Below are 56,851 nucleotides of genomic sequence, written 5' to 3'. Positions count from 1 at the left end.
CAGGCACCCACTGCCCGGCCTTGCCGCAGGTGCCCATGCCGGGATCAAGCGCCATATCATTGCCGATGGCGCGTATTTTTGTCAGCGCAGTTGCCCCGTCCCCGATCAGGGTGGCCCCAGTGACAGGGGCGCCGACCTTGCCATCCTTTACTCGATACGCTTCTGTGCAGGAAAACACGAACTTGCCGTTTGTTATGTCCACCTGCCCGCCGCCAAAGCCTACGGCGTAAATTCCATCCTTCAGGTCGGCCAGAATTTCGGCGGGTGTGGCATTGCCGCCTTGCATGTAAGTGTTGGTCATACGCGGCATGGGCGCATGAGCATAGGATTCGCGCCGCCCGTTGCCTGTTTGGGCCACGCCCATCAGGCGCGCATTCTGGCGGTCCTGCATATAGCCCACCAGCACGCCGTCCTCTATCAGGACATTGCGCGCACCGGGCGTGCCTTCGTCATCTATGGTGATGGACCCGCGCCGGTCAGGCAGGGTGCCATCATCCAGCACAGTCACCCCCTTGGCGGCGATCTGCTGGCCCATCAGGCCCGCGAAGGCGGAACTGCCCTTGCGGTTGAAATCCCCCTCCAGCCCGTGGCCGATGGCTTCATGCAGCAAAATACCCGGCCAGCCGGGGCCAAGCACCACATCCATAATGCCCGCGGGGGCGGGTTCCGCGCGCAGGTTCACAACCGCAATGCGCAGTGCTTCGCGTGCCATGGATTGCCAGACATCACGCGCCATCACGCCGTCCAGCCCTGCGCGGCCGCCGCCACCTGCACTGCCTGATTCCCGCCGCCCGTCCTGTTCCACGATGACCGATATGTTCAGCCTGCTCATGGGGCGGGTGTCGCGCAGGCGCAGTCCTTCGGGGCGCAGGATTTCCACCTGTTGCAAGGATGCGGCCATGGACACCGACACCTGAACAACCCGCGCGTCAAGTGCGCGCAGAAAGTCGTCAATCTCGCGCAGCAGGTCCAGCTTGATGGCGAAAGTTGCACCCGCGATCGGGTCTTCGTCCGTATACAGGCGCTGGTTTGTAGGGCTGGGCGCATCTGCCAGAACCCCGCCACCATGGCCGACCGCCAGGCGCGTGGTCTGGGCCGCGCGGCGCAGGGCGTCCATCGTCATATGGGTGGAATGGGCGTAGCCCGTCACCTCGCCTTGCACGGCGCGCAGGCCGAACCCTTCGGCGGCATTATAGCTGGCCGCCTTGATGCGCTGGTCATCCAGCACAATTGATTCCGATATACGCCGTTCCAAAAACAACTCGCCATCATCGGCACCGGCTGTGGCATCTTGTAGCACCCGCAGGGCCTGCGCTTCGTCAAGCATGGTGTCGAAGGGGCGAAAATCTGTATCACTCATGTATATTTAGCCTTCCGGGTCAGGGGGATGCCGCACTGCGCTACAGCCTGATATGGTGTCGTTGATCTGGATCAAAAACGACATTCTGTCGCATCGTTTTGCTTGTTCTATGTTCAGGAATATGATTTTACAAAGACAAACCTCAACGGGATTCCATGGCATGCAGGAATTGCGCGTGTGCCACGGCAAGCGGCAGAATCGCCGCGTAGAAGAACGGGAACAGAAATATGCGCCTTTTCAATGTCATAACGCCAATGACCGCAGCGTTCGTGTCGGTTGCTGCTGCAACAAAAGCCGTAGCTGACGACTTGTTACCGCAATTGCCGGTTCTGGGCGCGCCCGTGCCGGACGCCACGGGGCTGCAGACCCCGTTCACCGCATTGGCGCGTGAAGTGCGGTTTCTGGACGATATGCTGCTGTGGATCATTGTTCCGATCACCATTTTTGTAACGGCATTGCTGATTTGGGTGATCGTGTTTCACAACCGCCGGGCCAACCCCGAACCCGCACGGTTTACGCACAACACCCCGATCGAGATTGCGTGGACTGTTGTTCCCGCGCTGATTTTGCTGTTCATCGCGCTGTTTACCTTCCCCGCGCTGCGCCATCAGCAAATCATGCCCGAGGCAGATGTGACCATCAAGGTGACGGGTTTTCAATGGTATTGGGGCTATGAATATGTGGACCATGGCGTAGAATTTTCGCAGTTCATGCTAGAGCGGGATGAACTGGAAGATTACGGCTATACCGATGATCTGTATCTGCTGGCCACCGACACGGCCATGGTGGTGCCAGTCAACAAAAACATTGTGTTGCAGGTGACTGCAGCTGATGTGATCCATTCATGGACAATTCCTGCATTCGGCGTGAAGCAAGACGGCGTTCCCGGTCGTTTGGCGGAACTGTGGTTCAATGCCGAGGAAGAGGGCATTTATTTCGGCCAGTGTTCCGAACTGTGCGGGATTTCGCATGCATATATGCCAATCACCGTAAAAGTCGTCAGCGAAGAAGAATATCTGGCTTGGCTGGAACGTCAGGGTGCGCAGTTTGCAGATGCCCCGCAGGTGGAACAGCCGGTTCAGGTTGCCTCTTCGAACTAAGTCAGCAAGGTCCGGCAGTGTTGCCGGACAGCCACGCCCGAGCAGGTGAAGCAAATGACCGATATCCGCGCCGATATCAGCTACAGTGACGACAAGGAGGCAGGGTTTGGCGATTATATTGCCCTGTTGAAACCGCGTGTCATGTCGTTGGTGGTGTTTACCGCGCTGGTCGGTCTGATTGTCGCACCCGGCGGCTTGCACCCGATCGAGGCGTTGGCGGCCATCATCTTCATCGCGCTGGGCGGTGGGGCATCTGGCGCGCTGAACATGTGGTGGGACGCTGATATTGACGCCGTAATGAAGCGCACAGCAAAACGGCCTGTTCCCGCCGGGCGTGTTACAGCCCCCGAAGCTATGGCGCTGGGGCTTGCGTTGTCGGGTATTTCGGTCATCATGCTGTGGCTGGCAACCAACGCCTTGGCGGGGGCGCTGCTGGCCTTTACCATCTTCTTCTACGCAGTGATCTATACAATGTGGCTGAAACGCGCCACGCCACAGAATATTGTTATTGGCGGTGCAGCGGGCGCCTTCCCCCCGATGATTGGCTGGGTTGCGGTGACTGGCAGCATCAGCCTTGAAGCCTGCCTTATGTTCATGCTGATTTTCATGTGGACGCCGCCGCATTTCTGGGCGTTGGCGCTGTTCATGAAAAGTGACTATCACAAGGCCAATGTGCCAATGTTGACTGTCACCCACGGGCGCAAGGCCACGCGAACGCATATTCTGGTCTATACGGTCGCGCTGGTCCCCTTCGTGCTTGCCGCCGGGTTCACATCCATTGGTGGACCTGTGTATCTGGCGTTTGCGGTGGTCCTGAATGCCATGTTCCTGCAAGGCGCGTGGGCCATCTGGCGGCGCACCGAGGGGCAGGCCGAAGCTGATGGTTACGCCGTTGAAAAACGGGTTTTCCGCTTTTCGCTGGCGTATTTGTTTCTGCATTTCGGGGCGTTTCTTGCCGAAGCGGCCCTGTCCAATCTGCCCGCCTATGCAGAATTTGCAGCACCCTTGAAAATATTGGAATTGTTCTGATGGCGATTACGCGCGAACACGAATTGCACAAACGCCGGTCCGGTCGCAATATTGGACTGGCCGTGGTATTGGTCGCATTCATCGCGCTGGTGTTCGGGCTGACCATCGCCAAGGTGCAAAGCGGCGCAAGCCTGCAAGCCTATGATCATAGCTACAGGCCCGTTCTTGACCCTGATGATGTAAGGTATCAGCAACGATGATTACATTCTGGAACCGATTGACCGGCATACAGAAAACCACAGTTCAGACTGTCAGTGTCGTGTTGTTCATGGGCGCGATGGGCTGGGCGGCGGTGCCCCTGTATGACCTGTTCTGCCGTGTAACCGGCTATGGTGGCACCACCAACACCGCCACAGCGTCAACCGGGGTTGTGCTGGACCAGACCATGCGTGTGCGCTTCGATGCGTCCGTCGCGCGCGACTTTCCCTGGAGTTTCAAACCTGTTGACCGCGTGTCCGAAATTCGGATCGGTGAAGTTGGCCTTGCCTTCTACGAGGCGCACAACCCGACTGATACGCCCATTGCGGGAACCGCCAGCTACAACGTCAGCCCCTTCGAGGCTGGGCGCTATTTTACCAAGATTGACTGCTTTTGTTTTGAGTTGCAGGTTCTGCAACCGGGCGAAACAGTGCTGATGCCGGTCACATATTTTGTCGATCCTGAGATACTGGACGACAGGGATGCGCATGGCACACATACAATAACGCTGTCCTACACCTTCCACGCAACGGATATTCCGGCGGATTACGTCGCCCCGGAACCCGCAATGACAAACTGAACTCGCGCATAAGACCGAGCAATACGAGGGAACTTTCGCAATGGCGCATGAAAAAAACCACGACTATCACGTTCTGCCGCCGTCCATCTGGCCATTTGCGGGGGCTGTTGCCGGCTTCGTTATGCTGTTTGGCGCAGTCATGTGGATGCATGACAACGGCCCATGGATGTTCCTGATCGGCCTTGTTGGCGTGCTGTATGTGATGTTCGAGTGGTGGAAGAACGTTGTTGTCGAAAGCCATTCGGGCGACCATACGCCGGTTGTTGTAATCGGGCTGCGCTACGGGTTCATTCTGTTCATCATTTCGGAAGTGATGTTCTTTGCTGCATGGTTCTGGAGTTTCTTCAAACATGCGCTGTATCCCATGCACCCCGAAGGGCTTAGCCCCGCCATTGACGGTGCGTGGCCGCCCGCAGGTATTGAAACATTCGACCCTTGGCACCTGCCGCTGATCAACACGCTGATCCTGCTGATTTCGGGCTGTGCTGCAACATGGGCGCACCATGCCCTTGTGCATGGCGGCAAACGCGACGATGTGAAAATGGGCCTGTGGATTGCCGTTGGTCTGGGCGTGATTTTCACTTTCCTGCAGGCTTATGAATATACCCATGCGGCATTCGGGTTCGCCGGAAATATTTATGGTGCAAACTTCTTCATGGCGACAGGGTTTCACGGCTTTCACGTTGTTGTCGGAACCATCTTTCTGGCGATTTGCCTGATGCGCGTCTACGCCGGGCACTTTACGGCAGAACGTCATGTCGGTTTTGAAGCGGCGGCATGGTATTGGCACTTCGTTGATGTGGTCTGGCTGTTCTTGTTCGCGTCAATCTATGTGTGGGGCGCATAGGCGCGTCACTTGACAGTGCCAACCACCGGAACCAGAAAGCGCGGGCCGAAAGGCGCGCGCTTTTCCCTATGGGAAATGGAACATAATGCTGAAGCAGATCCTTATTCCGGCCATTTTCGGGCTGATTGGCACCGCAATTTTGGTGAATCTTGGCCTGTGGCAATTATCCCGCGCCGAAGAAAAGGCCGCCTTGATTGCCGAAATGGAAACGCGGATTTTCCTGCCGCCTGTGCCCCTGCCGGACGCGCCGGACCCTGAACAGGACCGGTATCTGCCGGTCGAGGTGTCGGGGCGTTTTGTGCAGGACCACAGTTTTGCACTGGCCGCGCAGCGGGCACAGGGGCCGGGCTTTCATCTTATCTCGGTTCTGGAAACGGACAGGGGGCGCCGTGTCATGGTGGACCGTGGGTTCCTGCCCGAAGCGGCGCGCCCGGGGCTTGTGGTCGAATCAGCCGATGTGGAGTTGGCGGGAAACCTGCACTGGCCGCGCGATGCGAATGCCTATACACCCGATTATGACGCAGGACGAAACCTGTTCTTCGCGCGCGATGTGGGCCAGATGGCGGCATTGCTGAATGCTGAGGAAATGCTTGTTGTCCTGCGCCGCACATCTGAACCCATGCCCCCCGCAACCCCTGTCCCAGTCTATGAGGTGCGCTTGCCCGATAACCATTTAGGCTATGCCGTGCAGTGGTTTTTGATGGCGATTGCATGGCTGGGGATGACAGTCTTCTTTCTGTGGCGTATCACGCGCCAACGCGATCAAGGATCAGGCCGGACATGAAATATATTTCAACCCGTGGTGCAGCCCCCGCGCTGGATTTCGAAGCAACGATGTTGACAGGGCTTGCCCGTGACGGGGGCCTGTATTTGCCCGATCATGTGCCCCCCATGACGCAGGCGGAAATCGCGTCACTGGCCGGGCTGAGTTATGAAGAACAGGCCTATGTCATCATGCGCCCGTTTATTGGCGATACCTTCGCGGATGATGAATTCCGCAGCCTGATTGCGCGGGCCTATCAGGGGTTCGGCCATCCGGCGCGCGCGCCGCTGAAGCAGCTTGCGCCAAATCACTTTCTGCTGGAACTGTTCCACGGCCCGACATTGGCCTTCAAGGATTTCGCAATGCAGCTGATTGGCCAGCTGTTTCAGGCCGCGCTGGCGCGGTCGCGCGACAGGGTTACCATTGTGGGCGCAACATCGGGCGACACCGGGTCCGCCGCCATCGAGGCATTCAAGGGGCTGAACAATGTGGATGTGTTCATCCTGTTCCCGCATGGCCGCGTGTCCGAGGTGCAGCGCCGCCAGATGACCACGCCCACAGAAGTGAACGTCCATGCACTGGCAATCGATGGCGATTTTGATACATGTCAGGCGCTGGTCAAGGATATGTTCAATGATTTTGCGTTCCGCGACAGTGTGAAACTTGCGGGCGTCAACAGCATCAACTGGGCGCGCGTTCTGGCGCAGGTTGTGTATTACTTTTCGGCAGCGGTCAGCCTTGGGGCACCTTACCGCCCTGTAAGCTTCACGGTGCCCACGGGGAATTTCGGGGACGTGTTCGCGGGCTATATCGCGCGGCAAATGGGCCTGCCGATTGAAAAACTGGTCGTGGCCACAAACCACAACGACATTCTGCACCGGGCCATCACGTCGGGCGGGTATGTGACAGACGGGGTCAAACCATCCATCAGCCCGTCGATGGATATTCAGGTCAGTTCCAATTTTGAACGCGCATTGTTTGACGCATATGGGCGCGACGGGGCGGCGGTGGCGCAGCTTATGGATGAACTGAAAACCAGTGGCGGGTTCCATATCAGTCAAGGGGCGCTGGAATTCCTGCGCGAAGTGTTTGCATCCGGCTGCGCCTCGGAAGGGCAGACATCGCACACTATTTCGGAAATTTATGCCCAGACGGCTGAAATTCTGTGCCCGCATTCCGCAGTCGGTGTGCATGTGGCGCAACAGCATATGTCCGCAACACCCATGGTCACATTGGCAACTGCGCATCCTGCCAAATTCCCCGATGCGGTTGAAGCGGCCATGGGCACCCGCCCCGCGCTGCCCGAACGCATGGCTGACCTGTTCGACCGCCCGGAACGTGTAACGCGGCTAAGCGGTGATCTGGCGGAGCTGCAGGCGCATATTCGCGGGAATCTGCGCGCATGAGTGTTCAGGTCACCACATTGGCCAACGGGTTCCGCATTGTGACAGAACCCATGGCCGGGCTGGACTCCGCAGCGATCGGGCTGTGGATAGAAGCGGGCGCGCGCCATGAAGGCGCACATCAAAACGGTGTCGCGCATTTTCTGGAACATATGGCCTTCAAGGGCACGGCGCGGCGCAGTGCGCTGCAGATTGCCGAAGAGATTGAAGATGTGGGGGGCTATATCAACGCCTACACCTCGCGCGAGATGACGGCCTATTATGCGCGGGTGCTGCGCGCCGATGTGGCATTGGCGCTGGATGTGCTGGCGGATATTGTGCTGAACCCAGCATTTGAACCGCGCGAGATTGAAGTAGAGCGCGGCGTTATCCTGCAGGAAATCGGGCAGGCATTGGACACGCCCGATGATGTGATTTTTGACTGGTTGCAGGAAGCGGCCTATCCATCGCAAGCGCTGGGGCGGTCCATTCTTGGCCCGAGTGCGGCGGTCTCGGGCTTTGCCAAGGAGGATTTGCGCGCGTTTGTCGGCACGCATTACGGGCCGGGGCAGATGATCCTGTCGGCAGCGGGGGCCGTCGACCATGACATGCTGGTGCGTCTGGCAGAACCCTTGTTCGGGCATCTGGCGGCCAAGCTGTTCCAGACAGCAGAACCCGCCCGCTTTCATAATGGCGAGCGGCGCGAAACCCGCGCGCTGGAGCAAGCGCATTTTGCCTTCGCACTGGAAGCGCCCAGTTACCGGGCCGATGATTTTTACACATCGCAAATATTTTCTGGCGCATTGGGCGGCGGCATGTCGTCGCGGTTGTTTCAGCGCCTGCGCGAAGACCGCGGTTTGTGCTATACGGTTTTCGCACAATCGGGCGCGTATTTCGACACTGGGATGATCACCATCTATGCAGGGACCGGCGCAGATGAAATTGCTGATCTGGCGGGCCTGACGATGGATGAATTGAAGCGCGCGGCCGATGATCTGTCGGAGGCCGAAGTCGCGCGTGCGCGCGCACAGATGAAAGCGGGGTTGCTGATGGGGTTGGAAAGCCCGTCAGCGCGGGCCGAACGGCTGGCCAAGCTGCTGTCCATCTGGGGGCGCGTGCCGGACCTGTCGGAAGCCGTGGCGCGAATTGATGCAGTGACCGCGCAAGGCACGCGCGCGCATGCGCAAGACCTGTTGCAAAACAGCCGCACGGCGCTGGCCCTGTATGGACCCATAGAACGCGCGCCGCGACTGGCAGAGCTTGGCCAGAGGCTGGTTGCCTGATGTTGGGGCTGCGCGGCAAGCTGCGGCTGGACACGGACAGGTTGTCATTGCGTTTGCCGCAGCATTCTGATTTCCGCCAATGGGCTGAATTGCGCAGGCAGTCATCGGGCTTTCTGACGCCTTGGGAACCTACTTGGTCGGATGACCACCTGACGCGGCGTGCGTTTACCAACCGTGTCAGCTGGGCCGCGCGCTGCGAGAAGCTGGATACAGCACTGCCGCTGTTCATTTTCCGGCGCGAAGATGGCTGCCTTCTGGGGGCCATCACGCTGGACAATATCCGGCGTGGCCCTGCGCAAGCGGGAACGCTGGGCTATTGGGTGGGGGCGCCCTATGCCCGGCAGGGCTTCATGCGCGAAAGCATTGCCGCTGTGGTGCATTACGCGTTCACAGCGATGGACCTGTCGCGGATTGAAGCGGCCTGTTTGCCAGAAAACGCGGCGTCCCGCGGGGTGTTGGAGCGGTCGGGGTTCAAGTATGAAGGGGTTGCGCAAAGCTATTTGCAGATCAACGGCAGATGGCGCAATCATGTGTTATATGCCAATTTGCGCCATGACAGGCGCGGGCGCACGGATGTTGGTTAGGGCCAAAAGGCCCGCGCCCGCAGCGCCCCACCCACCCACCCCCGGGGCTGCGCGCGCGGGCCTTATGTGACCGCGATGTTGGCACGGCATTGTAAGGAAGGACGCTGATGACCCTGTTTCCCTGTGACAGAACATTTCTGGACCGGCTGGCAGCAGACCTGCCGCAAGGCACATTGCGCAGCACCGAACTGCGCTTTCTTGAAGAACCGCGTGGGCGTTGGCAGGGGCAGGCGGGCGCGATTGCCTGTCCGCGCAATGTGCAGGAGGTCGCTGTCATTTTGCGCGCCGCCAATGACGCGGGGGTAGCAGTGGTGCCCTATGGCGGGGGCACGGGGCTTGTGGGGGGGCAGGTCGCTTCGGGTGGTGTTGTGCCGCTGGTTCTGTCGCTGGAGCGGATGAACAGCATCCGGTCCATTCACCCCAGCGAGAATGTGGTGATTGCCGAAGCGGGCGCGATATTGGCCGATGTGCAGAAGGCCGCGGAAGATATCGGGCGGGTGTTTCCGTTGTCGCTTGCCTCGGAGGGGTCTGCGCAGGTGGGGGGGCTGTTGGCCACGAATGCGGGCGGCGTGAATGTGCTGCGGTATGGCAATGCGCGCGATCTGGTGCTGGGGTTGGAAGTTGTGATGCCCGATGGCCGCATCTGGAACGGGCTGAAGCGTTTGCGCAAGGACAATACCGGGTATGACCTGCGCAATCTGATGATCGGATCTGAAGGGACGCTTGGTGTTATCACTGCGGCCAGTCTGCGCCTGTTTGCGCGCCCTGCACGTCAGGGCGCGGCCTTCATGGTGGTGCCTGACCCGGAAGCCGCCCTGTCGCTTCTGGCACTAGCCCAGGCACGACTGGCCGAAGGGATATCTGCGTTTGAATTGATTGGTGGCATGGGGCTGGATTTTCTGGCCCGGACCATGCCGCAGGTGCGCCAGCCCTTCGTAACGCCGCCGCAATGGATGGTGCTGATCGATCTTGGCCTGCCTGACGGGATTGACCCTGCAGCGGCGCTGGAAGACCTGTTTGCCGACGCGCTGGAGGCAGGTTTGGTCAGTGACGGGGTGATTGCCCAGAATATGGGGCAGCGCGCCGAATTCTGGAACTTGCGCGAATCCATTCCAGAAGCGAACCGCCATATCGGCGCGGTGTCCAGCCATGATATTTCGCTGCCTTTGTCCGCAGTGCCCGAATTCATTGACCGCGCTGGCCCTGCGCTGGCAGGTATTGACACATACAGGGTGAATTGTTTTGGCCATCTGGGCGATGGCAATCTGCATTACAATGTCTTTCCCGCAGACGGTCATACCCGTGCCGAGCACGAACACCAGCGCGACAGTATCAAGGCCTGTGTGCATGATCTGGTGCATGCGATGGGCGGGTCGGTCAGTGCGGAACACGGAATCGGGCGGCTGAAAACCGGAGATCTGGAAAAATACGGCGATCCCGTCAAACTGGCCGCGATGCGTGCCATAAAGCGTGCATTGGACCCAAAGGGAATCATGAACCCCGGTGCTGTGCTAGCCGATGCCGAAATGCAGCGCGAATAGAACCGCCGCACCGCCAAAAATGGTCAGAACCGCGCTTTTCGTCCAGAAGCTGATGGCAACCGTCGCAAGCGCGGCGATCATGCGCACCGGGTCCAATGTGCCGCCCGCTGCTTGCGGGAACAGGATCAGGGGCGTGATCATGCCCGGCATGATGGCGACGGCCGTGTGGCGCAAATGCCGCAACAGCCATTCCGGCAGATCCCGGTTGCCGATAATGCCCAGAAATGACAGGCGCAGCAAATAAGACCCAAGCCCCAGACCGACAATGACACTCCATATCTGTGTGGTCGTGAAACTCATGACGGGGCCCGTGTGCGCGCCATGCGGCGTTCCACTTCGGCCCCTGCCATCATGGCCAGCACTGCCGCGACCAGAAGCCCAAGGTTGAATGGCAGAAAGCTGAAAACCAGCACGCCCACAATCGATACCAGCGCAGCGATCACATGGGCCAACGAGCGTAACATCGGCACAATCAGCGCCAGAAAGGTGATAGGCACCACAAAATCGATGGGCAAACCAGCGGGCACTGCCGTGCCCAATGTAGCCCCTGCCCATGTTGCGATATACCATGCCGGGCAGATGGGCGTCGCAACGCCCATGTAATATGCAAATTTCTGTGCATGCGACATGTCCGGTTTCTGTTCGTATTTCAGGATCGAGGCGGCATAGGATTGATCGATCATGAAATATGCAACGACGCTGCGCCGCCACCAGCTGATTGGGCCCAAATGGGGCGCAAGCGATGCAGAATACATGGCCATGCGCAGATTGACCGCAAGCGATGCGGCAAGGACGATCAACACAGGCGCGTTTTCCAGCATCATCTGAAGCGCCACGAACTGTGCGGCACCTGCGATCACCAGAACTGAAAAGCCCATTGTCTGGGCGATGTTCAGGCCTGCTTCGGTGGCAACAATGCCAAACACCGCGCCAAAAGGGACAATCAGAAGGATGAAGGGCGTGCCGTCCCTGAAGCCGTGCCAGTAGTCGCGCGAAAAAGTCATGGCTGTGCCGCTGTCCTGTCAGTGTGTCGGCAATCTGGTCTGGCGACACGAACTGATTGCAAGATGAGTATTTGAGGCAAGATGAAACCGGAATTTAGTTCATCTGTTCAGAAGTGTTAAACTGCGGCAAAAGGTGTTGCAAGCCGCCCTAGCGCGAAAAGACCCCGCTGACGCGCCCCAGAAGCATGAATGCCCGTGCTGTGCGCGTATCGGCCATTGCGGCGATCTGGGCGTCGTCAGCCTGTTTTTCGAATTCGGCGAAGACCTTGTCGAATTCGCGCAGGAACAGATGTGCGGCTTGCTTGAAGTCGACATCATTGCGCATGCGCCCCGAAGTGAGGGCCAGGCAGGACCGGTCCCGAATGCCCCCCAGGGGCGCAATCAGTGCGCCGCGCGCGCCCGTGGCGAAAGCGCGCCAGAATTCAGGGCGTGCGCGATCAGGGCGCAGGTCGTCCATATAGATGCCGTCCTGTGCAAGGCGTGTCAGAACGTCCTGCGCGCACCGGATCAGCGCTGCGCAGCGCGTGTCGTTCAGGGCCTTGCGCAGGGCGTTGAACCCTTCGGTATCGTTTTCATCTTCGGGGAAATGCAGGGCGCGGATCAGGTCGGAGGGGGTGGGCGCGTCGGGCGCGGATGGGGATGTGTCCCCCAAGGCAAGGGCCGGTTGCGCGTCATCTGCAGTGAGCGCTGCCGCTGTGGTGGCCGCACGGTCGCGGGCGCGATGGGAAAAGAACAGCGTCAGGCGGGAGTCGGTTTGTTCCTGTGCGCTGGACAGCGCGTCAATACGGCTTTGTGCAACCGGTGACAGGGGCAGGGTGTCGCGCTTGTGTTCGGAAATAACGCGCTGCATTTCATCGCAAAGATGCTGCAAGTGCACTGTTTCGCGGCGCAGGTCTGCCGCGAGTGTTGCCAGATACATCGCGCCGGAAACAAGGGTAGCGGCGATGAAAAGCGCCGCCGCGATAAGGCCGAGGGTTGTATGGTCCATAGTGCCCAACCCCATCAGCACAGCAAACCCCAGCGCTGCCAGAAGCCAGATTGCGCCCAGTGCGACCAGCACGATGCCGCGCGATACCATCACCGTATGGCGCGGCGTTTCGGGGTTGTCAGGCGGGGCGGGCGCGCGAGCCATGGCGCTAGCGGAACTTTATTTCCAGGATTTCATAGCTTTTCGTGCCGCCCGGGGTGCGCACATCGACGCTGTCGCCTTCGTCCTTGCCGATCAGGGCGCGGGCAAGGGGCGATTTGATGTTGAGCAGGCCCTTTTCCAGATCGGCCTCTGCCTCTCCGACGATTTGGTAGCTGCGCTCTTCGTCTGTGTCTTCGTCCAGCAATTTGACGTGCGCGCCGAACTTGATGGACCCCGACAGTTTGGACGTGTCGATCACATCTGCGCGTGACAGAATCGCTTCCAGTTCCTTGATGCGTCCTTCAACGAAGCTTTGTTTTTCGCGGGCTGCGTGGTATTCTGCGTTCTCGGACAAATCGCCGTGTTCGCGTGCCTCTGCGATGGCCTTGATGATGGCTGGCCGGTCCTGCGACTTGAGTTGACGCAGTTCTGTGTCCAGCAGTTTTTGACCAGCGCGGGTGAGGGGCAGTTTTTCCATGTCACGTCACCATTATAATGTAAAAGACCGCCCGCGGCAAAGGCCGGGGCCGTCCAGAGAAGTCGCACCATCAGAACGCAGGCTTGGGCAGATTGCAAGCACAATGACATTGCGCTGTCTGCTTTCGGTTGCGCGAACAGGCCGTTTCCCGCGAATTCGACGCCGCGTTTGCATTGACCCCATGGCCGCACCTGCGATAGGTCAACTGCGACAGATTATGTCCCACATGCCAAGCCATGCGCAATAACAGGAGCCACCATGACCGGGATGATACGCGAAACCATGGAATATGATGTCGTGATCGTGGGGGCGGGGCCTGCGGGCTTGTCTGCCGCGATCCGGTTGAAGCAGCTTGATGCAGATCTGAATGTTGTTGTGCTGGAAAAAGGGTCCGAGGTGGGCGCGCATATCCTTTCGGGCGCAGTGCTGGACCCGTGCGGACTTGATGCGCTGATTCCGGATTGGAAGGACCGTGGTGCCCCGGTCACGGTGCCGGTGCGGCAGGACAATTTCTACATGCTGGGCGAGGCGGGGCAAATTCGCGTGCCCAACTGGCCCATGCCACCCTTGATGAACAACCATGGCAATTACATTGTGTCCATGGCCAATGTCTGCCGCTGGATGGCCGAACAGGCCGAGGAACTGGGCGTTGAGATTTTCCCCGGCATGGCCTGTTCGGAGCTGGTCTATGACGGCGCGCGCGTCAAGGGTGTGGTCGCGGGCGAATTTGGCAAGAACCCCGATGGGACCCCCGGCGACGGGTATGAACCGGGCATGGAGTTACACGGTAAATACGTCTTCCTGTCAGAAGGGGTGCGTGGGTCGCTGTCCAAGGAAGTGATGGCGAAATACGAATTGTCCAAGGGCCACGAACCGCAGAAATTCGGCCTTGGCATGAAGGAAATCTGGGAAATTGACCCAGAGAAGCACCGCGAAGGCACCGTCACCCACACCATGGGCTGGCCGCTGGGCGGCAATGCCGGCGGTGGCAGTTTCATTTACCATCTGGACAACAACCAGGTCTATGTGGGCTTTGTGGTCCATCTGAACTATGCCAACCCCTATTTGTCACCCTATCAGGAATTCCAGCGCTTCAAGCATCACCCCATGGTGGCGGAGTTGTTGAAGGGCGGCAAACGTGTGGCTTATGGCGCGCGTGCCATTTCGGAAGGGGGCTATCAGTCCATCCCGAAGGTGGTGTTTCCGGGCGGCGCGTTGCTGGGCTGTTCGGCGGGGTTGGTCAATGTGCCGCGCATCAAGGGCAACCATAACGCCATGCTGTCGGGCAAGGCCGCCGCAGAAGCCGCGGTTGACGCCATCGCGGCGGGCCGCGAAGGCGATGAGCTGACCGCCTATGAAACCGAGTTGCGCACAGGGCCTGTGGGGCGCGACCTGTGGAAAGTGCGCAATGTCAAACCCATGTGGTCACGCTGGGGCTTGTTGCCATCGTTGAAGCTGGGTGGGCTGGACATGTGGACCAACACGCTGGGCTTTTCGTTGTTTGGCACAATGGCACATGGCAAAACCGACGCCGCCGCCACTGGACTGGCCAAGGACCACAGCCCCATCGATTACCCCAAACCTGATGGCAAGATCAGTTTTGACCGCCTGACCAATGTGGCCTTCAGTTTCACCAACCATGAAGAAAGCCAGCCAGCGCACCTGACACTGAAGGATGCGTCGGTTCCCATCAGTGTCAACCTGCCCAAATATGCCGAACCTGCGCAGCGCTATTGCCCTGCCGGTGTCTATGAGGTGGTGCAGGAGGAAGGCAAGGACCCGCGCTTTGTCATCAACTTCCAGAATTGTGTGCATTGCAAGACATGTGACATCAAGGACCCCAGCCAGAATATCCATTGGGTCACGCCGCAGGGCGGGGATGGGCCGAATTATCCGAATATGTGACGGGTAAGTGTTTGACGATTCTGTGCATCGGGGGCTTTTTCCCGCATGGGTGATTGCCACGGGCGGGGCGGAACACTAGTCTTGGCACAACCGCAAAACAGACGGAGTGTGCGCCCCGTGTCCAGTTTCCGCCATCTGGCGACCACTATAAGAATTCTTGCCCTTCTGGCGGCCCCGCCTGTGATGGCGCAACCTGCAGCGTTTTCAAACCTTGATGTGCAAAATCTGCCGTATGGGTTGGCAGGGGCGTATATGTCGGGGCGCGTTGCGGTGTCGTCTGACAATTTCATGCAAATGGCGCTGAATTATGACCGTGCCTTGCAGTTGGACCCCGGCAATGATGTGTTTCGTGAACTGGCAATGCAGGGGTATTTGCTAAGCGGTTATTTCGAACGCGCCGCCACTTTGGCCGCACAGGCACATGCCCAAGGGGCAGGCAGCCAGATTGCCGCAATCATCCTTCAGGCGGATGAATTCCTGCGCGAAGCCTTTGATGCCAGTTTGGCCGCAACAGAACAGGGCCGACAGACTGGCCCCCTGACCGATGCATTGGGCACGGCATGGGCCTATCTTGGCAAAGGCAGCATGTCCGAAGCGCGCGCCGCGTTCGATGACATCATCAGCGACACGCCAGACCTGGCCCCGTTTGCTGTGTATCACAAGGCGCTGGCCCTTGCCTATGTCGGCGACATGGAAGCCGCAAGCGCCCTGCTAACCGGCGAGGTTGACGGACCAGTTAGTCTGACACGGCGGGGCATTGTAGCGCATATCACCATTCTGTCCCAGCTTGGCCGGTTTGATGAGGCGCTGGAACTGGCCGAAAGCATGTTCGGCGCAACCCCGGAAGGGGATGTGGCCCGTGTTGTTGCGTCCCTGTCCGACGGCCAGCCCGTGCCCTTTACTACAGTGCGGTCTGCGCGCGATGGCATGGCAGAAACGTATTTGCTGCTTGCGTCTGCGTTGCTGGGCGAACAGGGCGACTGGCTGCCGCTGGTGTATACGCGGCTGGCGCTGGCCCTGCGCCCGGACCACCCTGACGCCATATTGCTGGCGGGCGAGTTATTGGAACAGGTGGGGCAATATGACCTGGCGCAGCAGGTTTACGACCAGATGCCCGAAGATGACCCGCAATTCCTGAATGCGCAGCTTGGCAAGGCGAATGCCCTGTTCCGCGCAGGCGATACCGATGCTGCAATCGACTGGCTGGAAGGGCTGGTGGAGGGGGCGCCTGCCTCTGTCATGGCCTATAGCACCCTTGGCGATATGCTGCGCCGCCAAGAACGCTTCGAGGAGGCGGCTGCCGCATATACCCGCGCCATCGACCTGATCGACGAAGTTGAGGAACGCCATTGGGTGTTGCTGTATACGCGCGCAATCTCGCTGGAACGCATGGGGGATTGGGACAGTGCGGAAACGGAATTCCGCCGCGTGCTGGAATTTGTGCCGGATGAACCCCAAGTGCTGAACTATCTTGGCTATTCGCTGGTCGAACAGCAGCGTAACCTTGATGAAGCGCTGGATATGATAGAACGCGCCGTCGACGGGGAACCCGACAGCGGGTATATTGTCGACAGTCTGGGCTGGGCCTTGTTTCGGTTGGGCCGCTATGAAGATGCCGTGCCAGTGATGGAACGTGCCGTTGAACTGACCCCGAATGACGCCATCCTGAATGACCATCTTGGGGACGTATATTGGGCCGTGGGCCGCCACCGGGAGGCGCGCTTTCAATGGAGTCGCGCCATTTCCTTTGCACCGCACCCCGATCTTGATCTGGATCGCGTGCGCCGCAAGCTGGATGTCGGGCTGGACGTGGTCCTGACCGAGGAAGGCGCGCCCGCGCTGGGTGCCCGCGCGGAATGACCGCACAGGAACATGCGCCCGCCAAGGTGAATCTGTCCTTGCATGTGACTGGCAGGCGTAAGGACGGGTATCACCTGCTGGATTCGCTGGTGGTGTTCACCGATAGCGGTGACATGCTGGACACCGCCGCCCCTGCAGGGCTTGAAATATCTGGCCCCGAAGGGGTGGGGCTGTCCGCAGGGCCGGACAATCTGGTCACCCGCGCTGCGCATCTGATGGGCGCGCAAGACATTGGCCTGCATCTGCACAAGGTTCTTCCCGTCGCGTCCGGTATTGGCGGCGGGTCGGCAGATGCCGCGGCCGCGTTGCGACTGCTGGCACGGGTCACGGGCCGGCCCTTGCCGCCCATGGCGGATATCCTGGCGCTGGGCGCGGATGTGCCGGTTTGTCTGGCGGGAACCCCGTGTCGCATGCGCGGTGTTGGCGAAGGGCTGACGCCGCTGCCGCCCTTGCCCCCCTTCTGGCTGGTTCTGGTCAATCCGCGGGTGCATGTGTCCACCCCGCAGGTGTTCCGCGCCTTGGCCCGTGCCGATGGCCGTGCCATGACCGACACCTTGCCTGCATGGCCTGACACCGCGTCCCTGATCGCTTGGTTACGCGCGCAACGCAATGATCTGGAAGCGCCCGCGCGTGCCCTTGCCCCGGTCATTTCGCAGGTGCTGCGGGTGCTGGATGCGCAGCAAGATTGCGCGCTGGCGCGTATGTCAGGGTCGGGCGCCACCTGTTTTGGCATGTTTGCCACTGAAATGGCGGCACAGGCTGCCGCAACGCGCGTTCAATCCCTGCACCCAGAATGGTGGGTCACTGCAACAGGCATTCGCCCCGCAGCCCCTGTCAGTTGACGCGCGCCACAACGTAATCGGCCAGATCATTCAGCATTTGCCGCAAAGGGTGATCGGGCAGCGGTGCCAGGGCGTTCTTGGCACGTTGTGACCATGCCAGCGCCTGCGCGCGGGTGGCGTGCATCGCGCCATGTCTGGCCAGCAGGTCAAGCGCATGATCCAGATCACCGTCCTTCTGATCGCGCTTGCCGATGGTGCGCGCCCAGAAAGCGCGTTCTGCATCATCAGCAGCCGCAATGGCGCGAATGACTGGCAGCGTGACCTTGCCTTCGCGGAAATCATCCCCGATGTTTTTTCCAATGCCTGCCCCTGCGCCGCCATAATCCAGATAATCATCGACAATCTGGAAGCAGATGCCAAGCGCATCGCCATAGGTGACCAATGCCTGAACCTGCGCATCAGGGGCCGCAGCAATAACGGCGCCGGCCTCGGTCGCGGCAGAAAACAGCGCGGCGGTTTTACCACGGATCACGCGCAGATACTGATCTTCGGTCGTGTCGATATTCTGCGCGGTGGTCAGTTGCAGCACTTCGCCTTCGGCAATGGTGGCCGACGCATTCGCCAGAATGTCCAGAACCCGCATTGACCCGCATTCAACCATCAACTGGAAGGCGCGCGCAAACAGGTAATCCCCCACCAGAACAGATGATTTGTTGTCCCATAACAGGTTTGCTGTGGCCCGCCCGCGGCGTTGCGCACTTTCATCCACCACATCATCGTGCAGCAAGGTGGCCGTGTGGATGAATTCAACCGTGGCGGCCAGATGGTGGTGATACGGCCCCTGATACCCGCACAGATGACTTGCCGCCAGAACCAGCATGGGGCGAATGCGTTTGCCGCCTGCTTCGATCAGATGGGCGGTCACTTCGGGAATGCGCGGCGCATGTTCCGATGCCATGCGTTCGCGGATAATCCGGTTCACTTCAAGCAGATCATCGCGTAGATACTCCGCCAGAAGATCATGTGGTGCCCGGCTGAGGTGCTGCGTATCCATTGATATTGCTGTGTCCTGTCTCGACAAGTTTGCCTTTTGGCAAATAGGGTGGTTGCATGAAAGAGCTGTTGCGCACGACTGACCCGACGATCATTCCCTTTGCCACCGCCCTGCTTCAGGGCGAAGGTATAGAGGTGTTCGATATCGACGTCCATATGCACACATTAGAATCCACACTGGGCATGATGCCGCGACGGTTGATGGTGCGGCGCGAGGATCACTTCATGGCTGTCTCCGTGTTGCGCGAAAACGGTGTGCCGCTGCATGACTGAACATTTCACGGATGACACCCTGACGCAGGATGCGTTCCTGAACGGGCGTGTCATGGTGCGCCAGCCGCGCAATGGCTATCGCGCCGCGACCGACCCTGTGTTTCTTGCGGCCAGTATTCCGGCCCGCGCGGGGCAATCGGTTCTGGAACTGGGCTGCGGGGCGGGTGTGGCGTCGCTGTGTCTGGGCGCGCGTGTGCAGGGGCTGCAGTTGACAGGCGTTGAAGTGCAGGCCCCCTATGCCGCGCTGGCACGCCGCAATGCGTTGGAAAATAGCGTTGATATGACAGTTTGGGACGCGGATTTGACGGCCTTGCCCCCGCAATTACGCGACCAGCGGTTTGACCATGTCATTGCGAACCCGCCCTATTACGCCGCACATGGCCCGTCTGCGCGCGATGCTGGCCGCGACCGCGCCCTGCGCGAGGAAACGCCGCTGGCGGCATGGGTGGACGTGGCCCTGCGCAGGGTTCGTGATGGTGGCCATGTCAGTTTCATCCACCTGACCGAACGCCTGCCAGAACTGCTATCGGGGATCATGACGCGCGCTTCGGTCATTGTGCTGCCATTGGCCGCGCGGGCAAAACGGCCTGCGCGCCGCGTTATTGTGCAGGCCCGCAAGGGCGGGCGCGCGCCGTTTGTATTGCTGCCGCCGCTGGTCATTCATCAGGGGGACACCCATCCCGGTGATGGCGAGCATTTCACGGATGCCGTGCGCGCCCTGATGCGCGACGCCCACGCTTTGGATATGGCCGCAATGGCGCGGGGCTGGAACATGTCGCGTTCACGGGACATTCGCTAACTGCTTGCCCCGGCGGCCGCCGCATTGCATAGAAAAGCTTATGACACGCCAGCTTGATTACAACACCATAAACGAGATATTCCGCCGCTTTCACGCCGCCGACCCCGAACCGAAGGGGGAATTGGAACATGTCAATGTCTACACCCTTGTTGTAGCGGTGGCACTTTCGGCACAGGCCACGGATGTGGGCGTCAACAAGGCCACACGCGCCCTGTTCCAGATTGCCGATACGCCTGAAAAGATGCTGGCCCTTGGCGAGGAAGGGCTGATCGCGCATATCAAGACCATCGGCCTGTTTCGCAACAAGGCCAAGAATGTCATCAAACTTAGCCGCATTCTGGTCGATGAGTATGGCGGCGAAGTGCCCTCCAGCCGCGCGGCGCTGCAATCGCTGCCCGGTGTGGGGCGCAAGACCGCAAATGTCGTTCTGAACATGTGGTGGCGCATGCCCGCGCAGGCGGTGGATACGCATATCTTCCGCGTGGGCAACCGCACCGGCATTTGCCCGGGGCGCGATGTGACCGCCGTTGAACGCGCGATTGAAGATCACATTCCCGCCCCCTATCAGCTTCATGCCCATCACTGGCTAATTCTGCACGGGCGCTACATCTGTAAGGCCCGCAAACCTGCGTGTGCCACCTGCCTGATCCGCGATTTGTGCCAATTTGAGGAAAAGACCCTATGAAAACCTACCAGATTGCCGGTATTGGCAATGCGATTGTTGACGTGATTTCCACAGTGGATGACAGGTATCTGGACCGGATGGATATTCACAAGGGCATCATGCAGCTTGTGGACCGCGACCGCGCGGAAGCCTTGTTTGAAACCATGAAGGACCGCGCGCAGGCGTCTGGCGGGTCCGTTGCCAATACATTGGCGGGGGCGGGCAAACTGGGGCTGAAATCCGCGTTTCTGGGGCGGGTGAACGCTGATGAACTGGGCCAGTTCTACGCACAGGACGCCGCCGCGATGGGCACGCGCTTTGTCAATGCGCCGGTGGCGGGCGGCGAATTGCCGACATCGCGCTGCATGATTTTTGTAACGCCAGATGGCGAGCGGTCTATGAACACCTATTTGGGTATTTCGTCCGAATTCGGCCCCGAGGATGTGGATGAAACGGTTATTGCTGACAGTGATATCGTGTTTCTGGAAGGGTATCTGTTCGACAAGGACAAAGGCAAGGACGCGTTTCTGAAAGCGGCACGCGCCTGTCGCGCAGCAGGTGGCAAGGCCGGTATCGCGCTGTCGGACCCGTTTTGCGTGGACCGCCACCGCGAAGATTTTCGCGCCCTTGTGGCTGGCGAGATGGATTTCGTTCTGGGCAATGAACAGGAATGGGTGTCGCTGTATCAGGCCAATGATCTGGATGATGCGCTGGCGCAAGCAGGACGCGACTGCCCGCTATTGGTGTGCACGCGGTCTGGTGACCCGGTGGTGATTATCCAAAATGGCACACGGGTTGAAATTCCGGTTGCAACGGTCACCCCGGTTGACGCGACCGGCGCGGGCGACCAGTTCGCAGCGGGGTTCCTGTATGGTCTGGCCACGGGGCGCGATATGGAAACGGCTGGGCGCATGGGCTGCATTGCCGCCGCCGAGGTTATCGGCCATATCGGCGCGCGCCCGAAAACCGATTTGCGCGCCGCCTTCAGGCGCGCGGGGTTGGTGGCGTAACGCATTTTCAGAAAAAGCTGATAGGTTCTTTCGGTTCGAAAATGCGCAAAACAACACGTTAACGGGCCTGCGACTGGCGCAATTGGCCGATGTCCAGTTGCGCCAGCATGGTGGCCAGTGCCGTGACGGCATGCCCCATGGCCTGCGCGGACACAAATTCGTCGGGGTGGTGACTGACCCCGCCGCGACAGGCCGTGAAAATCATGCCCACCGCGCACAGGTCGGCCATAGCCGATGTGTCATGCGTGGCCCCTGATGCCAGCACCAGCCCGTCACGCCCATGGTGTTGCACCGCCTTGCGCAACATGCCGGTCATGGCCGGCGCGCAAGGTGTGGCAGCTTGCGCATAGCTGCGGCGCATGTCCAGGTCCAGTCCGCGCCCAGCGGCGATCTGCTGTGCCGCGCGTTCGATCCGGGTGCGCGCAGTTGCGCGGGTGTCGTCCTGCGGCGCGCGAATTTCCACACTCAGCGCCACAGCCCCCGGCACCGCGTTTACAACATTGGGGTGCGTTTGAACATGGCCCACTGTGGCCAGCACGCCATCTGACTGGCGCGCGACCGCTTCAACAGCAAGGACCAGTTCGGCGGCACCGGCCAGTGCGTCACGCCGCAGGGCCATTGGCACCGTGCCCGCATGTGCCGCCCGGCCCGTCAGTGTGACGCTGTGCCGTTCAATCCCGCAAATGCCCGAGACAATGCCCAGCGATTGCCCTGCCTGTTCCAGAACCGGCCCCTGTTCCAGATGGCATTCGATCCAGCCCAGACAGTGCGACGGGTCACGTTTCAGGCCCGGCAGCGCATCAGGGTTCAGGCCGAAATCCTGCATCGCGCGACGCAGGCTGATTCCGCGCTGGTCGCACAGGTCCAGCGCGGCCATGTCGAAGGTGCCCGCCAGCGCGCGCGGCCCCATCAGGGCCGTGGGGAAGCGCACACCTTCTTCATCTGCAAACGCCAGCACTTCGATGGCAAAGGGCAGGGCAACGCCATTTCGGCGCAGTTTCATCAGCGCCAGCACCGGCAGCACAACACCCATGATGCCGTCATAGGCCCCACCTTCGCGCACCGAGTCCTGATGTGACCCCATCAGCAGGGTCGGCGCGCCATCCGGTCCTTCCAAGCGGCCAATCAGGGTGCCCGCTGCATCCAGATGCACCGACAGCCCTGCGCCTTCCATCATTTTGCGCAATATATCCAGCGCGGCGCGGTGTTGGGCCGTAAAGGGCAACCGCGTGACACCGGGGCCGGGTTCCGAACAGGCGGCCAGCCGGTCCAGCCAGTCTTGGGCTAGGGTGCCCCAATCCGTGTCAGTCATGGCCGCGCTCCGGGTTGTTGCGGGTGGGCACGAAGGGCAGCCATTGCGCATAGGCCCCGCTTTGGCTGCGGCGGTGCAGGTCATACAAGGCCGTTACGGGATCGTCGGCCCAGTCAATGCGCAGGTTCAGCGGGGGCGCATCGTCCGACAGCACCAGAAGCGCCGCAGATTGAAGGCCGCGCGTGTCCCCCCCCGCAGTTTCAGCGGCGCGCAGTGCGGCCAGCAGGCGGTCTGCGAATGTGCCCGTGGTGTCGGTAAAGGCGCGGCGCAAGGCGTCCAGAACCTGCGGGCCCGCCAGCAGGTTGCCCGACACCACAAGCCCGGTTTCCCCCATGGCGCCACACCATGCGGTATTCCGCGCGCCCGTGTGCCAGCCAGTGCCGCCGTCACGGTCCAGCGCGGCCAGTTGCCGCCACTGCCGCCCGCCATCGCGGCCAGTCACCTCTGCAACCGCCGATGAGGCTGACGTTCCTGCGCGCATCAGCTCCAGCACATCTTCGCCCCACATGGTGGACGGGGCCGCGCCCTGGGATGCGGACATTCCGGCGCGTGTGTCCCCGCGCAAGACCCAGCCACCGACGCAAAGCGCGCCTGTCGCCGCTGCGCCCCCCATCGCGCCAGTGCTTAAATCCTGCGCTAGAATCGAGAATGTCATGGCCATGTTCCTTTCGTTGCGCCTATTTATCATGAAAATTTTGACGAAATCAAATTATCATGATAAATGGCAGGAATAATCATCACAACAGGGAGTGCCGGATATGGCAAATTCATCCTTCACCCGTCGCGGATTCGGCGTGTTGATAGCGGCCCTTATGGCGTCATCCGCGCTGGTGGCACCAGCCGCCGCGCAAACACCCCCCGGCGTTCTGGTCGTGGGCCAGATTGCCGAACCGCAAGCGCTGGACCCGCATGCGGTGACGGCTGTCAATGATTTTCGCATTCTGATGAATGTCTATGACGGGTTGGTGCGCTATGCGTCCGGCACGCTGGAAGTGGAACCTGCCCTGGCCGAAGCCTGGGAAATTTCCGAGGATGGCACTGTCTATACCTTCACCCTGCGCGAGGGTGTCACCTTCCACGATGGCAGTGCATTCGATGCCGATGCCGTGGTCTGGAACTTTGAGCGCATGCTGAATGAAGATCACCCCTATCATGGCACCGGCCCCTTCCCGCTGTCGTTCTTCTTCAGTGCGGTAGAAACCGTTGAGGCGCTGGACGCCAGCACAGTGCGCTTCACCCTGAACGAACCCTATGCGCCGTTTCTGTCGAACCTGGCCTATCCGACCGGGCTGATTGTGTCGCCCGCTGCCGTGATGGACCATGGCGACGATTTCGGGCGCAACCCGTCGGGCACAGGCCCGTTCCGCTTTGCCGAATGGCGATCAAACGAACGTGTGGTCGTCACCCGTAATGACGCCTATTGGGACGGGGTCGCAGCCCCCGAAGCGGTGATTTTCCGGCCCATTACCGATGCCAATACCCGCGTGGCCGAAATGCTGTCCGGCGGGATCGATATGATGGTTGAAGTGCCGCCTGTGGCGCTGTCGCAATTTCAGGGCGATGCCTATGATCTGGTGGAACAGGCTGGCCCGCATGTGTGGTTCCTGATTCTGAACGCCAAAGAGGGGCCATTTGCCGATAAGCGCGTGCGTCAGGCGGCGAATTACGCCATCAACAAGGCAGCGCTGGTCAATGACGTGTTGGAAGGCACCGCCGAGATTGCCGCAGGGCCAACCCCGCCCGCCTTTGCATGGGCGTATAATGACGCGCTGGAACCCTACCCCTATGACCCCGAACGCGCGCGCGCATTGCTGGCCGAGGCCGGGGCAGACGGGGCAAGTGTCACATTCTATGTGACCGAAGGCGGGTCAGGCATGCTGGACCCCATCCCCATGGGCACCGCCATTCAGGCTGATCTGGCGGCTGTGGGGTTCGATGTGACGATTGAAACCTATGAATGGAACACATTCCTGGGCCGCGTGAACCCCGGTCTGGAAGGCAAGGCCGACATGGCACAGATGGCCTGGATGACAAATGACCCCGACACGCTGCCATTCCTGGCCCTGCGCACGGATGCCTGGCCGGAAGCGGGCGGGTTCAATTCGGGGTATTATTCCAACCCCGAAGTCGATGCCCTGCTGGAAGCGGCCCGCGTAGAAACCGATGTCGATGAACGCGCGCGCCTGTATCGTGAGATGCAGGTCATTGTTCAGGAGGACGCACCCTGGGTTTTCGTGGCAAACTGGAAGCAGAACGCGGTAACATCATCTGCGGTGGAGAATTTCCAGCTGGAGCCTTCGTTCTTCCTGTTGCTGAAAGATGTGGTCAAGAACTGAGGTGGAGAAGGCAGGGGGGCGCTCGCGCCCCCCTCTTGGGCCATGTGGCCCAATTCACCCCCCTGAGGATATTTGAACCAGAATGAAAGAGGGAAGGGACCAGCGCCATGGGGGGATATATCCTGACGCGGCTGTTATCAGCGATTCCGGTGTTGTTGGGCATTACCGTCATCGTCTTTCTGATCATGGCGATGATACCGGGCGACCCAGCGACAGCGATTCTTGGGTCATATGCGACGCCCGAAAATGTGGAGCGGCTGAACCGGCATCTGGGATTGGACGAGCCATTATGGCGGCAGTATTTCATCTGGCTGGGGAACTTGTTGCAGGGCGATTTCGGGCGATCCTTTGCGCTGAACCGTCCAGTTCTGGATGAAATTCTGGACCGGTTTTCCGCCACGCTGATTCTGGCGGGCACGGCGTTTGTGCTGTGTTCGGCTTTGGGCATTCTGGCAGGGGTGGTGTCGGCGGCGCGGCAATATGGGCTGGCGGACAAGGCAATTACCTTTGTGGTGATCCTTGGTATTTCGGTGCCATCGTTTTTCCTGGGGATGATGATGATTTTGCTGTTTGCGGTGCAATTGCGCTGGTTGCCCGTGTCGGGGATGTATTCGATCTGGGGCGGGGGGGATGTGCCTGACCTGATCCGGCATTTGACCATGCCTGCGCTGGCGTTGTCGGTCGTGGCCACAGGTGTGATTGCGCGGCTGTCGCGCGCTGCGATGCTGGAAGTGCTGCGGCAGGATTTCATTCGCACCGCGCGTGCCAAGGGCGTGCATGAGCGCCGCGTGATCTGGGGCCATGCCCTGCGCGCCGCGATGGTGAGTATTATTCCGGTGCTGGGCATTCAGGCGGGGTTTGTGCTGTCGGGGGCAGTGTATATCGAAATGGTGTTTCAATGGCCCGGCGTGGGGCGGATGCTGGTTGATGCGATTTTGAAGCGTGACATTTTGCTGGTGCAGGGGGGCGTCGTTTTCGTCGCGGCCTGTTATGTGGGGTTCAACATTGTGGTGGATGTGGCACAAAGCCTTCTGGACCCGAGGATCCGGACATGAGGGTGTTCCTGCGGCTGCTGTTTCGCAACAAACTGGCGGGGTTTGGGGCGGTTGTGCTGGGCGTTATTGTCGTGCTTGCGGTTCTGACGCCTGTTTTGCCGCTGCCTGCGCCCAATGAAACCAACACGGCCAACCGGTTCTTGCGTCCCTTGTCTGAGGGGCATTTGCTGGGCACCGATCATCTGGGCCGCGATTTGCTGTCGCGGCTGATGTGGGGCACGCGGCTGTCGCTGGCTGTGGGGTTTGCCGCTGCATTGGTGGCCGGGCTGGTGGGGGCCGCGATTGGGGTGATGGCGGGTTATTTTGGCGGGCGCACGGATAATGTGACGATGCGCGGTGTCGATATGCTGATGGCGTTTCCCTATATCCTGCTGGCGCTGGCGATTGTCGCCGTGCTGGGGCCGGGGTTGCTGAACGCGCTGATTGCGGTTGCGGTGGTCAATATCCCGTTTTTCGCGCGCAATATCCGGGGTGTGAGCGTGGGCATTGCGCACCGGGAATTCATTGATGCCGCGCGGCTGGCGGGGATGGGTCATGCCCGCATTATTCTGACCGAGGTGGTTCCCAATATTGTGCCGGTGGTGGTGATTGCCATGTCCACGACCATTGGCTGGATGATCCTTGAGACGGCGGGCCTGTCGTTTTTGGGGCTTGGCAGCCAGCCGCCGCAGGCGGATTTGGGGTCCATGCTGGGCGAGGGGCGTTCGGCGCTGATTACCGCGCCGCATACATCCATTGTGCCGGGGGCGATGATCTTGTTGATTGTCATGTCAGTCAACCTGTTGGGCGACGGTATTCGGGATGCGCTGGACCCGCGTCTGCGGTCTGGTGCATTGGCGCGGCCCATGGCCACAACGCGGGTAGACCGGCGTGAAACCGCATTGCCAAAGGGCGAGGGACTGTTGCGCATTGATGATCTGGAAACGCAATTTCATGTTGGCCCGCGCATCTACAAAGCGGTGAACAGGGTTTCGCTGGACCTGCAGCCGGGCGAATGTCTGGGGCTTATTGGTGAGAGTGGTTCGGGAAAATCGGTCACGGCGCTGTCGGTTATGGGGCTTGTGGCATCTCCGCCCGGTGTGATCACGGGGGGCGCGGTGCGGCTGGAAGGGCAAGACCTGATCGGGGCACCCTATGAGGTGTTGCGGTCGTTGCGCGGGCGCAAGGTGGCGTATATTTTCCAGGACCCGCTTTCGACTTTGCATCCGTTATACTGCATTGGCGAGCAGTTGATCGAGGCCATCCGCGTGCATGAACCTGTCAGCTATGCACAAGCGCATGAACGCGCGGTCAAATTGCTGGAAGATGTGCGCATTCCAAACGCTGCGGCGCGGGTGCGGGCCTATCCGCATGAGCTGTCGGGCGGGATGCGCCAGCGTGTTGGTATTGCCATGGCGCTGGCCAATGACCCTGACATCATCATCGCGGATGAACCCACCACTGCGCTGGATGTCACGGTGCAGGCGCAAATTCTGGCGCTGCTGTCGGATTTGCGACGCGACCGGGGGCTGGCAATCCTGTTTATCACCCATGATTTTGGTGTGGTTGGCCAGTTATGCGACCGTGTGGCCGTCATGTATGGTGGGCGCATTGTCGAGACTGGACCAACGGCGGCTGTGCTGGCCGCGCCTGCCCACCCCTATACCCGCCGGTTGATTGCCTGCGTGCCCGAACTGGGCGGCGGGCGGCGGGTGCTGGCGGCTATTCCCGGCCTGCCGCCTGCGGTGGATGACCTGCCCGCAGGATGTGCCTTTGCACCGCGCTGCGAGAAGGCGCAAGACGCCTGCCGCATGGGCGAGATTGACTTGACAGGGGGCGTGCGGCAGGTGCGCTGCCTGTTCCCGGAGGGGGCAGTATGACGCTTGCGCTGAAAACCACGAACCTTGCCAAGACATTTGACATTGGCAAGCGCCTGATTGGCCCGCCCCGCGCGCAGGTCCATGCGGTGCATCCCGTATCGCTGCAGGTGCGTCAGGGCGAAACGCTGGGCATTGTGGGCGAATCCGGGTGCGGGAAATCAACGCTGGCGCGTATGCTGGTCGGGTTAACCCCTGCAACATCGGGCAGCATAGAGATTGAGGGCCGCGCGCTGGACCGGGCCGATCCGGCTGCCTTTGGCCGGTTGATCCAGTATGTGTTTCAAGACCCCGTTTCCAGCCTGAACCCGCGCAAGACCATCGCGCAGATCATGGAAGCGCCCTTGCGCCAATTGCACGCAATGAAGGGGCGCGCGCTGGATGCGCGGATTGCGGAATTATTTGATGCGGTGAACCTGCGCCCCGAATTCCTGACGCGCTATCCGCATGAATTTTCCGGCGGGCAGGCGCAGCGTATCGGGATTGCGCGCGCCCTTGCCGCAAGCCCGCGTATTCTTATTCTGGATGAACCTGTGTCGGCGCTGGATGTGTCGGTGCAGGCGCAGGTTCTGAACCTGTTGGCGGACCTGAAGGCCGAATTCAACCTGACCTATCTGTTCATAAGCCACGATCTGGCGGTGGTCGAAGCCGTCAGCGACCGGATTGCTGTTCTCTATTTCGGGTCGGTGGTTGAAACTGGCCCCGCCGAAAAGGTCTTTGCAGCGCCGCGCCATCCCTATACCAAGCTTCTTGCGGACTCGGCGCCTGTGGTGGGCCGTCCGTTGGGGGGCGCGCAGTCGGGCGAATTGCCCGACCCGCTGAACCCGCCTGCGGGCTGCGCCTTTGCGGGGCGGTGTTCGCGCGCGTCCGATATGTGCCACCGCAACACGCCCCAATTGCGGGCCGTGCAAGGAGATCAGTTTGCCGCCTGCCATCACCCCATCGCGCACTGAACGATTGTCACGGCCACAACAGGTTGCAGACGCGATCAAGCAATGGGTCATGGAAAACGGCTGGCAACCCGGTGACCGCCTGCCGTCGGAGTCGGAAATGATAGACCGTTTCGGCATGGCCAAGGGCACAATCCGCGAAGCCGTGCGCATATTGGAAGCGCAGGGGCTGGTCAAATCGCGCACGGGGCCGGGGGGGGGCGTTTTCGTGCATCAGGTGTCGGAAGAACGGGCAACTGCCCTGCTGGGGAACTATTTTTACTTTGCACAGCTTTCGATTGATGACATTTACCAGATACGAGAGGCGCTGGAACCCGAACTTGCGGCCTCGCTTGCCGGTAAACTGGACGAACACCAGCTTGCCGCGCTGGAAGCGGTCATGCAATCCTATGCTGACCCCGCGCGCGATGCCGAAGAAGAACGCGAGCAACACATAGCATCCTTGCGGTTTCATGCGCTTCTGGCCGAAATGTCGGATAATCGGCTGTTGCGTTTCCTGATCAAGTTCACCGCAAACATGCTGGCTGATGTGACTGTGTCGCGCAGGCTGTATGCGCAGCCCAACCGCGAACTTTGGGCGTCAGGTATCGCGTATCAGTCACGCCTTATTGCCGCGTTGCGCTGTGGCGATGCCGATGCCGCACGCCAGATATTGCGCGAACACATGCGCGGGGCACACAGGTTGATGTGCCTGCAAGAAGCCGAATTGACCCAACGGTTTCTGCCCGAAATGGACATACTTTAGCTTCGGCATCAGCGCTTAATAGGTGATCAGGTTCATCAGATAGAACAGCCCTGCTGACAGCACTGCAGCGGAAGGCACTGTCACAATCCATGCGGCCAGAATGGTCAGGAAATGCGCGCGGCGCACAACTTTCTTGCGTTTGCGCACTTCTGGCGGGGTCGTGACGTCCACGCGGCGTTCGTTCAGCACGCGTTCATGATACCATTCCCGAAAGAACCCCACCCCGAATATCGCGCCAATCGCAATATGTGTGGAACTGACCGGCAGGCCCAGCCATGATGCGAAGATGACTGTGATGGCAGCAGACAGGGACACGCAATAGGCCCGCATCGCGTTCAGGCGGGTAATTTCATTCCCGACAAGGTTGATAAGCTTTGGTCCGAACAGCAACAGTCCCACAGACAGGCCAATCCCCCCAATCAGCATGACCCAAAGCGGAATGCCCACATTGTCCGATGCGCCCCCATCCTGCACAGCGTGCACAATTGCGGCGACAGGCCCGATTGCATTCGCCACATCATTTGCCCCATGCGCAAATGACAACAGCGCGGCAGAAAAAATCAGGGGAATATTGAACAGAACCTTCAGTGACTTCTTGCGGTTTTCCATACCTTCGCTTTGGCGGCGTATCACAGGGCGCATGGCGAATGTCAGCGCGGTGCCAAAGACAAGCCCAATGGCCAAGGCGGTTCCGAAGTCAATCTTGACGATCTTGTTTACGCCTTTCAGCGCCAGATAGGTGGTGAAACACCCGCCCATGATGCCAATCAATATAGGCACCCAATAGCGCGCCGCCTGAATCATGTCAGGGCGATAGATGATGCGCGATTTGATGATGGCCAGAAAAACCGCTGCGAATACCCCGCCAAGAACGGGCGAGATGACCCAGCTGGCCGCGATGCGCGCCATGGTGGGCCAGTTTACAGCCGCAAAGCCCGCTGCTGCGATCCCTGCCCCCATGACGCCGCCAACGATGGAATGTGTGGTCGAAACTGGCGCACCGATCCATGTTGCAAGGTTGATCCACAGTGCGCCCGCAAGAAGTGCGGCCATCATGGCCCAGATGAACACTTGCGTTTCAGCAACGGATTCGGGCGCGATAATCCCGCGCGATACAGTGTTGACCACATCGCCCCCCGCAATCAGCGCGCCTGCGGTTTCGCAGATTGCGGCAACGATCAGCGCGGTTCCGATGGTCAGCGCGCGCGCGCCGACGGATGGCCCCATATTGTTGGCCACGTCATTGGCGCCGATATTGATTGCCATATAGGCCCCGATGATGGCGGCTGCGATGACGATCAGGCCCAGCGGTTCAAACCCGATGAAGGCCGCCACGGCAAGCCCGGTCACCACCATGAAGGCCAGCGCAAGGCCCGGTGCCACCAGCGGGCGCGCGGAATAGGCCATCGCGCGTTCCATCGCCGAAAGCCGCGCCAGATCCTTGTTGAGCGTCTTCCAGGATTTTTCCGAAAGGTTGGACACCGTGAACACCCGTTTGTAACGAATTTATGACATGCGGCGCGGTATCAGGATTCGTGTCGCGCGACAACCTGCATCGCAACCCCAAGCCGCTTGATCTTGGCATGTTGCAAAATGGCGGAACCGGCGTTTTTGCTGTGCGTATATGCCTTCTGCGTGGTGCCTTCCGGTGACGGGACAGGGCAGGGGTTACAGTTTTTGTAACAGGGCCTGCACTTCTGGATCGCGCACAATGTCAGCCGCTTGGGCGACGGGAAACCATTGGCGGTGACGTTTGCGCGCTTCGGGATAGGTGTCCGCCGTCTCAAGCACATCCAGCCGGTAGACTTGCGCGCGGCAGGTCACGGGAAGGCCGCTTTTCTTGATTTTCGTGTAGGTGAACGCCCCGATCGGGTCGTCAGACACAATGCCGCGCACCCCGGCTTCTTCCCATGCTTCGATGGCGGCGGCTTGGGCCAGCGATTTGCCTTTCATTGGCCAGCCCTTCGGAATGACCCACTGGCGCAATCGCAATGTGCGGACCAACAGCACCTCTGGCCCGGTGGGACCGTCGCGCAGGCATAATGCCGCGGCCTGCACAAAAGCAGGGCGCACCTGATCTGCAATCAGGTTCAACAATGTTCTGGACATGGCAACGGCGTTCACGAAGGCGATTCCTGTCTTGATTAATGGCGGTAGAGTATGACCCAACTATGAAGAAATGCCCAATATTTGGGGTCAGTCCGGTTTGGGCGCGCTGCGCAGGGCTTTGATATCGGCGCGGTGGGCCTTGCTTTCAAGGCGGCGGCGTTTGCTGGCCAGTGTCGGGCGTGTGCTGATGCGGGGTTTTGGGCGGGTTGCTGCCTGACAGATCAGGTCAGCCAGCCTGGTGCGCGCGATTTCGCGGTTGCGGGCCTGCGACCGTGTGTCTTCCACGCGCAAAACAAGCGCGCCGTCCTGCGTCCAGCGACGCCCTGCCAACCGCTTCAGGCGGGCTTTTACAGGGGCGGGCAGGTTTGGGCTGCGTTCGGCCTCGAACCGCAGTTCTACGGCGGTGGACACCTTGTTCACATTCTGCCCCCCCGGCCCTGATGCGCGGGTGAAGGATTCGGTCAGTTCCCAATCCTGCAAGGTGATGTCGTCATTGATGCGCATGGGCGTAACTGTTCGCAAACCAACGGTAAATCGAAAGGGCCGCCCGAAACAAGGCGGCCCTAAGCGAGCTTCAGGAGATGGAGCCAAGTTAGAGCATTGGCCCAATCAAAAGGGTGTCCCCATCGGGGCTGCCGTCAGGTTTTGCCCCCTTTGACTGTCTTTGCACCTCTCTCCAACATCACTCTAGACACTGGACCACCTCCTTTCGTTGCGTTGCTGTTACGGCGATGGTGGCACATATTTTGTGTTTGTCAAAAGAAATTATGCGACAGGTTGCGATATTTTCCGGACAATAACCCGGAAGGGCACCAAAGCCAGCAGCGCAAGCCCCAGTTTTACGCCCCAATCCGCGACAGCCAGGCTTACCCATAGCGGCATTTCAGGCCCAAACCCCAGCATGGGCAGGATTTCACCGGCCCATGACACATCATTGCCCGGCTCGACAAACGCCAATGTGGCCGAGAAGGCGATGCTGAAAAATAAGGCAGTGTCCAGCGTGGACCCCACAAGTGTGGATGCCAGCGGCGCGCGCCACCATGGGCCACCGTGTTTGTCTTCGCGCAGGCGGTCGAATATGGCCACATCGACCAGTTGCGCGGTCAGGAACGCCACGCCAGACCCCAGCGCGATGCGCAATGTGACAAGCGGGCCATATTCGCCGACAATTTGCGTGCCGATCAGCGAACAGGCAACGCCCACGGCAAAGCCCACCCAGACGACGCGGCGCGCGGCCTGCGGGCCATAGACGCGGTTCATCACGTCATTGACCAGAAACGCCAGCGGGTAGGTGAAAGCCCCCCATGTCAGCCAGTTTCCGAACAGGAATTGAACAAGGATATTGGATGCGACGACAATCGCCGCCATGGCAATAATGCCGGGCAGGTGGGCGCGGGTCATGATGTGTATTCCGTTTTTTCAAGGTTGCGGAGACTTGTGCCGAATTCGGCATGGCGCCAGATAGCCAGACTGGCGCGAAAAGGCAAGTCTGGCGCGCTTATTGTGTGGCCAGCACTTGCTGGCATTGGGCGGGCAAATCGGCCATGGTGAATTCGCGCGGGTGGCGCGCGCGCGGGGCGGGTGGTTCGGTGCGTTCACGCCGTGGCGGGTTCAGGAAATCGGTCACCCACCAGTCCAGCGTTTCATCGCAGCCATTGCCGCCATTGGACAATTCGGCCACCGTGGGCGATTGCGTCACACAATGGCGGTTTCCGCGCGGGCAGGACAGGCGCACATGAAAATGATAGTTATGCCCGACCGCAGGCCGGATTTTCTGTAGCCAGGGCGTATCGGCGCGGGTGGCGGTTTTGCACATTTCCAGTTTGACCGCAGCCGCCACGAAAATGCGGTCCACGCGCGGATCAAGTGCGGCGTGTTTCATCAAGGCATGATGCGCAGGTGTCCAGTTGGAATTGACGCTGCGCTGGTCGTCGGTGCGCACGGAAATCGAACTTAGCGTTTCGCGGTCGTTGTGCGACAGGTTCAGGCGCGCGGGGGGTAACATCCATATGTCGATATCAAGGCCAATCTGGTGGCTGGCATGCCCGGAGGTCATTGGTCCGCCGCGCGGCTGGCTGATGTCGCCTATATACAGGCCCTGCCAACCGATCTGCACGGCCTTGCGTGACAGGTCCTGCACATAGGCAATCGCGTCCGGGTGCCCCCAGTTGCGGTTGCGTGACAGGCGCATGGCCTGCCATGTCGGCCCCGTTTCCGGCAGCCGCACCAACCCCGCCGCGCAGCCATTCGCATAGGACCCGATGGCTTCGGGCGTTTGCAGCGATGGCATGGCATGTGCGCCAAACATCTGGTTGGCCAGTGCTTGTGCGATGGCGGCCATAGGGGTGGCTGCAATGAACAGGGCTAGGATGATGGCGCGCATTCGAATTCCGGCTCTCCTTTGGGGTTGACCCAGATTAGCAGCACCAGCCCCACCAGGAACAGTCCAATCAATGGCGTGATCCCCAGCCGCTGGTTGCCTGTCACAGTGGTGGCCAACGCAATCAAGGCGGGCGCGATGAAGGACAGCACCTTGCCCGACAACGCATATAGCCCGAACCCTTCGGTCATGCGGTCGGGGTTGGCCTGCCGCACCAGCATCGTGCGCGACGCGGCCTGAAGGGTGCCCCCGCCTGCACCAATCAGCCCGCCGCAGATGTAGAACACGATATCGGGCAGGTTTGATGCCGGATCAACAGGCATGAACAGGACCATGCTGCGGTCTGTGCCCACAATGATGATGCACACGATGATCAATAGCGCGATACAGCCAATGATAACGGGTTTCGGGCCAAAGCGGGAATCCAGCTTGCCGCCGAACCAGCAGGCCACCGCACCGACTGCCGCCGCCAGAATGCCGAAAACGCCAATCTGGATGATGGTCCATTCCAGCACGCCTGCCGCATAAATGCCCCCAAAGGCATAGATGCCGTTCAGCGCATCCCGGTACAGCATGGACGACCCCAGATAGGCAAACAGGCTGCGCCGTGTGGGCAGGGTGCGCAACGTCGCCTTCAACTGGGTCAGGCCCCGCGCCACGGCACCCGCCGCTTTCGGCGGGGTGGCGGGTTCCCTGACCCACAAAAAGAACGGGATGACGAAGACGATATACCAAAGCGCCGTGAAGGGACCGACGGCGCGTGTGCCTTCGCGCAATTCCGGGTCCAGGCCGAACAGCGGCGCGATCCCCAGCATGGTTACGCCCGCGTCATTTTCCGCCAGCAGCGCCAGCATGACCGCCAGCGACAACAGCCCCCCCACATACCCCAAGGCCCAGCCGGTGCCCGAAATGCGCCCCAGTTCCGCGCGCGGGCCAAGGCTTGGCAGAATCGAATTGGTGAAGACTATGCCATATTCCAGCCCCACCAACCCAATGGCAAAAGCTGTCAGAACCACCAGAATGGTGCCCTGTCCGGCAGCCGGTGTGGCCCACCACAGCGCAAATGCGCCCACAATATACAGCAGCGACCACAGCGATATCCATGCGCGTTTATGGCCCGTGTTATCGGCCACCGCGCCAAGAACAGGCGCAAAGAATGCGGTCAATACCCCCGAAATGGCCAGCATCCAGCCCCACATGGCCTGTCCGCTGACTGGATCAGGGGCCACAGACGCGGCGAAATATGGCGCGAAAATGAACGTCAGTAGCAAGGTGTTATAGGGCTGGTTCGCCCAGTCAAAGGCCCACCATCCCCAGATACGTTTGCGCGCGCTGTCCATGCGGCCCCTTTGACTTGTGCCGCGCAATTAACGCAGGCTGGCTGCCGACTGGCAAGCGGATTATGTGGCGCGCAGTGCCGTGACAGGGGGCATGTCACCTGCCTGAAACCGGCATTTGGTGAATGCAGCTTTACAACACAAGTTGCTTATGGTCTTTTTGCGACATTAGCGGGCCGGATGTGTCGCTTTTTGCCAAATCCCTACGGCAAAGCCACCAGTGTTCTGGAGGATCCTGCCCAATGAAGCACGAAAATGCGAATGAAACAGGGAGAACATCATGAAAACTGGAATTCTGGGGGCCGCCAGTGCGCTTGCCTTGACCATCGGCATGACGCAGGCCGCCGCCGCAGATGAGTGCGGCGCAGTGTCGATTGCGGAAATGAACTGGGCATCTGCCGAACTGATGGCCAATGTCGACGCCATCATTCTGGAAGAAGGGTTCGGGTGCGATGTGACGCTGGTTCCCGGTGCCACCGAAACCACCTTCGCGTCCATGAGTGAGCGCGGCCAGCCGGATGTGGCCCCTGAATTGTGGATCAATGCGGTGCGTATCGCCTTGGAAGCTGCCAAGGATGAAGGCAGCCTGCAGGCCCTGAACCCCGCGCCCATTACCGACCTTGGCGAAGGGTGGTGGGTGACGCCCGCATTCCATGCCGAATACCCCGAACTGGACACAGTAGAAAAACTGCTGGAACGCCCCGATCTGTTCCCCCATCCCGAAGACCCGTCCAAAGGGGCCTTTATCGGGTGCCCTGCCGGTTGGGGGTGCCAGTTGGTGAATGCAAACCTGTTCCGCGCCTTTGAAATGGAAGACAAGGGCTGGCGTCTGGTGGACCCGGGGTCGGCGGCCGGGCTGGACGGGTCCATGGCCCGCGCGGCGGAACGTGGCGTGCCGTGGTTTGGGTATTACTGGGCGCCCACATCCATGATTGGCAAATATGAAATGGTCTTGCTGCCATTCGAGGCCGAATGGGCTGGCACTGAAAACTGGGACGGGTGCATCGCGCTTGCGGAACAGGATTGTCTGGACCCACAGCCCACCTCCTGGACTTTGTCCGAGGTGGAAACTGTTGTCACATCAGGCTTCATGGACAAGGCAGGGCCTGCGGCGTCCTATTTCGAAAGCCGCGTTTTCCCCGGCGATGTGATGAACGAAATGCTGGTGTTCATGAACGAAAATCAGGCCCTTGGCGAAGATGCCGCGTTTGAATTCCTGCTGACACATGAAGATGTGTGGACCCAGTGGGTCAGTGACGACGTGGCAGACCGCATCCGGGGCGCGCTGTAACGCGCTGTAAAATCCAAGCGACCGAAGGCCCGCAAGCCCTGCGGGCCTTCGGTGCATTGGAACAGAATATCTGAACCAGAGGACAGATAAATGGATTTTTTCATGGAATTCCCGTCATTGTCGCGCGCGGAACTTGCATCGTTGCGCCGGTCCATTGACGGGGCGTTTCGTGACTTCACACGAAGCTGGGCGGAGACGCTGGAAAGTTTCTTCAACCCTTTGTTGCGGTTTCTGGTCTGGTTTGAAAACCTGCTGTTGGCCACGCCATGGCCTGTTATCCTGCTGGTGCTTGGGGCGCTGTGTTACGCAGGGGCGCGCAGCTGGAAAATTACGGCGGCGTCCGTGCTGGCCTTTGCGACGATCGGGTATTTCGGCATGTGGGAAGACACTATGTCGACGTTGGCCATTATTTCAGTTGCGACTTTCCTGTGCATCGCAATCGGTATTCCCGTGGGCATTCTTATGGCGCGGTCCGACCGGATGCAGGCCGCGATCACGCCGGTTCTGGATGTGATGCAAACCATCCCGTCCTTTGTCTATCTTATTCCCGTTGTCATGTTGCTGGGCATTGGCAAGGTGCCGGGGCTGATTGCAGTGTGCATCTATGCCATTCCACCCATTGTGCGCCTGACGAATCTGGGCATTCGACTGGTGGACAAGGAGATTCTGGAAGCCGCGGACGCGTTCGGGGCCTCGCCTCGGCAAAAACTGTGGGGGGTGCAGGTGCCACTTGCGTTGCCCAATATCTTCGCAGGGGTGAACCAGACCATCATGATGGCGCTGGCCATGGTGGTGATTGCGTCCATGATCGGGGTGCAGGGGTTGGGCGTGCCAGTGTTGCGCGCCATTTCCAACCAGTATCTGGCGCTGGGCGTCATGAACGGGCTGGCAATTGTTGCGCTGGCCATCATCTTTGACCGTGTGTCGCAAACCTATGGGAAGCGCTTGCAGGCCCATCGTAAGGGGCATGGCCATGACTGACGCCAAGGTTCGCATTTCAAACCTGTACAAGATATTCGGCAAGGCCCCGCAAAAGGTGCTGCCACTGGTCAGGGATGGTCTGTCAAAAACGGACCTGTTGGAACACCACAACCATGTTCTGGGCATTCAGGATGTGTCGCTTGATATTCCGGAGAAACGCATTCAGGTGGTTATGGGCCTGTCTGGGTCGGGAAAATCCACGCTGATACGTCATATCAACCGCCTGATTGAACCGACTGCAGGCGAAATCCTGATTGATGGCGAAGATGTCCTGTCCATGTCCGACAGCCAGCTACAGGATTTGCGCCGCTTCAAGGCGTCGATGGTGTTTCAGAAATTCGGCCTGCTGCCCCATCGCAGGATCATTGAAAATGTGGCCTATGGTCTGGTTGTGCAGGGCAAAAGTGCCGCGCAATGCGACAAGCAGGCCCGCCACTGGATCGACCGTGTGGGCCTAAGCGGGTATGAAGACCATTATCCCGCGCAACTGTCTGGCGGCATGCAGCAACGTGTCGGGCTGGCCCGCGCGCTGGCCACTGATGCGGAAATCCTGCTGATGGACGAAGCGTTTTCCGCGCTGGACCCGCTTATCCGCTATGACATGCAATCAATCCTGCTGGAATTGCAGAACGAATTGCACAAGACGATCATTTTCATCACCCATGATCTGGATGAAGCGCTGCGCCTTGGCGACAATATTGCCATTCTGCGCGACGGGGCGATGGTGCAACAAGGCGATGCGCAACAAATCGTCCTGAAGCCCGCTGACGACTACATCCGTGATTTTATCAAGGATATCAATCGCGGGCGGGTCATTCGTCTGGGCAGTCTGGCAACCGGCCAGCCGCCGGAACAGGGCGCGGCCTTGTCCGGGGATACCGTGCTGGAAGATGCGCTGACGCAGCTTGTGGATGCGCCCGGTCAGCGGCTGGCGGTTGTCGACAGCGGGGGCAAGGCAATCGGGGCGGTCACCCTGAAAGATGCGCTGCAAGCGATGCGGTCTTGACATGATGCACAGTCGATAAAATGAAACAGGGGGCATCGCTGCCCCCTGTTTCATATCCCATAATTCCGGCAAAACGTCACGCGTCAAGGTTTTCCACGCTAAGGGCGTTGCGCTGGATAAAGTCGCGGCGCGGTTCCACCACATCGCCCATAAGCTTGGTGAAAATATCATCCGCCTCGGCCAGATCATCGATTTTGACCTGCAACAGCGTGCGCGCTTCGGGGTCCAGTGTGGTTTCCCACAACTGGTCAGGGTTCATTTCCCCCAAGCCCTTGTAGCGTTGCAGTGACAGGCCCTTTTCCCCTTCAGCCAGAATGGCATCCAGCAGGTCCACAGGGCCGTAAATCTTTTGTTTGCGGTCACGGCGCACCAATTCGGCAGGCTGGCTGTAAATGTCCTGCAGCGTTTGCGTATGGGTGCTAAGCCTGCGCGCCTCGCCCGAACGCAGCACGCCGCCGTCCAGCCTGCGCACTTCTTCCACGCCGCGCAGCACGCGCGCCAGCCGCAAACCGCCGTCCTGCGTGGGCCGCCCCTGCCAGCCGCGTTCATATTCGGCGGCAATCAGGTCCAGACGGCTGGCTACGCTATCGGCCAGTTCCTGCGGGTGGCTGGCCAGCGCTTCGGGCAGCAGGGCACCGGCAATCGTGGCCTGTTCCAGAATATGCTGGGGGTAATGCGTGGGAAACGCCGCCAGCGACCGGCGCACAACGCGCGCTTCGGTGACCACGCGCGCCAGGTCCTGGCCGGTAATCTCCTCGCCACTCGCAAGGCGCAATATGACGCCATCAACGCCCTGTTCGATCAGGTAATCTTCCAGCGCGGGTTTGTCTTTCAGATACACTTCAGACTTGCCGCGCGCCACTTTGAACAAGGGCGGTTCGGCAATATACAGATAGCCGCCTTCAATCAGTTGGGGCATCTGCCGGAAGAAGAAGGTCAGCAACAGCGTGCGGATATGCGCGCCGTCCACATCAGCATCGGTCATGATGATGATCTTGTGGTAGCGCAGTTTCGAGATGTCGAATTCATCCCGCCCAATGCCGGTGCCAAGCGCGGTAATCAGCGTGCCGATTTCCTGTGATCCCAGCATCCGGTCAAAACGCGCGCGTTCCACGTTCAGGATTTTCCCGCGCAGCGGCAGAACAGCCTGATTCTGGCGGCTTCTGCCCTGTTTGGCGGACCCCCCGGCGGAGTCCCCCTCGACCAGAAACAATTCGGACTTGGCAGGGTCGCGTTCCTGACAATCAGCCAGTTTTCCCGGCAGGCTGGCCACATCCAGCGCGGTCTTGCGCCGTGTCAGGTCGCGCGCCTTGCGTGCGGCTTCGCGGGCAACGGCGGCTTCGATGATCTTGCCGACAATGGATTTGGCATGCGCGGGGTTTTCTTCAAACCATTCCGACAGCTTTTCATTGACCAGCGATTCAACGGCGGGCCGCACTTCGCTGGACACCAGCTTGTCCTTGGTCTGGCTGGAAAATTTCGGGTCCGGCACTTTTACCGACAACACGCAGGTTAACCCTTCGCGGGCATCATCGCCGGTGAAGCTGATCTTTTCCTTCTTGGCAATCCCGCTGGATTGGGCATAGGCGTTGATGGTGCGTGTCAGCGCGCCACGAAACCCCGCCAGATGGCTGCCGCCATCGCGTTGCGGAATGTTGTTGGTGAAGGGCAGCACCGTTTCATGGTAGCTGTCATTCCACCACATCGCCACTTCCACGCCAATATCGTCGCGTTCGCCCGTGATATAGATGGGTTCGGGCATCACCGGCGTTTTGGAGCGGTCCAGATGGCGGACAAATTCACGCACGCCCCCTTCATAGAACAATTCAGACCGCAGCATTTCCGCAGGGCGGTGGTCTTCCAGAATGATGCGCACACCGGAATTCAGAAAGGCCAGTTCGCGCAGGCGGTTTTCAAGCGTCTTGAAGCTGTATTCAAGGTTCGAAAACGTGTCCGTTGACGCCAGAAACCGCACCTCGGTTCCGGTTTTATTGCCCGCGTCGCCCACAACTTCCAGATGGCGCACTGTGTCGCCGCGTTCAAAGCGCGCGATATGTTCCTTGCCTGCGCGCCAGACGCGCAGTTCCAGCCAGTCTGACAGGGCGTTGACGACCGACACCCCCACACCATGCAACCCGCCCGACACCTTGTAGGAATTGCTGTCGAATTTGCCGCCCGCATGCAGCTGGGTCATGATAACCTCGGCGGCGGAAACCCCTTCTTCGGTGTGAATGTCGGTGGGAATGCCACGGCCATTATCCATGACCGAAACGGAATTGTCGGCGTGGATGGTGACAGTCACGAAATCGGCATGACCGGCCAGCGCTTCGTCAATGCCGTTATCGACCACCTCATAGACCATATGATGCAGGCCAGACCCGTCATCGGTATCACCGATATACATGCCGGGGCGTTTGCGCACGGCATCCAACCCCTTGAGAACCTTGATCGAATCGGCGCCGTATTCTTCGCGCTTCGCGGCTTCAGCAGACATGCAGGAAAATCCTTCTTAGACTGCCGCAGTTATAGGCAGTTCAGGCGGGATTGTCACGCCCAAGACACAAGATTTAGCGTTCGGGCCTGTTGCGGCCCAGGCACCCGTGACGGCGCGTCAGGCTTGTTCGTTCTGCTGCACAATCCCGATCAGGGCATAGGTCAGTTGCGCCGCTGTAAAGTCCCAGACATCCGCGCCATCAATGGGGGCCAGTTCCACCACATCAACGCCCACGCAGCGCCGCCCCTTCAGGGCGGAGCGCACCAGCGCAAGCGACTGGTAATACCCCAGACCGCCGGGAACAGGCGTTCCGGTGGCGGGCATGATGGCGGCATCCAGCCCGTCCACATCGAAACTGACATAGACATCTTCGGGGAAATCATCAGGCAAGGTCACGTCATGGATATTGCCGGTCACCAGATCTTCGGCATCAATGAAAATGATATTGTTGCGCGCGCGGCAGTCCACTTCTTCGGCACACAGGGCGCGCACGCCATATTGCGCCAGCGGCAGTCCTTCTTCTTCGGTCAGAAGCTGCATGACTGACGCATGGGAATGGCGAAACCCCTGATAGGCACGGCGCAGGTCTGCATGCGCGTCAATCTGGATAATGCCGATGGGGCGGTCCAGCGCACGTTTCACGCCCATGACGGCGGCCCATGTCAGGCTGTGCTCGCCCCCCAGCGTGACGGGAATTTGCCCCGCGCGGGCAATCCCTTCGGTGCGGGTGGCAAGGGCGGACAATGCCACGTCCAGCGGGCCGGAGCAGTCAATGGGCGGCGTGGTGCAAATGCCCGCCGCGCAGGGTTCAAACCCGCGCCACAACCGTTCCAACTGATCGGACGCCGCAATCAGCATCGCAGGCCCGTCTGCAGTGCCCGACCCGTAGGACACGGTTTTTTCCAGCGGCATGGGCACGACATGGAAGCGCGCATTGGGGCTGCGTTCCGTGACGGACAATTCTGAATTCAGGAAGATCATGACAGGCGGCCTTTGAAGTCGGTGTAATCGAACTGGCGCACCACGCGCAGCGCGTCTGTGGTGCTGTTCCAGATCGCAATTGACGGCAGGCGCACCCCGTTGAAAGTGGTGGTTTTCACCATCGAATAATGCGCCTGATCCAGAAATGCCACGCGCGCCCCGATTTCGGGCACCGTGTCGAACGCATAGCGCCCGATCACGTCACCCGCCAGACAGCTGGGCCCGCCAAGGCGCACTTGCGCGCTGCCGCCTTCGCCCAGCAGGGCAGGGCGGTAGGGGGCCTCGATCACATCGGGCATGTGGCAGGTGGCAGAAATGTCCAGAATGACGTTTGCCCCCTCATTTTCAACGACATCCAGCACCTCGCCCACCAGAATGCCGCAATCCAGCGCCACGGCTTCGCCGGGTTCAAGATAGCAGTGCAAACCCGTCTCTGCGCTTACGCGTTGCAGGAATGCAATCAGCCCTTCGCGGTCATAATCGGCGCGGGTAATATGGTGGCCGCCGCCGAAATTGATCCATTTCAAATGCGGGGCAAGGTCGCGGATACGCGGCGCTATATGGTCCCAGATGGCCAGCAGCGGTTCCAGATCCTGTTCGCACAGCGTGTGCATATGCAACCCGTCAACACCCGCAAGCGCCGTGGCGTCCAACTGGTCCAGCGGGGTGCCAAGGCGGGAACCGGGGGCGGCGGGATCATATTTTGCATCATCCCCCATGGGCAGGCCGGGGTTGAACCGCAGGCCCACATGCACATCCTTGTCCGCCGCCGTGATCATCGGCAAAAAGCGGTCCTTTGCAGCGGGGGTGTTGAAGATGATGTGGTCCGACAGCGCGATGATTTCGCCCATTTCATCGGGTTTGTAGCCCGCCGAATAGGTTTCCACGATCCCGCCGTAATGTTCCCGCCCAAGGCGCGCTTCCCAAAGGCCGGACGCGCACACGCCCGACAGGTAGCGGCTGACCAAGGGGGCCAGCGACCACATGGAAAACGCCTTCAGCGCGCATAAAACCGTTGCGCCGGAGCGTGCCTGAATATCGGCCAGAACCTGCAGGTTCTGTTCCAGCCGCGCTTCGTCTACCACAAAACAGGGGGACGGAACGCGCGTCAGGTCAAACCCCCGAAACGCGCCCGGATCGCCCGCATGGGTTTGCATGGCCATTAGAAATCAACCGGGCCTGACAATTCCACAACCTGCCATGGCAGGCCGTGATGGTTCAGCATGTCCATAAAGGGATCAGGGTCCAGCTGTTCGGTGTTGAACACCCCCGCGCCCGACCATGTGCCATTCAGCATCAACGCCGCGCCAATCATGGCGGGCACGCCGGTGGTATAACTGACTGCCTGCGACCCCACTTCGCGGAAGCATTCTTCATGATCGCAGATATTGTAGATGTAGAATGTTTTTTCGCCCGACCCGTCCTTGGCGGGGCCAGTGATGATGTCGCCGATATTGGTCTTGCCCTTGGTGCGTTCGCCCAGATCGCCGGGGTTGGGCAACACGGCCTTCAGGAACTGCAGCGGGATGATTTGCTGGCCGTTATACTCCACAGGCTCAATCCCCGTCATGCCCACATTCTGCAACACCGTGACATGGTTGATATAGGCATCCCCAAAGGTCATCCAGAAGCGCGCGCGCTCTATCTCGGGGAAATGGGTTACAAGCGACTCCAGTTCCTCATGATACATCAGATACATGTTCTTTTCGCCAACCGCTTCAAAATCGAACGGCACTTTGGTGGACATGGCGGGGCTGGTCACCCATCCGCCATTTTCCCAGTGCTTCACTTCGGCGGTGACTTCGCGGATGTTGATTTCCGGGTTGAAATTGGTGGCAAACGGATGGCCGTGATCGCCGCCATTGCAGTCAAGAATATCAATCTGGCGAATGCCTGCCAGATGGTGCTTGCGCACATAAGCGGCGAAAATGCTGGTCACGCCGGGGTCAAACCCTACACCCAGGGTGGCCATAAGCCCGGCTTGTTTGAACTGGTCCTGCAGTTTCCACTGATGGGAATATTCGAATTTCGCTTCTTCTGGCGGTTCGTAATTGGCGGTATCCAAATAATGCACGCCGGTTTTCAGGCACGCTTCCATAAGGGCCAGATCCTGATAGGGCAGCGCCAGATTGACCAGAAGCGCGGGCTTCACGGCTTCAATCAGGGCAACGGTCTGGGCCACGTCATCGGCATCAACCTGATAGGTTTCAATCACCTGACCTGTGCGGTCCTTGATCGAGGCGGCAATCGCGTCGCATTTGGACAGCGTGCGGCTGGCCACCGCAATGCGGCCCGGAAACAGGTCGCGGTTCATTGCCATCTTGTGCAGGGCTACAGATGCGACGCCGCCCGCGCCGATAACCAGAACGTCCTTGTTGTCAGCCATGGGTGTGCTCCTCATGTTCGTAATAGGTGTAGCCATTGATGGCATGGCGATAGGTTTCCATCAGCATGCGCCGCTGGGACGGGTTCAGCGTGCCGTTGCGCACGCCGCGTTCCACGATGCGCTTGAACGCATCAAGGCATTGTTTGGGTTCATATTCGACATAGGCCATCACTTCGGCCACTGTGTCGCCTTCGACTTCGTGCTGCAGTTCCAACACGCCATCTTCATTGAAATCCACAGTCACAACATTGGTGTCGCCAAACAGGTTGTGCAAATCGCCCAGCGTTTCCTGATAGGCGCCCACCAGGAAAATGCCGATGAAATACCGCTCGCTGGGGCGCAGTTCATGAACGGGCAGCGCGTTTCCAATGCCGTCGCCCAGAACAAACTGGTCAATCTTGCCGTCACTGTCACAGGTGATGTCGGACAACACGGCGCGGCGGGTGGGCGCTTCGTTCAGGCGTTGCAGGGGCGCAATGGGCACAAGCTGGTCAATCGCCCACACATCCGGCAGGGACTGGAACAGGCTGAAATTCGCGCGATAAATATCGCGGTGCGCGGACAGTTCTTCAAGCACTTCCTGCGGCACATCGGGCGTTTGGGCCACCAGGTCCTTGATGCGGCCCACGACATACAGGAATATCTGTTCCGCGCGCGCCACTTCTTCAATCCCGATCACACCACGGCGGAACAGGGCGCGCAACTCCTCTCGGTAATATTCGGCATCGTTCAGACATTCCTGCAGGCGGCGGGGCGACAGATACCCCACAATGGCCGCCATGTCTGACAGCATGTGATGGTCGTCTTCTTCGGGCGTGATGGGCGCGGAGCGGTCGAAATAGCTGGCTTCCAGAATGTCCGACAGCAACATGGACGAATAGGCCACAATTGCGCGGCCCGATTCGGTAACCAGCGTGGGGTGCGGCACTTCGGCTTCATCCATCTGGTATTTGACGGTTTCCACAATATTGGCGCAGTATTCTTCCAGCGTATAGTTGACCGAATTATCGGTCGCGCGCGCTTCGCCGGTGTAGTCAATGCCAAGCCCGCCGCCCAGATCCAGATACGTCAGGGGCACGCCAAGGCGGCGCAGTTCGGTGTAAAACCGGCACGCTTCATCCACGGCCTGCCGGATATCCAGCATTTGCGGGACTTGTGAGCCCAAATGCGAATGCTGCAGCACCAGACAATCCAGCATGTTTTCGGCGCGCAGCTTGTCGATCAGGTCAACCACTTCCTTGGTGGTCAACCCGAAGGTGGAGCGGTCGCCCGAACTGTCGGCCCAGTTGCCGCTAACGCGCCGCGTCAGCTTGATGCGCACGCCAAGCGCGGGCTTTTCGCCAAGGCGCTTGGCTTCGGCAATAACCGTGTCTGCTTCGGCCGGGCTTTCGATGACCAGAACGCAGTTAATGCCTGCCTTGCGTGCCAGAATGCCAAGCCGGATGAATTCCGCATCCTTGATCCCGTTACAGATCAGCAGCGCGTCTTTTGGCAAATCCCGCGACAGCGCCAGAATCAATTCGGGCTTGGACCCCGCTTCCAGTCCGAATGTATAGGGCCGCCCGTAATCCACGATGCGGTCAATCACTTCGGCCTGTTGGTTCACCTTGATAGGGAAAACCCCGCGATAGGGGGCCTGATAGCCATTCGCGGCGATGGCATGCGCGAAGGCATTGTTCAGCGATTCCAACTGACGGCGCAAGAAGGCCCCCACACGCACCAAAACGGGCGTTTGCACGCCGCGCGCATCAAGGTTGTTCAGAAGTTCGGGCAGGCTGGCGGGGGGGGCATCAGGACGCGCGGGGTTTACAATGCCCAGATCCCCATTCTCCAGCCGGGCAAACATACCTGCCCCCCAGCGGTGAATTCCGTAAGTCTGAAACACCTTATCCGGCATGAACTGTCCCACCCTTCTTGTGCAGTGACATGAGCCGCCCGCATAGGAAATCCATGTAACAAACGCAAGAAAATCCGGTGGGTTCCGGCGGATTAATAGGAATCAGGCCCTGCGGTGGCCAGCCTGTGCAAAGCGGCGTCCAGCGCTGTGGCATCATCGACCTGCAACCGCACCGGCAAGGTCAGAACCTTGCGCCGGAAACTATAGGGCAGGCGCACAGCGTCTTTTTCGGTGGTCACCAGTTGCGCCCCCATTGCGACCGCTTCCAGTTCAAGCCGCTTCATCAACCCGTCGGACAGCGGTTGGTGGTCACTTAACGCTTCGGCGCGCAGAATTTCGGCCCCTTCATGGCGCAGGGTCGCAAAGAATTTTTCGGGCTGGCCGATCCCGGCGAAGGCCAGAACGCGCAAACCCTGCCAGTTCATGCCCATTTGCAGCGGGTCCAGTCGCGCGGTCAGGTGCGGTTGTTTGATGTGCCCGCCCCATAGCGCTGTGAACTGGCGCTGTGCGGCGGCTCCCCCGATGCTTAGAACCATATCGGCCCGCGCCAGCCCCGCCACTACGGGTTCGCGCAAGGGACCCGCCGGAATGACACGGCCATTGCCGAACCCAGTTGCCGCATCCACAACAATAATCGACAGATCCTTGCGCAAGGACGGGTTCTGAAACCCGTCATCCATGACCAGCATCTGCGCGCCCGCATCGACTGCGGCACGCGCACCCGCCGCACGGTCGCGCGCCACCCAAACGGGGGTAAAGGCGGCCAGCAACAGCGGTTCATCCCCCACCTGCGCGGCGGTATGATGACCTTCGCGCACCTGAACCGGCCCTTCCAGACTGCCGCCATAGCCACGCGATATGACATGCGCAGTGACACCCAGCGCCTGCAGCTTCTGGACAATCGCAATGACGGTCGGTGTTTTGCCCGTGCCGCCGATATTCAGGTTCCCCACACAGATGACAGGCACGGGTGGGCACCATTGCGGGGTGCGGGCCACGCGGCGCGCGGTTGCAGCAGCATAGATGGCACCTAGTGGCGCCAGCAGCCGTGCCAGCGCGGCGGGCGTGTCGGGGGGGCTGTTCCAGAATGCGGGCGGGCGCATCAATTGCCCCCCGCAGGGCCAAGCGTTTCCAGAAGTGCGCCAATGATCATATCGGCGGTTTCGGCCCCCTCGGACACGACCTGCCAGCCCTGATGGGCCATTTGCGCGGCCTGATCTGGGCGCAGCGCGGCGCAGATCGCTTGCCCCAGCGCTTCGGGGCGTTGAATGCGGCTGGTGGCCTTGGCGGTGGCCAAGCGATGGAAAGCAGCGCCAAACTGTCCGGTTTCGCGCCCGTGCACAACTGCGCAGCCCAACCCGGCCGCTTCCATGGGGGTGACTGTGGCGCCGCCCTTGTCCAATGTGCCGCCGATGTAACAGGCGACTGCCAGCCTGTACCACAACCCGCGTTCCCCTTCGGTGTCCACAATATAAACTTGGGTTTCCGGCGTGATCAGGTCATCATCCGACCGCAGGGCGGTGTTGAACTTCGGCGCCAGTTCGGCCTTCAGGGCCGGGCCGCGCATGGGATCGGCAGGATGCAGGATCAGCGCCACGCGGTGGGAATCGCGCAATGCCGCGCGATGGGCCGCCACAATCATGGCTTCTTCGACTTCCGGCACGCCGATGGCCAGCCAGACAGTGCGCTGGCGAAAGCTTTGGGCCAACAGGTCGCGTTCGTTTTCATTGCACCCAAGGGCCAGGGGCGCATCATTCAGGGGGCCGGATAATAGCATCTGTTCTGTGGAAACACCCGCTTTTGCCCAGCCAGCGCGATGCGCGGCCTTCGACAAAAAGACGCGATGCACACGCCCCAGAAGGGCGCGCGCCAACCCCGGAACGCTGCCCCAGAACCCGGCAAACCGGGGGCTGTCCATATCTGCGATCATGACCTTTGCGCCGCCAGTGGCGGCACTGCTGATCAACGCGACAGGCAAGCGCCTTGTGGCCACCAGCACAGCCACAGGGGCCAGGCGCGCCATTATGGCGGTCATAATCTCCGCGCTATCTGCCGCGATGGGCATTGTGGCGCGGCCGGGAATTTCGGTGGGGGGGTGCAACCCTGCCGCATGGGTCAGCAACACGGACACAGGGTGCCCGCGTTGCGCCTGCTGCAGCATCAACGCCCCTGACAGCGCATCAAGCTGCGCAATGGCATTCTGGGTGTCAGCATGCAGCCAGATAACCGGACCATCCAGATGTGGCACGGGCTGCGGGGTCTGGCCCGCGCGGCGTGTCCACATCAGATACAACTTCTCGGGGGCGGAATGCTGCATTGCGCTGGCCGTATGTCAGCCTTCCAATGTGCGGGTTGCGCTGGTTTCGTCGCTTTCTTCGATCAAACGATGCAGATGCGCGATGAAATAGCGTGTTTCCGCACTGTCAACGGTGCGCTGGGCGGCATTTTTCCACGCCGCATGCGCAGACGCATAATCCGGGAACAGGCCGACAATGTCGATGGCGTCGGTATCGACAAATTCAGTGCCGCGCGGGTCTTTCAACTCGCCGCCGAAAACAAGATGCAGGCGTTTTTTCATGGGGGGTCTTTCATTTGAGGGCATAGGTGCCATTTTCACAGATGTCGCATGCTTGGGCAGGCGCTTTTCACCACGCAGACATGAAAAAAGCAATAATTTGTCCACCGGAACCGCAATTTGCACGGCCATTTCGGGGTAAGCGTCAATTGTGGGGCATGTTTTTCGTCAGACGGGCGGAATACGCAGATCAAGCAGGCCCGAATGCACCTGCGTTCCGGCTGCAATAATGCCGTCTGAAAAGGCGGATTTTGTGTTGAAATGCAGCGCCTGCCCTTGTCCGTCACTGACCTTGCCGCCCGCTTCTGCGATCAACAGCGCGCCTGCGACAATATCCCAATGCCATGTCTGGCGCAGCGACAGCATGGCATCAAACTGTCCTTCGGCGACAAGCGCCATGCGCCAGGCCAGTGACGGGCGGAAATGCGGCGCGATCAGGGGCACGCCCCCGTGCCAGAATTCCGGCGCGAATTGCGATTGCGGGGCCAGAACGCGCGCGCCCGTTACCGCGGCGCGGTCGGTCGCCATAATGCGCTGGCCATTCAGGAATGCCCCCTGTCCGTGCAGCGCATGATAGGTCAGTCCGGGGACCGGCAGGTGCACGACCGCCGCAATGGGCTGGCCGTGTTCGACCACCGCAAGGGCATGGGCGAACCCCTGCTGCCCCTGCGCGAAGGCGCGTGTGCCGTCGATCGGGTCCACAATGAACACCCGCGCGCGGTCCAGGCGGTCGGGTGTGTCGCGGGTTTCTTCGGACAGCCAGCCATACCCGGGACGCGCGGCGCACAGGGTTTTGCGCAGCATCTGGTCTATCTCAAGGTCGGCATCGGTGACCGGCCCCTGGCCATCGGGCTTTTGCCAGACCTTCGGGCCTGCCGTCAGGTGGCGCAACGCGATCTGTCCGGCATCCTGCGCGGCGCGGGTCAGCAAATCCAGATCATCAGTCGCCAGCAAGCATCATCCCTTCCACCAGAAGCGAGGGGACGACGCTGGACAGATGGTCCTGTGCATCATTGGCCGGGATGATCCGGCGCAGCATGTCGCGCAGGTTGCCCGCAATGGTGCATTCATTCACTGCATGGGTGATTTCACCGTTTTCCACCCAGAACCCGCTGGCCCCGCGCGAATAATCACCTGTGTTGGCGTTGATCGTGGACCCGATCAGTGATGTGACCAGAAGCCCGGTTCCCATGTCCTGCAACAGCGCGGCGCGCGATTTATCCCCTTGGGTCAGGATCACATTGGACGTTGACGGGCTGGGCGGAGCGGAGGTGCCGCGCACGGCGTTTGCGGTGCTGTCCAGCCCCAGTTTGCGCGCGCTTGCCAGATCCAGCACCCAGGATTGCAGCACCCCGTCCTGCACAAGCGCCTTGCGGCGGCTGGCCAGCCCTTCGGCGTCGAAGGGGCGGCTGCCGGACCGGCGAATGCGCAGCGGGTCTTCATGCAGGGAAACCGCGGCGGGCAATACAGGCGTGCCCATCGCATCGCGCAACCAACTGGACCCGCGCGAAATGGCGCTGCCATTGATGGCCCCCAGCAAATGCCCGATCAGACTGGACGCGATGCGTTCATCATACAGAACCGGGTACGTGCCGGTTTTCGGTTTGCGCGCGCCCGCCCGCGCAATGGTGCGTTCTGCGGCAAGCTGGCCCACATATTCAGGGCTTGGCAGATCCGCCTGAAAAATGCGCCCTTCGCCGCACCAGTCGCGTTCCATGCCCGTCCCCTCGCCGCTGATGGCCACGCAGGAAATATGGCGCGAACTGCGGGCATAGCCCCCTTCAAACCCGTTGCTGGCCGCCATCCACACGGCCTGTTGGCCATAGGCGGCGGATGCCGATTGCACCTGCGTAACGCCCTTGACGCCAAGCGCCGCCGCTTCGGCGCGGCGCGCGTCATCTTCCAGTGTGGCGGGGTCGGGTTCGGGGCTGTTGTCGAACAATTCCAGCCCGTCCGCGCTGCGCAATTGCGCCAATTGGTCGGGTTCGGCCAGTCCGGCATAGGGGTCTTGCGGGGCTTCGCGGGCCATGGCCACGGCGCGGGTTGCCATGGCCTGCAAGGTTTCAGGTCGCGTGTCGGATGATGAGATGCAGGCCTGACGCTGCCCTATGAATACGCGCAGCCCGATATCCAGCCCTTCGGCGCGTTCGGCCTGTTCCAGCCCGCCCTTGCGCACGTCAATCGACACCGAGCGCCCCTCGATGGCGATGGCGTCAGCCGCATCCGCGCCAGCCGCGCGGGCTGCAGCCAGAAGGGCCTGTGTGACGGGCGACAGGGCATCGGTCAGGGGGGTGCTGGACATGTCTGGCCTTCGGTCGGTTGATGGAACTTCGGCCTGATGTAAGCCGAACCGTCCGCGAATGAAATGCCCGCGCGCGTTTTTTCGGTGTCAAACTGTCTGTGCAGGCCGCGCATGACATATCTTGGCCCTTTCCGCAGGCTTGGGGCTGTGGCACTAAAAGGGGCCAGTTGCAAAAGCCGGTTGCAAAAAGGATGTCCGATGTCACTGCCGATGATCCATATTCTAAACGGTCCGAACCTGAACCTTCTGGGCCGCCGCCAGCCCGAAATTTACGGTCATGAAACCCTGGATGACGTGGCGCGCGATTGTGCGGCCCTTGCGCAGGACTTGGGCGTGCAAACCGCGCTGATGCAGTCCAACCACGAAGGCGCAATTGTTGACATGATCCACACCGCGCGCGATGCGGCGCGCGCAATCATCATCAACCCCGGTGCGTATTCCCATACATCCGTGGCCATTCTGGACGCGCTGAACACGTTTGATGGCCCGGTGCTGGAAGTGCATATTTCCAACATTCACAAACGCGAATCCTTTCGCCACCATTCCTATGTCAGTGCGCGCGCCGACGGGGTCATCGCAGGGTGCGGCACATTTGGGTATCAATTGGCGCTGCGGCGGGTTGCGATCATGCTGGGCATATGACCCCATCTGCAGCGGTCCTTTGGGGCGCTAGGCTGCGTAAGACTTAAGAAGGGGCACACTTTCTTGCCAGATTGCGGTAAACTGCACCTAATGGCGCATTGACGGGCAGACCATGAGAACCAGGATGATCACCATAGGCGCAGCGACAGGCAAGGAGGCCGACATGATCATGATCATAGATGATCATCCGCTTTTTTGCGAAGCGCTGCACATGACCCTGACCGAAACGCTGGCCGTCACACGCATTCATGCGGCCAATTCGCTTGGCCAAGCCCTTGAGGATTTGCGCACAGGCCCCGAACCCGATGCCATTTTGCTGGACCTGAACCTGCCCGATGTGGCCGGGCTGGACGGGTTGACGCGGTTGCGCAATGCGGTTCCCGGTGTGCCGGTGGTCGTGGTGTCGTCCATGGCTGATGACAGGATCGTAGCGGCCGTGCTGCAGGCGGGCGCTGCCGGTTTTGTGCCCAAGCACAGCCCCCGCGAAGGGTTCATTGCCGCAATCCGCAAGGTCATGGGCGGGGGCACCTATCTTCCGGAAAACTACACACCGCCAACGGGCAATGACGGCACAGGGGATCACGGTGTGGTGGACAAGCTGGCCACATTGACCCCGCAACAAGGCCGGATTCTGGCGCTGGTCTGCGAAGGGTATCTGAACAAGCAAATCGCGTTTGAGCTGTCGATCAGCGAAACCACGGTCAAGGCCCATGTCACGGCGATCTTGCGCAAAATGGGTGCGCAAAGCCGCACGCAGGCAGTGCGCATTGCCAATTCAGCGTCATTTGCATCGATCTTGCGCGACGGGGGGGCGGCCTGAAGCCTGTGCCCTGTCTTGTGCGGGCGGCGCTTTGGGCGCAAGACTGTCCGGGGGGGGGAACGGGTGCGCGCGGCGCCCTGTCCTTGGGGAAATAAAAAGGGGGGCGCATGCACCGCAGCAGCGCAATTTTCAGACATGCGCAGTCAGGGGCAAGTGATACTGCACAGGCCATGTCGCGGATACTGGCCGCCCTGACGCCCGCCGATCTGGCGCTGGTTATCCTGTTTGTAGGCGAGGGGCATGATTTGCATCGCGTTGAAGCTGCGCTGCAGGGCCTGCCGTCCAGCTTGCCGGTCATCGGGTGCACCACCGCCGGCGAAATCGGGCGCGGGGGGTATCTGGACGGGCATATCGTAGCGATCGGGCTGCCGCGCGAGCTGTTTCGGGTGGCTGTGGGCCATATCGAGGGGTTGCGCGACTTCAGCCCCGAACAGGCGCGCGATCTTGCGTTTGAACTGCGCGCCGAACTGACATTTTCGACGGCGGACTGGTCCAACGAAGTTGCATTCTTGCTGACAGATGGCCTGTCGCTGATGGAAGATCAGCTTGTCTGGGCCTTGTCCGAAGCGCTTAGCCAGTCGCCGCTGGTGGGCGGGTCTGCCGGGGACGGGTTGCGCTTTGGCCAGACCCATGTTCTGCATCAGGGCCGGTTCATGAGCGATGCGGCGGTGCTGGCCGTGCTGCGCACGCCCTGCACGGTAACTGCCTTTCGCTTTGACCATCTGAACCCCACTGATATGCGTATGGTGGTCACGGATGCCGACCCCGACCAGCGATTGGTGCGCCAGATCAATGGCATGCCTGCAGGGCCGGAATATGCGCGGCTTCTGGGCAAGGACCCCCAACACCTGACCCCGTTCATTTTTGCCGCCAATCCCGTGGTGTCCAAGATTGGCAACGATCACCATGTCCTTGCCATCCAGCGGGTTGAACCCGATGGCACGCTGCGCTTTTTTTCTGCTGTGGAACCGGGGCTGGTGCTGCGGCTTGCCACCAGTGTTGATCTGGTCGCGCATCTGGACAGCCAGCTTGCGGAATTGTCGTGCAACGGGCCGCTGCCCGCAATTCTGGCCTGTGACTGCATCCTGCGCAGGCTGGAGGCACAGCACACCCAGAACCGTGGCCGCATCAGCACTGTTCTGGAACGCTATCAGGTGGCGGGGTTCAACACCTATGGCGAACAGTTCAATATGATGCATGTGAACCAGACATTTACGGGGCTTGCCTTCCACCCGCCCCAGCCAGACCCCGAAACCGTTTTTTCGCTGACAGGTGGGGGGGATTGATGCACAGGGACTTCATGCCCCCCGGCCTGACCCCAGAGGACGAAAACGCACGCCTGCGCGCCATTGTCGCCGCGCTGATGGACCGTTCCGAACGCGGGCAGTCGCCCAGCCGTCCGGTGGGCCAGTTGCAGCATGTTGTCGCGCTGGAACAACAGGTGCGCAGCCGCACCCGCGATCTGGCCGGAACGCTGGACAAATTGCGCATTGCCAATTCGCGCCTGTCGCAGGCTGAACGCATGGCCGTGCGCGCCCGCAACAGCCTGACGGACGCATTGGAAGCCATGCGCGAAGGGTTCGCGCTGTTTGATGCGCAGGATATGCTTGTCATGTGGAATTCGCGCTTTTGCGCGGGCTTGCCGGATTTGCGCCGCCGTATTGGCGCGGGCCTTGCATTTCGGGAGTATGTGCGGCTGGTATCCGAAAGCCCCTATCTGCACTTGCCCGACGGGCAGACACGCGCGGGTTGGGTGGAACAGCGTCTGGAAAGCCACCGGCGCAAGAATGTGAATTTCATTGTGCCGCTGCGCGATGATCACTGGTTGCAGGTCAGCGAACAGCGCATGCCCTCGGGGGGGACCGCTGTTACCCAGACCGATGTCACGGCCATGGTGCGCAATGAACGCGAAGAACGCGCCAAACTGCTGGATGAACAGGCCCGGATGGTGCGCGCAACCCTTGACCACATTGATCAGGCCGTGGCCATTTTCGATGCGAAGGCGCGGCTGGCGGGCTGGAACCGGCGTTTGCGCGAAATGTTCCTGCCGCCGGTGGAGTTGTTGGCCATCGGCACCTCGTTTGATGCCATTATCGACGATTTGTCCCGCCGCCGCCAGTTGGGGCAGGGTCATGTGACGGCAGTGTTGCTGCAATGGGTGCAGGGGCCGCCCCACCGCCCGCCGCTGTCGCTTGAAATCACTCAGGATGACGGGACCATCCTGCAGCTGTCAGCACAGGCCATGCCCGACAGTGGTTTTGTGATGTCACTTACCGATATGACCAAGGAACGCGGGGCGATTGGCGAACTGCACCGGCTGAATGAAACATTGGAGGCGCGGGTGCGCGACCGCACGCTGGAACTGGAATCCGCCCGCGATCTGGCCGAACGCGCCAATACCACGAAATCGCGTTTTGTTGCGTCGGCCAGTCATGACCTGTTGCAGCCGCTGAATGCAGCCAAGCTGTTTCTTGGGTCTTTGTCCACAACGGCGCTGGATGCGGGCCAGCAGCGCCTGACGGAACGTATCCGCAGCGCCTTTGGCAGTGTGGAACAGATCCTGGGCGCGTTGCTGGATATTTCCAAATTCGACATTGGTGCGGCCCGCGCCAAGATTGAACCCATCGCCCTTGGCCCGCTTCTGGACCGCCTGAGAGAAGAGTTCACCCCCATCGCGCAGGCCAAAGGCTTGCGTCTGGTGGTCATGCCCAGCACGGCCATTGTGCAAAGTGATGCTGTCTATCTGAAGCGGATATTGCAGAACCTTTTGTCAAACGCCATCCGCTACACGGCGCAGGGGCGTGTTGTCGTGGGGGCGCGCAATCGGGGCGCGCGGGTGCGGCTGGATGTGTGGGACACAGGAACGGGAATTCCGCCTGAGAAACAGTCAGAGATATTTCAGGAATTCACCCGCCTTGCCCCCAACGGGGAATCGGGCATGGGGTTGGGGCTGGCGATTGTGGAACAGGCCAGCGCGCTGTTGGGCCACCCGCTGGAAGTGCGGTCGGACCTGGGCAAGGGGACCGTTTTTTCGCTGACAGTGCCACGTTCCGCCATGGCCCGGCCACACCCTACTGAACCGGCCGCGCCGGATGTCGCGCGCAGCCCGCTGGATGATTTGCTGGTGCTTGTGGTCGAAAATGACGCCGGTGTGCGCGCCGCCATGATGGAGGTGCTGGAACATTGGGGTGCAAGCCCGCTGGAAGCCGCCAATCTCGCGCAGGCCGAACAGCAGGTGGCCGAACTGGGTGTTGCACCAGATATAATTCTTGCCGATTATCTGTTGGATGATGGCGAAAGCGGGATCGATGTTGTTGCACAGTTGCGCAGCCGGTATGGCACCATTCCGGCGGTTCTGATCACCGCGAACCATAGCCCCGACCTTGCGCAGCGCGCCAAGGTGGCGGGGTTGATGTTGATGACCAAACCTGTGGCGCTGCGCCGCCTGAAACGCGTTTTGCAGCAGGCCATGCAATCGCGCGCAGTGCCGGATGCCAACACGGATGCGGCGCCGCAACCTGGCGATTACAGGTATTGGCTGCACATGCCGCCGCGCTGATGCGGCGGGTATTGGCCTGAAGCAGTCGCCCAAGGCGCGGAGCAAAGGCCGCAGGCCGCCGCGCCATCGGCGGGCCGTCCCGCGGCCTGCCGATTACTCTGGTGACACGCCAAGCCTTGAAAGTCGGAATATGCCGCCTGCATAAAGTGAACTTCACTGGCGTCGGATCGGCAGACCCCGGCCCGCCGATAACGCGGGCTTCATCCAAGCGCC

At 60.4% G+C, this 56,851-nt stretch carries 53 protein-coding genes (1 of these 53 cut by a window edge); 29 read left to right on the top strand and 24 right to left on the bottom strand.

Going from position 1 to position 56,851, the window contains the following annotated elements:
- Window positions 1-1,360, bottom strand: partial view of a metalloprotease TldD gene (tldD, locus tag ACTZWY_RS01505; protein ID WP_444788906.1) — the 5' portion only. It extends 62 nt beyond the left edge of the window; 1,360 of the gene's 1,422 nt are visible here — the first part of the coding sequence; it begins with the start codon at window positions 1,358-1,360; the stop codon falls past the left edge of the window.
- A 227-nt stretch (window positions 1,361-1,587) separates the two neighbouring features.
- Between tldD and coxB the strand changes: the two genes are divergently transcribed.
- The 10 genes from coxB (at window position 1,588) to ACTZWY_RS01455 (ending at window position 10,667) form a co-directional block, all read left to right on the top strand.
- Window positions 1,588-2,460: a cytochrome c oxidase subunit II gene (coxB, locus tag ACTZWY_RS01500; protein WP_444788905.1), complete on the top strand. Its 873-nt coding sequence runs from the start codon at window positions 1,588-1,590 to the stop codon at window positions 2,458-2,460.
- Window positions 2,461-2,514: 54 nt separating this feature from the next.
- Window positions 2,515-3,489 (top strand): heme o synthase, encoded by a 975-nt coding sequence (gene cyoE / locus ACTZWY_RS01495; protein WP_444788904.1) that lies wholly within the window; start codon window positions 2,515-2,517, stop codon window positions 3,487-3,489.
- The gene (locus tag ACTZWY_RS01490) at window positions 3,489-3,689 is read left to right on the top strand and encodes a hypothetical protein (RefSeq protein WP_444788903.1); all 201 of its coding nucleotides are present in this window, start codon (window positions 3,489-3,491) and stop codon (window positions 3,687-3,689) included. The genes cyoE and ACTZWY_RS01490 overlap by 1 nt, the downstream gene beginning before the upstream one ends.
- Window positions 3,686-4,267: a cytochrome c oxidase assembly protein gene (locus ACTZWY_RS01485; protein WP_444788902.1), complete on the top strand. Its 582-nt coding sequence runs from the start codon at window positions 3,686-3,688 to the stop codon at window positions 4,265-4,267. Before ACTZWY_RS01490 ends, ACTZWY_RS01485 begins: the two co-directional genes overlap by 4 nt.
- A 40-nt stretch (window positions 4,268-4,307) precedes the next feature.
- The gene (locus tag ACTZWY_RS01480; protein ID WP_444788901.1) at window positions 4,308-5,114 is read left to right on the top strand and encodes a cytochrome c oxidase subunit 3; all 807 of its coding nucleotides are present in this window, start codon (window positions 4,308-4,310) and stop codon (window positions 5,112-5,114) included.
- Between the two features lie 85 nt (window positions 5,115-5,199).
- Window positions 5,200-5,898 carry an SURF1 family protein gene (locus ACTZWY_RS01475; protein ID WP_444788900.1) on the top strand — a complete coding sequence of 233 codons (699 nt, stop codon included), beginning with the start codon at window positions 5,200-5,202 and terminating at the stop codon, window positions 5,896-5,898.
- Window positions 5,895-7,283, top strand: a complete 1,389-nt coding sequence (gene thrC, locus ACTZWY_RS01470; RefSeq protein ID WP_444788899.1) for a threonine synthase — start codon at window positions 5,895-5,897, stop codon at window positions 7,281-7,283. Before ACTZWY_RS01475 ends, thrC begins: the two co-directional genes overlap by 4 nt.
- Window positions 7,280-8,542, top strand: coding sequence for a M16 family metallopeptidase (locus ACTZWY_RS01465; RefSeq protein WP_444788898.1), 1,263 nt, complete (start codon window positions 7,280-7,282; stop codon window positions 8,540-8,542). The genes thrC and ACTZWY_RS01465 overlap by 4 nt, the downstream gene beginning before the upstream one ends.
- Window positions 8,542-9,126, top strand: coding sequence for a GNAT family N-acetyltransferase (locus ACTZWY_RS01460; RefSeq protein WP_444788897.1), 585 nt, complete (start codon window positions 8,542-8,544; stop codon window positions 9,124-9,126). The genes ACTZWY_RS01465 and ACTZWY_RS01460 overlap by 1 nt, the downstream gene beginning before the upstream one ends.
- A gap of 107 nt (window positions 9,127-9,233) precedes the next feature.
- A complete protein-coding gene (locus tag ACTZWY_RS01455; protein ID WP_444788896.1) occupies window positions 9,234-10,667 on the top strand; it encodes an FAD-binding oxidoreductase in 1,434 nt (477 codons plus the stop codon).
- On the opposite strand, the gene ACTZWY_RS01450 is transcribed toward ACTZWY_RS01455, so the two are convergent.
- The 4 genes from ACTZWY_RS01450 to greA all read right to left on the bottom strand — a co-directional run bounded on the left by ACTZWY_RS01450 (window position 10,638) and on the right by greA (window position 13,278).
- Window positions 10,638-10,967, bottom strand: coding sequence for an AzlD domain-containing protein (locus tag ACTZWY_RS01450; RefSeq protein ID WP_444788895.1), 330 nt, complete (start codon window positions 10,965-10,967; stop codon window positions 10,638-10,640). The two genes, ACTZWY_RS01455 and ACTZWY_RS01450, sit on opposite strands and share 30 nt — an antisense overlap.
- Window positions 10,964-11,671 (bottom strand): AzlC family ABC transporter permease, encoded by a 708-nt coding sequence (locus tag ACTZWY_RS01445; RefSeq protein ID WP_444788894.1) that lies wholly within the window; start codon window positions 11,669-11,671, stop codon window positions 10,964-10,966. The genes ACTZWY_RS01450 and ACTZWY_RS01445 overlap by 4 nt, the downstream gene beginning before the upstream one ends.
- A gap of 148 nt (window positions 11,672-11,819) precedes the next feature.
- On the bottom strand, window positions 11,820-12,803 hold the full coding sequence (locus ACTZWY_RS01440) for a hypothetical protein (RefSeq protein WP_444788893.1): 984 nt from the start codon (window positions 12,801-12,803) through the stop codon (window positions 11,820-11,822).
- A gap of 4 nt (window positions 12,804-12,807) precedes the next feature.
- Window positions 12,808-13,278 (bottom strand): transcription elongation factor GreA, encoded by a 471-nt coding sequence (greA, locus tag ACTZWY_RS01435; RefSeq protein ID WP_444788892.1) that lies wholly within the window; start codon window positions 13,276-13,278, stop codon window positions 12,808-12,810.
- Between the two features lie 258 nt (window positions 13,279-13,536).
- On the opposite strand from greA, the gene ACTZWY_RS01430 reads away from it, so the two are divergent.
- The 3 genes from ACTZWY_RS01430 (at window position 13,537) to ACTZWY_RS01420 (ending at window position 17,885) form a co-directional block, all read left to right on the top strand.
- A complete protein-coding gene (locus ACTZWY_RS01430; protein ID WP_444788891.1) occupies window positions 13,537-15,183 on the top strand; it encodes an electron transfer flavoprotein-ubiquinone oxidoreductase in 1,647 nt (548 codons plus the stop codon).
- Between the two features lie 117 nt (window positions 15,184-15,300).
- On the top strand, window positions 15,301-17,043 hold the full coding sequence (locus tag ACTZWY_RS01425) for a tetratricopeptide repeat protein (protein WP_444788890.1): 1,743 nt from the start codon (window positions 15,301-15,303) through the stop codon (window positions 17,041-17,043).
- Window positions 17,040-17,885 (top strand): 4-(cytidine 5'-diphospho)-2-C-methyl-D-erythritol kinase, encoded by an 846-nt coding sequence (locus ACTZWY_RS01420; protein WP_444788889.1) that lies wholly within the window; start codon window positions 17,040-17,042, stop codon window positions 17,883-17,885. Before ACTZWY_RS01425 ends, ACTZWY_RS01420 begins: the two co-directional genes overlap by 4 nt.
- On the opposite strand, the gene ACTZWY_RS01415 is transcribed toward ACTZWY_RS01420, so the two are convergent.
- Entirely contained in the window at window positions 17,878-18,879 is a 1,002-nt protein-coding gene (locus ACTZWY_RS01415) for a polyprenyl synthetase family protein (protein ID WP_444788888.1), read from the bottom strand. The two genes, ACTZWY_RS01420 and ACTZWY_RS01415, sit on opposite strands and share 8 nt — an antisense overlap.
- Before the next feature lie 56 nt (window positions 18,880-18,935).
- On the opposite strand from ACTZWY_RS01415, the gene ACTZWY_RS01410 reads away from it, so the two are divergent.
- Genes ACTZWY_RS01410 through ACTZWY_RS01395 form a run of 4 tightly spaced genes read left to right on the top strand, consistent with a single transcriptional unit; the run spans window position 18,936 to window position 21,624 of the window.
- Window positions 18,936-19,151, top strand: coding sequence for a putative signal transducing protein (locus ACTZWY_RS01410; RefSeq protein ID WP_444788887.1), 216 nt, complete (start codon window positions 18,936-18,938; stop codon window positions 19,149-19,151).
- Window positions 19,144-19,950 carry a tRNA1(Val) (adenine(37)-N6)-methyltransferase gene (locus ACTZWY_RS01405; protein ID WP_444788886.1) on the top strand — a complete coding sequence of 269 codons (807 nt, stop codon included), beginning with the start codon at window positions 19,144-19,146 and terminating at the stop codon, window positions 19,948-19,950. Before ACTZWY_RS01410 ends, ACTZWY_RS01405 begins: the two co-directional genes overlap by 8 nt.
- 40 nt (window positions 19,951-19,990) lie before the next feature.
- On the top strand, window positions 19,991-20,635 hold the full coding sequence (gene nth, locus ACTZWY_RS01400; RefSeq protein WP_444788885.1) for an endonuclease III: 645 nt from the start codon (window positions 19,991-19,993) through the stop codon (window positions 20,633-20,635).
- A complete protein-coding gene (locus ACTZWY_RS01395; protein WP_444788884.1) occupies window positions 20,632-21,624 on the top strand; it encodes an adenosine kinase in 993 nt (330 codons plus the stop codon). The genes nth and ACTZWY_RS01395 overlap by 4 nt, the downstream gene beginning before the upstream one ends.
- 58 nt (window positions 21,625-21,682) lie before the next feature.
- Here the strand turns inward: ACTZWY_RS01395 and ACTZWY_RS01390 are convergent, their stop codons facing one another.
- Together ACTZWY_RS01390 and ACTZWY_RS01385 are read right to left on the bottom strand one after the other, a co-directional pair.
- Window positions 21,683-22,936 carry a M20 family metallo-hydrolase gene (locus tag ACTZWY_RS01390; protein ID WP_444788883.1) on the bottom strand — a complete coding sequence of 418 codons (1,254 nt, stop codon included), beginning with the start codon at window positions 22,934-22,936 and terminating at the stop codon, window positions 21,683-21,685.
- Window positions 22,929-23,591 (bottom strand): DUF1028 domain-containing protein, encoded by a 663-nt coding sequence (locus tag ACTZWY_RS01385; RefSeq protein ID WP_444788882.1) that lies wholly within the window; start codon window positions 23,589-23,591, stop codon window positions 22,929-22,931. The genes ACTZWY_RS01390 and ACTZWY_RS01385 overlap by 8 nt, the downstream gene beginning before the upstream one ends.
- Before the next feature lie 103 nt (window positions 23,592-23,694).
- Here ACTZWY_RS01385 and ACTZWY_RS01380 point away from each other — a divergent pair, with 103 nt between their 5' ends.
- The 5 genes from ACTZWY_RS01380 (at window position 23,695) to ACTZWY_RS01360 (ending at window position 29,878) form a co-directional block, all read left to right on the top strand.
- Entirely contained in the window at window positions 23,695-25,272 is a 1,578-nt protein-coding gene (locus ACTZWY_RS01380; protein ID WP_444788881.1) for an ABC transporter substrate-binding protein, read from the top strand.
- A gap of 107 nt (window positions 25,273-25,379) precedes the next feature.
- A complete protein-coding gene (locus ACTZWY_RS01375) occupies window positions 25,380-26,327 on the top strand; it encodes an ABC transporter permease (RefSeq protein WP_444788880.1) in 948 nt (315 codons plus the stop codon).
- Window positions 26,324-28,186 carry a dipeptide/oligopeptide/nickel ABC transporter permease/ATP-binding protein gene (locus ACTZWY_RS01370; RefSeq protein ID WP_444788879.1) on the top strand — a complete coding sequence of 621 codons (1,863 nt, stop codon included), beginning with the start codon at window positions 26,324-26,326 and terminating at the stop codon, window positions 28,184-28,186. Before ACTZWY_RS01375 ends, ACTZWY_RS01370 begins: the two co-directional genes overlap by 4 nt.
- A complete protein-coding gene (locus ACTZWY_RS01365) occupies window positions 28,183-29,136 on the top strand; it encodes an ABC transporter ATP-binding protein (protein ID WP_444788878.1) in 954 nt (317 codons plus the stop codon). The genes ACTZWY_RS01370 and ACTZWY_RS01365 overlap by 4 nt, the downstream gene beginning before the upstream one ends.
- Complete coding sequence (locus tag ACTZWY_RS01360) at window positions 29,105-29,878, top strand: FadR/GntR family transcriptional regulator (protein ID WP_444788877.1); 774 nt, start codon at window positions 29,105-29,107, stop codon at window positions 29,876-29,878. Before ACTZWY_RS01365 ends, ACTZWY_RS01360 begins: the two co-directional genes overlap by 32 nt.
- A 15-nt stretch (window positions 29,879-29,893) precedes the next feature.
- Here ACTZWY_RS01360 and ACTZWY_RS01355 read toward each other — a convergent pair whose 3' ends face one another.
- The 6 genes from ACTZWY_RS01355 to ACTZWY_RS01330 form a co-directional block, all read right to left on the bottom strand.
- Window positions 29,894-31,297 carry an inorganic phosphate transporter gene (locus ACTZWY_RS01355; protein ID WP_444789037.1) on the bottom strand — a complete coding sequence of 468 codons (1,404 nt, stop codon included), beginning with the start codon at window positions 31,295-31,297 and terminating at the stop codon, window positions 29,894-29,896.
- 249 nt (window positions 31,298-31,546) lie between these two features.
- Window positions 31,547-32,002, bottom strand: coding sequence for an NUDIX hydrolase (locus ACTZWY_RS01350; protein WP_444788876.1), 456 nt, complete (start codon window positions 32,000-32,002; stop codon window positions 31,547-31,549).
- A 72-nt stretch (window positions 32,003-32,074) separates the two neighbouring features.
- Entirely contained in the window at window positions 32,075-32,491 is a 417-nt protein-coding gene (arfB, locus tag ACTZWY_RS01345) for an alternative ribosome rescue aminoacyl-tRNA hydrolase ArfB (RefSeq protein ID WP_444788875.1), read from the bottom strand.
- Between the two features lie 261 nt (window positions 32,492-32,752).
- Window positions 32,753-33,388: a queuosine precursor transporter gene (locus ACTZWY_RS01340; RefSeq protein WP_444788874.1), complete on the bottom strand. Its 636-nt coding sequence runs from the start codon at window positions 33,386-33,388 to the stop codon at window positions 32,753-32,755.
- Window positions 33,389-33,485: 97 nt separating this feature from the next.
- The gene (gene mepA / locus ACTZWY_RS01335) at window positions 33,486-34,370 is read right to left on the bottom strand and encodes a penicillin-insensitive murein endopeptidase (RefSeq protein ID WP_444788873.1); all 885 of its coding nucleotides are present in this window, start codon (window positions 34,368-34,370) and stop codon (window positions 33,486-33,488) included.
- The gene (locus tag ACTZWY_RS01330) at window positions 34,352-35,707 is read right to left on the bottom strand and encodes an MFS transporter (protein WP_444788872.1); all 1,356 of its coding nucleotides are present in this window, start codon (window positions 35,705-35,707) and stop codon (window positions 34,352-34,354) included. The genes mepA and ACTZWY_RS01330 overlap by 19 nt, the downstream gene beginning before the upstream one ends.
- Before the next feature lie 277 nt (window positions 35,708-35,984).
- Between ACTZWY_RS01330 and ACTZWY_RS01325 the strand changes: the two genes are divergently transcribed.
- The 3 genes from ACTZWY_RS01325 (at window position 35,985) to ACTZWY_RS01315 (ending at window position 38,982) form a co-directional block, all read left to right on the top strand.
- Window positions 35,985-36,995: a glycine betaine ABC transporter substrate-binding protein gene (locus ACTZWY_RS01325; RefSeq protein ID WP_444788871.1), complete on the top strand. Its 1,011-nt coding sequence runs from the start codon at window positions 35,985-35,987 to the stop codon at window positions 36,993-36,995.
- A gap of 90 nt (window positions 36,996-37,085) precedes the next feature.
- Entirely contained in the window at window positions 37,086-37,976 is an 891-nt protein-coding gene (locus ACTZWY_RS01320; protein WP_444788870.1) for an ABC transporter permease, read from the top strand.
- On the top strand, window positions 37,969-38,982 hold the full coding sequence (locus tag ACTZWY_RS01315) for a quaternary amine ABC transporter ATP-binding protein (protein ID WP_444788869.1): 1,014 nt from the start codon (window positions 37,969-37,971) through the stop codon (window positions 38,980-38,982). The genes ACTZWY_RS01320 and ACTZWY_RS01315 overlap by 8 nt, the downstream gene beginning before the upstream one ends.
- A 76-nt stretch (window positions 38,983-39,058) precedes the next feature.
- On the opposite strand, the gene gyrB is transcribed toward ACTZWY_RS01315, so the two are convergent.
- From gyrB to ACTZWY_RS01265, 10 genes are all read right to left on the bottom strand, one after another.
- Window positions 39,059-41,476 carry a DNA topoisomerase (ATP-hydrolyzing) subunit B gene (gene gyrB / locus ACTZWY_RS01310; protein ID WP_444788868.1) on the bottom strand — a complete coding sequence of 806 codons (2,418 nt, stop codon included), beginning with the start codon at window positions 41,474-41,476 and terminating at the stop codon, window positions 39,059-39,061.
- A 117-nt stretch (window positions 41,477-41,593) separates the two neighbouring features.
- Window positions 41,594-42,457: an agmatinase gene (gene speB / locus ACTZWY_RS01305; RefSeq protein ID WP_444788867.1), complete on the bottom strand. Its 864-nt coding sequence runs from the start codon at window positions 42,455-42,457 to the stop codon at window positions 41,594-41,596.
- Entirely contained in the window at window positions 42,454-43,620 is a 1,167-nt protein-coding gene (locus ACTZWY_RS01300) for a carboxynorspermidine decarboxylase (RefSeq protein WP_444788866.1), read from the bottom strand. Before ACTZWY_RS01300 ends, speB begins: the two co-directional genes overlap by 4 nt.
- The gene (locus ACTZWY_RS01295) at window positions 43,620-44,843 is read right to left on the bottom strand and encodes a saccharopine dehydrogenase C-terminal domain-containing protein (RefSeq protein WP_444788865.1); all 1,224 of its coding nucleotides are present in this window, start codon (window positions 44,841-44,843) and stop codon (window positions 43,620-43,622) included. The genes ACTZWY_RS01300 and ACTZWY_RS01295 overlap by 1 nt, the downstream gene beginning before the upstream one ends.
- Window positions 44,836-46,740, bottom strand: coding sequence for a biosynthetic arginine decarboxylase (speA, locus tag ACTZWY_RS01290; RefSeq protein ID WP_444788864.1), 1,905 nt, complete (start codon window positions 46,738-46,740; stop codon window positions 44,836-44,838). Before speA ends, ACTZWY_RS01295 begins: the two co-directional genes overlap by 8 nt.
- Window positions 46,741-46,832: 92 nt before the next feature.
- Window positions 46,833-47,843, bottom strand: coding sequence for a tetraacyldisaccharide 4'-kinase (lpxK, locus tag ACTZWY_RS01285; protein ID WP_444788863.1), 1,011 nt, complete (start codon window positions 47,841-47,843; stop codon window positions 46,833-46,835).
- Entirely contained in the window at window positions 47,843-49,057 is a 1,215-nt protein-coding gene (locus ACTZWY_RS01280; RefSeq protein WP_444788862.1) for a 3-deoxy-D-manno-octulosonic acid transferase, read from the bottom strand. The genes lpxK and ACTZWY_RS01280 overlap by 1 nt, the downstream gene beginning before the upstream one ends.
- Window positions 49,058-49,072: 15 nt before the next feature.
- Window positions 49,073-49,318, bottom strand: coding sequence for a DUF4170 domain-containing protein (locus ACTZWY_RS01275; protein WP_444788861.1), 246 nt, complete (start codon window positions 49,316-49,318; stop codon window positions 49,073-49,075).
- 165 nt (window positions 49,319-49,483) lie between these two features.
- A complete protein-coding gene (locus ACTZWY_RS01270; protein ID WP_444788860.1) occupies window positions 49,484-50,269 on the bottom strand; it encodes a 3'(2'),5'-bisphosphate nucleotidase CysQ in 786 nt (261 codons plus the stop codon).
- Window positions 50,256-51,617, bottom strand: a complete 1,362-nt coding sequence (locus ACTZWY_RS01265) for a TldD/PmbA family protein (RefSeq protein ID WP_444788859.1) — start codon at window positions 51,615-51,617, stop codon at window positions 50,256-50,258. The genes ACTZWY_RS01270 and ACTZWY_RS01265 overlap by 14 nt, the downstream gene beginning before the upstream one ends.
- Window positions 51,618-51,815: 198 nt before the next feature.
- On the opposite strand from ACTZWY_RS01265, the gene aroQ reads away from it, so the two are divergent.
- From aroQ to ACTZWY_RS01245, 4 genes are all read left to right on the top strand, one after another.
- Window positions 51,816-52,259 (top strand): type II 3-dehydroquinate dehydratase, encoded by a 444-nt coding sequence (aroQ, locus tag ACTZWY_RS01260; RefSeq protein ID WP_444788858.1) that lies wholly within the window; start codon window positions 51,816-51,818, stop codon window positions 52,257-52,259.
- Between the two features lie 163 nt (window positions 52,260-52,422).
- Complete coding sequence (locus ACTZWY_RS01255; protein WP_444788857.1) at window positions 52,423-53,079, top strand: response regulator; 657 nt, start codon at window positions 52,423-52,425, stop codon at window positions 53,077-53,079.
- A gap of 107 nt (window positions 53,080-53,186) precedes the next feature.
- Window positions 53,187-54,365, top strand: coding sequence for an FIST N-terminal domain-containing protein (locus ACTZWY_RS01250; protein ID WP_444788856.1), 1,179 nt, complete (start codon window positions 53,187-53,189; stop codon window positions 54,363-54,365).
- A complete protein-coding gene (locus ACTZWY_RS01245; RefSeq protein WP_444788855.1) occupies window positions 54,365-56,638 on the top strand; it encodes a PAS-domain containing protein in 2,274 nt (757 codons plus the stop codon). The genes ACTZWY_RS01250 and ACTZWY_RS01245 overlap by 1 nt, the downstream gene beginning before the upstream one ends.
- Window positions 56,639-56,851 lie beyond the last annotated feature (213 nt).

Origin of the sequence: Roseinatronobacter sp. NSM (assembly GCF_052379845.1) — a bacterium.
In the GTDB taxonomy this organism is placed as follows: domain Bacteria; phylum Pseudomonadota; class Alphaproteobacteria; order Rhodobacterales; family Rhodobacteraceae; genus Roseinatronobacter.
The sequence above is the reverse complement of the archived record's forward strand: the minus strand, read 5'-3'. Positions and strand labels throughout refer to the sequence as shown.

Bases quoted from the DNA above. Each gene is read 5' to 3' on its own strand.
- coxB (WP_444788905.1), top strand. From the start codon at position 1,588: ATGCGCCTTTTCAATGTCATAACGCCAATGACCGCAGCGTTCGTGTCG.
- cyoE (WP_444788904.1), top strand. From the start codon at position 2,515: ATGACCGATATCCGCGCCGATATCAGCTACAGTGACGACAAGGAGGCA.
- ACTZWY_RS01490 (WP_444788903.1), top strand. From the start codon at position 3,489: ATGGCGATTACGCGCGAACACGAATTGCACAAACGCCGGTCCGGTCGC.
- ACTZWY_RS01485 (WP_444788902.1), top strand. From the start codon at position 3,686: ATGATTACATTCTGGAACCGATTGACCGGCATACAGAAAACCACAGTT.
- ACTZWY_RS01480 (WP_444788901.1), top strand. From the start codon at position 4,308: ATGGCGCATGAAAAAAACCACGACTATCACGTTCTGCCGCCGTCCATC.
- ACTZWY_RS01475 (WP_444788900.1), top strand. From the start codon at position 5,200: ATGCTGAAGCAGATCCTTATTCCGGCCATTTTCGGGCTGATTGGCACC.
- thrC (WP_444788899.1), top strand. From the start codon at position 5,895: ATGAAATATATTTCAACCCGTGGTGCAGCCCCCGCGCTGGATTTCGAA.
- ACTZWY_RS01465 (WP_444788898.1), top strand. From the start codon at position 7,280: ATGAGTGTTCAGGTCACCACATTGGCCAACGGGTTCCGCATTGTGACA.
- ACTZWY_RS01460 (WP_444788897.1), top strand. From the start codon at position 8,542: ATGTTGGGGCTGCGCGGCAAGCTGCGGCTGGACACGGACAGGTTGTCA.
- ACTZWY_RS01455 (WP_444788896.1), top strand. From the start codon at position 9,234: ATGACCCTGTTTCCCTGTGACAGAACATTTCTGGACCGGCTGGCAGCA.
- ACTZWY_RS01450 (WP_444788895.1), bottom strand. From the start codon at position 10,967: ATGAGTTTCACGACCACACAGATATGGAGTGTCATTGTCGGTCTGGGG.
- ACTZWY_RS01445 (WP_444788894.1), bottom strand. From the start codon at position 11,671: ATGACTTTTTCGCGCGACTACTGGCACGGCTTCAGGGACGGCACGCCC.
- ACTZWY_RS01440 (WP_444788893.1), bottom strand. From the start codon at position 12,803: ATGGCTCGCGCGCCCGCCCCGCCTGACAACCCCGAAACGCCGCGCCAT.
- greA (WP_444788892.1), bottom strand. From the start codon at position 13,278: ATGGAAAAACTGCCCCTCACCCGCGCTGGTCAAAAACTGCTGGACACA.
- ACTZWY_RS01430 (WP_444788891.1), top strand. From the start codon at position 13,537: ATGACCGGGATGATACGCGAAACCATGGAATATGATGTCGTGATCGTG.
- ACTZWY_RS01420 (WP_444788889.1), top strand. From the start codon at position 17,040: ATGACCGCACAGGAACATGCGCCCGCCAAGGTGAATCTGTCCTTGCAT.
- ACTZWY_RS01415 (WP_444788888.1), bottom strand. From the start codon at position 18,879: ATGGATACGCAGCACCTCAGCCGGGCACCACATGATCTTCTGGCGGAG.
- ACTZWY_RS01410 (WP_444788887.1), top strand. From the start codon at position 18,936: ATGAAAGAGCTGTTGCGCACGACTGACCCGACGATCATTCCCTTTGCC.
- ACTZWY_RS01405 (WP_444788886.1), top strand. From the start codon at position 19,144: ATGACTGAACATTTCACGGATGACACCCTGACGCAGGATGCGTTCCTG.
- nth (WP_444788885.1), top strand. From the start codon at position 19,991: ATGACACGCCAGCTTGATTACAACACCATAAACGAGATATTCCGCCGC.
- ACTZWY_RS01395 (WP_444788884.1), top strand. From the start codon at position 20,632: ATGAAAACCTACCAGATTGCCGGTATTGGCAATGCGATTGTTGACGTG.
- ACTZWY_RS01390 (WP_444788883.1), bottom strand. From the start codon at position 22,936: ATGACTGACACGGATTGGGGCACCCTAGCCCAAGACTGGCTGGACCGG.
- ACTZWY_RS01385 (WP_444788882.1), bottom strand. From the start codon at position 23,591: ATGACATTCTCGATTCTAGCGCAGGATTTAAGCACTGGCGCGATGGGG.
- ACTZWY_RS01380 (WP_444788881.1), top strand. From the start codon at position 23,695: ATGGCAAATTCATCCTTCACCCGTCGCGGATTCGGCGTGTTGATAGCG.
- ACTZWY_RS01375 (WP_444788880.1), top strand. From the start codon at position 25,380: ATGGGGGGATATATCCTGACGCGGCTGTTATCAGCGATTCCGGTGTTG.
- ACTZWY_RS01370 (WP_444788879.1), top strand. From the start codon at position 26,324: ATGAGGGTGTTCCTGCGGCTGCTGTTTCGCAACAAACTGGCGGGGTTT.
- ACTZWY_RS01365 (WP_444788878.1), top strand. From the start codon at position 28,183: ATGACGCTTGCGCTGAAAACCACGAACCTTGCCAAGACATTTGACATT.
- ACTZWY_RS01355 (WP_444789037.1), bottom strand. From the start codon at position 31,297: ATGGAACGCGCGATGGCCTATTCCGCGCGCCCGCTGGTGGCACCGGGC.
- arfB (WP_444788875.1), bottom strand. From the start codon at position 32,491: ATGCGCATCAATGACGACATCACCTTGCAGGATTGGGAACTGACCGAA.
- ACTZWY_RS01340 (WP_444788874.1), bottom strand. From the start codon at position 33,388: ATGACCCGCGCCCACCTGCCCGGCATTATTGCCATGGCGGCGATTGTC.
- mepA (WP_444788873.1), bottom strand. From the start codon at position 34,370: ATGCGCGCCATCATCCTAGCCCTGTTCATTGCAGCCACCCCTATGGCC.
- ACTZWY_RS01330 (WP_444788872.1), bottom strand. From the start codon at position 35,707: ATGGACAGCGCGCGCAAACGTATCTGGGGATGGTGGGCCTTTGACTGG.
- ACTZWY_RS01325 (WP_444788871.1), top strand. From the start codon at position 35,985: ATGAAAACTGGAATTCTGGGGGCCGCCAGTGCGCTTGCCTTGACCATC.
- ACTZWY_RS01320 (WP_444788870.1), top strand. From the start codon at position 37,086: ATGGATTTTTTCATGGAATTCCCGTCATTGTCGCGCGCGGAACTTGCA.
- ACTZWY_RS01315 (WP_444788869.1), top strand. From the start codon at position 37,969: ATGACTGACGCCAAGGTTCGCATTTCAAACCTGTACAAGATATTCGGC.
- gyrB (WP_444788868.1), bottom strand. From the start codon at position 41,476: ATGTCTGCTGAAGCCGCGAAGCGCGAAGAATACGGCGCCGATTCGATC.
- speB (WP_444788867.1), bottom strand. From the start codon at position 42,457: ATGATCTTCCTGAATTCAGAATTGTCCGTCACGGAACGCAGCCCCAAT.
- ACTZWY_RS01300 (WP_444788866.1), bottom strand. From the start codon at position 43,620: ATGGCCATGCAAACCCATGCGGGCGATCCGGGCGCGTTTCGGGGGTTT.
- ACTZWY_RS01295 (WP_444788865.1), bottom strand. From the start codon at position 44,843: ATGGCTGACAACAAGGACGTTCTGGTTATCGGCGCGGGCGGCGTCGCA.
- speA (WP_444788864.1), bottom strand. From the start codon at position 46,740: ATGCCGGATAAGGTGTTTCAGACTTACGGAATTCACCGCTGGGGGGCA.
- lpxK (WP_444788863.1), bottom strand. From the start codon at position 47,843: ATGCGCCCGCCCGCATTCTGGAACAGCCCCCCCGACACGCCCGCCGCG.
- ACTZWY_RS01280 (WP_444788862.1), bottom strand. From the start codon at position 49,057: ATGCAGCATTCCGCCCCCGAGAAGTTGTATCTGATGTGGACACGCCGC.
- ACTZWY_RS01275 (WP_444788861.1), bottom strand. From the start codon at position 49,318: ATGAAAAAACGCCTGCATCTTGTTTTCGGCGGCGAGTTGAAAGACCCG.
- ACTZWY_RS01265 (WP_444788859.1), bottom strand. From the start codon at position 51,617: ATGTCCAGCACCCCCCTGACCGATGCCCTGTCGCCCGTCACACAGGCC.
- aroQ (WP_444788858.1), top strand. From the start codon at position 51,816: ATGTCACTGCCGATGATCCATATTCTAAACGGTCCGAACCTGAACCTT.
- ACTZWY_RS01255 (WP_444788857.1), top strand. From the start codon at position 52,423: ATGATCATGATCATAGATGATCATCCGCTTTTTTGCGAAGCGCTGCAC.
- ACTZWY_RS01250 (WP_444788856.1), top strand. From the start codon at position 53,187: ATGCACCGCAGCAGCGCAATTTTCAGACATGCGCAGTCAGGGGCAAGT.
- ACTZWY_RS01245 (WP_444788855.1), top strand. From the start codon at position 54,365: ATGCACAGGGACTTCATGCCCCCCGGCCTGACCCCAGAGGACGAAAAC.